At 75.0% G+C, this 57,671-nt stretch carries 47 protein-coding genes (1 of these 47 running past the window's edge); 40 read left to right on the top strand and 7 right to left on the bottom strand.

What is annotated here, in order from left to right; translation table 11 throughout:
• The 21 genes from FVA95_RS02520 to FVA95_RS02415 all read left to right on the top strand — a co-directional run.
• A protein-coding gene (locus FVA95_RS02520) for a UDP-N-acetylmuramoyl-L-alanyl-D-glutamate--2,6-diaminopimelate ligase (protein ID WP_149662752.1) crosses the window boundary here: on the top strand, positions 1–36 show its end. It extends 1,575 nt beyond the left edge of the window; only the last 36 of its 1,611 coding nucleotides appear in the window; its start codon lies off the left edge, out of view; its stop codon occupies positions 34–36.
• Between the two features lie 94 nt (positions 37–130).
• Entirely contained in the window at positions 131–1,576 is a 1,446-nt protein-coding gene (murF, locus tag FVA95_RS02515; protein WP_149662751.1) for a UDP-N-acetylmuramoyl-tripeptide--D-alanyl-D-alanine ligase, read from the top strand.
• Complete coding sequence (gene mraY / locus FVA95_RS02510) at positions 1,573–2,643, top strand: phospho-N-acetylmuramoyl-pentapeptide-transferase (protein ID WP_020627574.1); 1,071 nt, start codon at positions 1,573–1,575, stop codon at positions 2,641–2,643. The genes murF and mraY overlap by 4 nt, the downstream gene beginning before the upstream one ends.
• The gene (murD, locus tag FVA95_RS02505; RefSeq protein ID WP_149662750.1) at positions 2,640–4,058 is read left to right on the top strand and encodes a UDP-N-acetylmuramoyl-L-alanine--D-glutamate ligase; all 1,419 of its coding nucleotides are present in this window, start codon (positions 2,640–2,642) and stop codon (positions 4,056–4,058) included. The genes mraY and murD overlap by 4 nt, the downstream gene beginning before the upstream one ends.
• A complete protein-coding gene (gene ftsW, locus FVA95_RS02500) occupies positions 4,055–5,335 on the top strand; it encodes a putative lipid II flippase FtsW (RefSeq protein ID WP_043277720.1) in 1,281 nt (426 codons plus the stop codon). The genes murD and ftsW overlap by 4 nt, the downstream gene beginning before the upstream one ends.
• A 2,127-nt stretch (positions 5,336–7,462) precedes the next feature.
• Complete coding sequence (locus tag FVA95_RS32575; RefSeq protein ID WP_193564280.1) at positions 7,463–8,596, top strand: UDP-N-acetylglucosamine--N-acetylmuramyl-(pentapeptide) pyrophosphoryl-undecaprenol N-acetylglucosamine transferase; 1,134 nt, start codon at positions 7,463–7,465, stop codon at positions 8,594–8,596.
• Entirely contained in the window at positions 8,593–10,008 is a 1,416-nt protein-coding gene (gene murC / locus FVA95_RS02485) for a UDP-N-acetylmuramate--L-alanine ligase (protein ID WP_149662748.1), read from the top strand. The genes FVA95_RS32575 and murC overlap by 4 nt, the downstream gene beginning before the upstream one ends.
• A gap of 89 nt (positions 10,009–10,097) precedes the next feature.
• Entirely contained in the window at positions 10,098–11,135 is a 1,038-nt protein-coding gene (locus FVA95_RS02480) for a cell division protein FtsQ/DivIB (protein WP_149662747.1), read from the top strand.
• Between the two features lie 213 nt (positions 11,136–11,348).
• Entirely contained in the window at positions 11,349–12,770 is a 1,422-nt protein-coding gene (ftsZ, locus tag FVA95_RS02475) for a cell division protein FtsZ (RefSeq protein WP_149662746.1), read from the top strand.
• A gap of 77 nt (positions 12,771–12,847) precedes the next feature.
• Positions 12,848–13,570 carry a peptidoglycan editing factor PgeF gene (pgeF, locus tag FVA95_RS02470; protein ID WP_149662782.1) on the top strand — a complete coding sequence of 241 codons (723 nt, stop codon included), beginning with the start codon at positions 12,848–12,850 and terminating at the stop codon, positions 13,568–13,570.
• Positions 13,571–13,633: 63 nt separating this feature from the next.
• The gene (locus tag FVA95_RS02465; RefSeq protein WP_149662745.1) at positions 13,634–14,404 is read left to right on the top strand and encodes a YggS family pyridoxal phosphate-dependent enzyme; all 771 of its coding nucleotides are present in this window, start codon (positions 13,634–13,636) and stop codon (positions 14,402–14,404) included.
• A gap of 128 nt (positions 14,405–14,532) precedes the next feature.
• The gene (locus FVA95_RS02460; protein ID WP_149662744.1) at positions 14,533–15,282 is read left to right on the top strand and encodes a cell division protein SepF; all 750 of its coding nucleotides are present in this window, start codon (positions 14,533–14,535) and stop codon (positions 15,280–15,282) included.
• 3 nt (positions 15,283–15,285) lie between these two features.
• Complete coding sequence (locus FVA95_RS02455) at positions 15,286–15,582, top strand: YggT family protein (RefSeq protein WP_193564278.1); 297 nt, start codon at positions 15,286–15,288, stop codon at positions 15,580–15,582.
• Positions 15,583–15,629: 47 nt separating this feature from the next.
• Positions 15,630–16,484 carry a DivIVA domain-containing protein gene (locus FVA95_RS02450; RefSeq protein ID WP_020624184.1) on the top strand — a complete coding sequence of 285 codons (855 nt, stop codon included), beginning with the start codon at positions 15,630–15,632 and terminating at the stop codon, positions 16,482–16,484.
• An 88-nt stretch (positions 16,485–16,572) separates the two neighbouring features.
• Positions 16,573–18,057, top strand: coding sequence for a hypothetical protein (locus FVA95_RS02445; RefSeq protein WP_149662743.1), 1,485 nt, complete (start codon positions 16,573–16,575; stop codon positions 18,055–18,057).
• A 275-nt stretch (positions 18,058–18,332) separates the two neighbouring features.
• Entirely contained in the window at positions 18,333–21,518 is a 3,186-nt protein-coding gene (gene ileS, locus FVA95_RS02440) for an isoleucine--tRNA ligase (RefSeq protein ID WP_149662742.1), read from the top strand.
• A gap of 153 nt (positions 21,519–21,671) precedes the next feature.
• Entirely contained in the window at positions 21,672–22,481 is an 810-nt protein-coding gene (locus FVA95_RS02435; protein WP_149662741.1) for a bifunctional 2-polyprenyl-6-hydroxyphenol methylase/3-demethylubiquinol 3-O-methyltransferase UbiG, read from the top strand.
• A gap of 13 nt (positions 22,482–22,494) precedes the next feature.
• On the top strand, positions 22,495–23,988 hold the full coding sequence (locus FVA95_RS02430) for a potassium/proton antiporter (RefSeq protein ID WP_149662740.1): 1,494 nt from the start codon (positions 22,495–22,497) through the stop codon (positions 23,986–23,988).
• 43 nt (positions 23,989–24,031) lie between these two features.
• The gene (gene lspA, locus FVA95_RS02425) at positions 24,032–24,580 is read left to right on the top strand and encodes a signal peptidase II (protein ID WP_075305639.1); all 549 of its coding nucleotides are present in this window, start codon (positions 24,032–24,034) and stop codon (positions 24,578–24,580) included.
• A gap of 10 nt (positions 24,581–24,590) precedes the next feature.
• The gene (locus FVA95_RS02420) at positions 24,591–25,502 is read left to right on the top strand and encodes an RluA family pseudouridine synthase (RefSeq protein WP_149662739.1); all 912 of its coding nucleotides are present in this window, start codon (positions 24,591–24,593) and stop codon (positions 25,500–25,502) included.
• A gap of 3 nt (positions 25,503–25,505) precedes the next feature.
• The gene (locus FVA95_RS02415) at positions 25,506–26,225 is read left to right on the top strand and encodes a hypothetical protein (protein WP_149662738.1); all 720 of its coding nucleotides are present in this window, start codon (positions 25,506–25,508) and stop codon (positions 26,223–26,225) included.
• 221 nt (positions 26,226–26,446) lie between these two features.
• Here the strand turns inward: FVA95_RS02415 and FVA95_RS02410 are convergent, their stop codons facing one another.
• Positions 26,447–27,106 carry an HAD-IA family hydrolase gene (locus FVA95_RS02410; protein WP_149662737.1) on the bottom strand — a complete coding sequence of 220 codons (660 nt, stop codon included), beginning with the start codon at positions 27,104–27,106 and terminating at the stop codon, positions 26,447–26,449.
• Between the two features lie 345 nt (positions 27,107–27,451).
• Here FVA95_RS02410 and dnaE point away from each other — a divergent pair, with 345 nt between their 5' ends.
• Entirely contained in the window at positions 27,452–31,000 is a 3,549-nt protein-coding gene (gene dnaE, locus FVA95_RS02405; protein WP_149662736.1) for a DNA polymerase III subunit alpha, read from the top strand.
• Positions 31,001–31,059: 59 nt separating this feature from the next.
• Here dnaE and FVA95_RS02395 read toward each other — a convergent pair whose 3' ends face one another.
• Positions 31,060–32,055, bottom strand: a complete 996-nt coding sequence (locus FVA95_RS02395) for a PaaX family transcriptional regulator C-terminal domain-containing protein (RefSeq protein WP_240051215.1) — start codon at positions 32,053–32,055, stop codon at positions 31,060–31,062.
• A gap of 110 nt (positions 32,056–32,165) precedes the next feature.
• Between FVA95_RS02395 and FVA95_RS02390 the strand changes: the two genes are divergently transcribed.
• The 7 genes from FVA95_RS02390 to FVA95_RS02360 all read left to right on the top strand — a co-directional run bounded on the left by FVA95_RS02390 (position 32,166) and on the right by FVA95_RS02360 (position 39,654).
• Positions 32,166–33,458, top strand: a complete 1,293-nt coding sequence (locus FVA95_RS02390; RefSeq protein ID WP_149662780.1) for an adenosylmethionine--8-amino-7-oxononanoate transaminase — start codon at positions 32,166–32,168, stop codon at positions 33,456–33,458.
• A 279-nt stretch (positions 33,459–33,737) separates the two neighbouring features.
• Positions 33,738–36,056: a bifunctional SulP family inorganic anion transporter/carbonic anhydrase gene (locus tag FVA95_RS02385; protein WP_149662735.1), complete on the top strand. Its 2,319-nt coding sequence runs from the start codon at positions 33,738–33,740 to the stop codon at positions 36,054–36,056.
• A 50-nt stretch (positions 36,057–36,106) separates the two neighbouring features.
• Positions 36,107–36,496, top strand: coding sequence for a co-chaperone YbbN (locus tag FVA95_RS02380; protein ID WP_020623876.1), 390 nt, complete (start codon positions 36,107–36,109; stop codon positions 36,494–36,496).
• A 74-nt stretch (positions 36,497–36,570) separates the two neighbouring features.
• Positions 36,571–37,731 (top strand): 8-amino-7-oxononanoate synthase, encoded by a 1,161-nt coding sequence (locus tag FVA95_RS02375; RefSeq protein ID WP_149662734.1) that lies wholly within the window; start codon positions 36,571–36,573, stop codon positions 37,729–37,731.
• Positions 37,728–38,426, top strand: a complete 699-nt coding sequence (gene bioD, locus FVA95_RS02370) for a dethiobiotin synthase (protein ID WP_149662733.1) — start codon at positions 37,728–37,730, stop codon at positions 38,424–38,426. Before FVA95_RS02375 ends, bioD begins: the two co-directional genes overlap by 4 nt.
• 5 nt (positions 38,427–38,431) lie before the next feature.
• Positions 38,432–39,436 carry a biotin synthase BioB gene (bioB, locus tag FVA95_RS02365; RefSeq protein ID WP_205015743.1) on the top strand — a complete coding sequence of 335 codons (1,005 nt, stop codon included), beginning with the start codon at positions 38,432–38,434 and terminating at the stop codon, positions 39,434–39,436.
• Positions 39,433–39,654: a hypothetical protein gene (locus FVA95_RS02360; RefSeq protein WP_149662731.1), complete on the top strand. Its 222-nt coding sequence runs from the start codon at positions 39,433–39,435 to the stop codon at positions 39,652–39,654. Before bioB ends, FVA95_RS02360 begins: the two co-directional genes overlap by 4 nt.
• 14 nt (positions 39,655–39,668) lie before the next feature.
• On the opposite strand, the gene FVA95_RS02355 is transcribed toward FVA95_RS02360, so the two are convergent.
• Positions 39,669–40,706, bottom strand: a complete 1,038-nt coding sequence (locus tag FVA95_RS02355; RefSeq protein ID WP_149662730.1) for a zinc-dependent alcohol dehydrogenase family protein — start codon at positions 40,704–40,706, stop codon at positions 39,669–39,671.
• An 80-nt stretch (positions 40,707–40,786) separates the two neighbouring features.
• On the opposite strand from FVA95_RS02355, the gene FVA95_RS02350 reads away from it, so the two are divergent.
• Positions 40,787–41,353, top strand: coding sequence for a type II toxin-antitoxin system PemK/MazF family toxin (locus tag FVA95_RS02350; protein WP_149662729.1), 567 nt, complete (start codon positions 40,787–40,789; stop codon positions 41,351–41,353).
• Between the two features lie 129 nt (positions 41,354–41,482).
• Positions 41,483–43,111: an ABC-F family ATP-binding cassette domain-containing protein gene (locus FVA95_RS02345; RefSeq protein ID WP_149662728.1), complete on the top strand. Its 1,629-nt coding sequence runs from the start codon at positions 41,483–41,485 to the stop codon at positions 43,109–43,111.
• Between the two features lie 2 nt (positions 43,112–43,113).
• Here the strand turns inward: FVA95_RS02345 and FVA95_RS02340 are convergent, their stop codons facing one another.
• Positions 43,114–43,785 (bottom strand): LON peptidase substrate-binding domain-containing protein, encoded by a 672-nt coding sequence (locus FVA95_RS02340; RefSeq protein ID WP_060714735.1) that lies wholly within the window; start codon positions 43,783–43,785, stop codon positions 43,114–43,116.
• Between the two features lie 13 nt (positions 43,786–43,798).
• Positions 43,799–44,509 (bottom strand): NUDIX domain-containing protein, encoded by a 711-nt coding sequence (locus tag FVA95_RS02335; protein ID WP_149662727.1) that lies wholly within the window; start codon positions 44,507–44,509, stop codon positions 43,799–43,801.
• A 166-nt stretch (positions 44,510–44,675) separates the two neighbouring features.
• Between FVA95_RS02335 and nadA the strand changes: the two genes are divergently transcribed.
• Genes nadA through nadC form a run of 3 tightly spaced genes read left to right on the top strand, consistent with a single transcriptional unit; the run spans position 44,676 to position 48,186 of the window.
• Positions 44,676–45,674 (top strand): quinolinate synthase NadA, encoded by a 999-nt coding sequence (gene nadA, locus FVA95_RS02330; protein WP_149662726.1) that lies wholly within the window; start codon positions 44,676–44,678, stop codon positions 45,672–45,674.
• Positions 45,671–47,272: an L-aspartate oxidase gene (locus FVA95_RS02325; protein ID WP_149662725.1), complete on the top strand. Its 1,602-nt coding sequence runs from the start codon at positions 45,671–45,673 to the stop codon at positions 47,270–47,272. Before nadA ends, FVA95_RS02325 begins: the two co-directional genes overlap by 4 nt.
• On the top strand, positions 47,269–48,186 hold the full coding sequence (gene nadC, locus FVA95_RS02320; protein WP_149662724.1) for a carboxylating nicotinate-nucleotide diphosphorylase: 918 nt from the start codon (positions 47,269–47,271) through the stop codon (positions 48,184–48,186). The genes FVA95_RS02325 and nadC overlap by 4 nt, the downstream gene beginning before the upstream one ends.
• Before the next feature lie 150 nt (positions 48,187–48,336).
• Here nadC and FVA95_RS02315 read toward each other — a convergent pair whose 3' ends face one another.
• Positions 48,337–49,527 carry a winged helix DNA-binding domain-containing protein gene (locus FVA95_RS02315; RefSeq protein WP_149662723.1) on the bottom strand — a complete coding sequence of 397 codons (1,191 nt, stop codon included), beginning with the start codon at positions 49,525–49,527 and terminating at the stop codon, positions 48,337–48,339.
• 174 nt (positions 49,528–49,701) lie between these two features.
• Here FVA95_RS02315 and FVA95_RS02310 point away from each other — a divergent pair, with 174 nt between their 5' ends.
• The 5 genes from FVA95_RS02310 to FVA95_RS02290 are packed head-to-tail and all read left to right on the top strand — an operon-like array spanning position 49,702 to position 55,353.
• Positions 49,702–51,180: a hypothetical protein gene (locus FVA95_RS02310; protein WP_149662722.1), complete on the top strand. Its 1,479-nt coding sequence runs from the start codon at positions 49,702–49,704 to the stop codon at positions 51,178–51,180.
• A 34-nt stretch (positions 51,181–51,214) separates the two neighbouring features.
• Complete coding sequence (gene hisD, locus FVA95_RS02305; protein ID WP_149662721.1) at positions 51,215–52,540, top strand: histidinol dehydrogenase; 1,326 nt, start codon at positions 51,215–51,217, stop codon at positions 52,538–52,540.
• Positions 52,537–53,658: a histidinol-phosphate transaminase gene (locus tag FVA95_RS02300; protein ID WP_149662720.1), complete on the top strand. Its 1,122-nt coding sequence runs from the start codon at positions 52,537–52,539 to the stop codon at positions 53,656–53,658. The genes hisD and FVA95_RS02300 overlap by 4 nt, the downstream gene beginning before the upstream one ends.
• The gene (gene hisB / locus FVA95_RS02295) at positions 53,655–54,254 is read left to right on the top strand and encodes an imidazoleglycerol-phosphate dehydratase HisB (protein ID WP_020622780.1); all 600 of its coding nucleotides are present in this window, start codon (positions 53,655–53,657) and stop codon (positions 54,252–54,254) included. Before FVA95_RS02300 ends, hisB begins: the two co-directional genes overlap by 4 nt.
• Before the next feature lie 46 nt (positions 54,255–54,300).
• Positions 54,301–55,353 (top strand): LLM class flavin-dependent oxidoreductase, encoded by a 1,053-nt coding sequence (locus FVA95_RS02290; protein WP_075305650.1) that lies wholly within the window; start codon positions 54,301–54,303, stop codon positions 55,351–55,353.
• Here the strand turns inward: FVA95_RS02290 and FVA95_RS02285 are convergent.
• The gene (locus tag FVA95_RS02285) at positions 55,320–56,705 is read right to left on the bottom strand and encodes a CoA transferase (RefSeq protein WP_149662719.1); all 1,386 of its coding nucleotides are present in this window, start codon (positions 56,703–56,705) and stop codon (positions 55,320–55,322) included. The two genes, FVA95_RS02290 and FVA95_RS02285, sit on opposite strands and share 34 nt — an antisense overlap.
• Positions 56,706–56,770: 65 nt before the next feature.
• On the opposite strand from FVA95_RS02285, the gene FVA95_RS02280 reads away from it, so the two are divergent.
• Entirely contained in the window at positions 56,771–57,544 is a 774-nt protein-coding gene (locus FVA95_RS02280; RefSeq protein ID WP_149662718.1) for a helix-turn-helix domain-containing protein, read from the top strand.
• Positions 57,545–57,671 lie beyond the last annotated feature (127 nt).

The raw sequence follows: 57,671 nt of genomic DNA, 5'->3' as shown, positions 1-57,671 counted from the left end.
GACGAGCTGGTGGCGGCGATCCGGGCGGCGACGTGACGCGCCGCGCGGCAACACGGCAGGCCGTGCCGGCACCCGGCACGGCCCGCGCACGGGCAGGAGGACGGATCGGACCGGTGGAGGCGAGCGGGCGATGATCGAGATGACGCCGGCGGAGATCGCGGCCGTGACCGGCGGGCGCTTGCACCGCATCGACGACGAGGCCGCCGCCGCACCGGTCACCGCCGTCGAGTTCGACTCCCGGAGGATCGGGCCGGGCGGGCTGTTCCTGGCGTTGCCGGGGGAGCGGGCCGACGGCCACGACTTCGCCGCGCAGGCCGTCACCCGCGGGGCTACCGCGGTGCTGGCGGGCCGCGAGGTCGACGCCCCGGCGATCGTCGTGCCGCCGGTCGAGGGGCGCGACAGCCAGACCTACCTCGGTGCGGTCGACCCCGACGGGACCGGCGCCGCCGTCCTGGCCGGGCTCGGCCGCCTCTCCCGGCACGTGCTGGGCGCCCTGCCCGGGCTCGCCGTCGTCGGCGTGACCGGATCGGCGGGCAAGACCTCCACCAAGGACCTGCTGGCCGCGGTGCTGTCCCCGCTGGGGCCGACCGTCGCGCCGCCGGAGTCGTTCAACAACGAGCTCGGCACGCCCTACACCGCACTGCGCGCCGACGCGGGCACCCGCAACCTCGTGCTGGAGTTCTCCGCCCGCGGGATCGGCCACATCGCCGCGCTGTGCGCGATCGCGCCACCGCGGATCGGGGTCGTGCTCAACGTCGGCTCCGCCCACCTCGGCGAGTTCGGGTCCCGCGCCGCGATCGCCACGGCCAAGGGCGAGCCGGTCGAGGCGCTGCCCCCGGGTGACCTGCCGGGCGGGCGGGGCGGCGTCGCCGTCCTCAACGCCGACGACGAGCTGGTCGCCGCCATGGCGTCCCGCACCTCCGCCCGGGTCGTCACCTTCGGACGCGCCGCGGACGCGCACGTGCGCGCCACCGACGTCGCCCTGACCGCGGGGCGGGCGTCGTTCCGGCTGGTCACCCCGGCCGGGTCGGCCGACGTCGCGCTGCGGCTGGTGGGGGAGCACCAGGTCTCCAACGCCCTCGCCGCCGCCGCGGTCGCCCTGGAGCTGGGCGGCACCCCGGACGGGATCGCGGCGGCGCTGTCCGCGGCGTCGCCGGCGTCGCGCTGGCGGATGGAGGTCACCGACCGCGCCGACGGGGTTACCGTCGTCAACGACGCCTACAACGCCAACCCCGAGTCCGTCCGCGCCGCGATCGACGCGCTCGGGCAGATCGCCGGTCCGGACCGCCGGGCCTGGGCGGCGCTCGGCCCGATGGCCGAGATCGGGGACGACGCGGCCGCCGAGCACGCCGCGGTCGCGGAGTACGCACGCGCCGCCGGGGCCCTGGTGGTCGCCGTCGGCGCACCCGACTACGGGGCCGGCGCCGAGCACGTCGCCGACCTGCCCGCCGCCCTGACCCTGCTGCGGGAGCGGACCCGCCCCGGCGACGTCGTGCTGGTCAAGGCCTCCCGCAGCGCCGGGCTGGAGCGGCTCGCCGCCGGCCTGCTGACGACCGAAGGACCGGTGTACCGGTGAGAGGCCTCTTCCTGGCCGCGGGTCTCGCGCTCGCGGTGTCGATCCTGCTCACCCCGTACCTCATCCGCTTCTTCGCGCGGCAGGGCTTCGGGCAGGAGATCCGCGAGGAGGGACCGCAGAGCCACCAGTCCAAGCGCGGTACGCCGACGATGGGCGGCGTGGCGATCCTGCTCGCCATCTGGGTCGGCTACCTGGGCTCGCACGCGTTCACCCGGGAGCCGATCACCGCCTCGGCGCTGCTGGTGCTGTTCCTGACCACCGCGCTGGGCGTCGTCGGGTTCCTCGACGACTACCTGAAGCTGCGCCGCAAACGGAACCTCGGCCTCAACAAGACCTCGAAGATCGTCGGCCAGGTGCTGACCGCCTCGATCTTCGGCATCCTCGCCGTGCGCTTCGTCAACGAGCGCAACCTGGCCCCGGCCTCGGAGAGCCTGTCGTTCGTCCGCGACATCACGGTGCTGAGCTTCGGCGTCGTCGGGTTCGTGCTGCTGTGCAACCTGATCGTCGCCGCCTGGTCGAACGCGGTGAACCTCACCGACGGCCTCGACGGCCTCGCCGCGGGCACCGCCGCGATGGTGCTGGGCACCTACGTGATCATCGCGTTCTGGCAGTTCCGCAACAACTGCGCGATCGCCGCGACGGCCGGCTGCTACGAGGTCCGCGACCCGCTCGACGTCGGCCTGGTCGCCGCCGCCGCGATGGGTGGCTGCATCGGGTTCCTCTGGTGGAACGCCGCACCGGCCCGCATCTTCATGGGCGACACCGGCTCGCTGGCGCTCGGCGGCCTGCTCGCCGGCCTGTCGATGGTGACCCGCACCGAGCTGCTGCTCGTCGTCATCGGCGGCGTGTTCGTCGTCGAGGCGCTGTCGGTGTCGCTGCAGATCATCGTGTTCCGCACCTCGCGGCGCCGGCTGTTCCGGATGGCGCCGTTCCACCACCACTTCGAGCTGGCCGGATGGGCCGAGACGACCGTCATCATCCGGTTCTGGCTGCTCGCCGCGATCTGCGCGGCGATGGGGCTGGGCATCTTCTACTCCGAGTGGCTGTCCATGTCGGGTTCCGGATGAGCGGCCCGTTCGGCGGGGGACCCGTCCTGGTCGCGGGGGCCGGTGTCTCCGGTCTCGCGGCCGCGGCGGCCCTGGTGGACGCGGGCACCCGGGTGCTGCTGTCCGACGACCGGGAGGAGGCGCTGGCCTCGTTGCCCGACGGCGTCGAGCCGTGGCGCGGTGGCGGGATCCCCGAGGGGGTCCGTACGGTCGTCACCTCGCCGGGGCGACGGCCCGACCACCCGCTGGTCGCCGAGGCCGCCGGGCTCGGCGTCGAGGTGATCGGGGAGCCGGAGCTGGCCTGGCGGCTCGGCGCGCTGCGCGACACGCCGCCGTCCTGGCTGGTCGTGACCGGCACCAACGGCAAGACCACCACCACCGAGATGCTCGCCGCGATCCTCGCGCGCGCCGGGGTGGACGCCGTCGCCTGCGGCAACATCGGCCACCCGGTGGTCACTGCGGTCGCCGCGGGCCACGCGGTGCTCGCCGTCGAGCTGTCGAGCTTCCAGCTGCACTGGTCGCCGTCGGTGCGCCCGGCCGCGGGCGTGGTGCTCAACGTGGCCGAGGACCACCTGGACTGGCACGGCGGGATGGACGCCTACGCCGCGGCGAAGGCCCGCGCGCTGGTCGGGGACGTCGCCGTCGGCGGGGTCGACGACGCCGTCGCGGCCCGGTTGCTGGCACGGGCCCCGGCTCCGCGCCGGGTCGGGGTCACGCTGTCCGCCCCCGGCCCGGACCAGCTCGGCGTCGCCGACGGGGTGCTGACCGACCGCGCGTTCGGCGGCGGGGAGCTGCTCGCGGCCGACGCCGTCGTCCCTCCGGGGCCGCCCGGGATCACCGACGCGCTCGCCGCGGCCGCGCTGGCCCGCGCGCACGGTGTCGACCCGACCCACATCGGTGCAGCCCTGGCGGCGTTCACCCCCGGCCCGCACCGCAGCGCCCCCGTGGGCGAGCACGCCGGTGTCACCTACCTCGACGACTCGAAGGCGACCAACCCGCACGCCGCCGGGGCCGCGCTGGCCGCCGTCGCCGCGCGCCTGCCCGGGGCACGGGCGGTGTGGGTGGTCGGCGGGCTGCTCAAGGGCGTCGACCCGGCCGAGCTCGGTCTGCTCGCCGCCGCGCACGCCGAGCGGCTGGCCGGGATCGTCGTGATCGGGACGGACCGGACACCGATCGTCGAGGCGCTGACGCGACACGCGCCCGGCCTCCCGGTGCACGAGGTCGCGCCGGGACACGATGGCCCGATGGCGCCCTCCGACCTGCAGGACCCGATGCCGGCCGCGGTCCGCCGCGCGTCCGGCCTGGCCCGTCCCGGCGACGTCGTGCTGCTCGCCCCGGCCGCCGCCTCGATGGACCAGTTCCGCGACTACGCCCACCGCGGCGACGCGTTCGCCGCCGCCGTCGCCGGTCTGGCCGCCGCCGGGGTGTCCCGGTGAGCCCGGCCGCCCCGGACCGCACGCTCGGCCAGGTGGCCGTCACCGGCGCCAGCGGTGCCGTGCGGCGGCTGCGGCGCTGGCTGCGCCGGCCGCTGACCTCGCTGCACCTGATCCTCGGCGTCTTCGGGCTGCTGACCCTGTTCGGTCTGGTGATGGTGCTGTCGGCGTCGTCGGTCGGCGACGGCTCGTCGTACTCGGTGTTCACCCGCCAGCTGATGTTCTGCGGGGTCGGGCTCGTGCTGTTCTACGTGGGGCTGCGCGTGCCGCCACGCCGCCTGCGGGCCGCGGCACCGGTGCTGCTGATCATCGGACTGGTCGCGCTGGTCCTGGTGCTGATCCCGGGGATCGGCGCGCTGCGCGGCGGTGCCCGGTCCTGGTTCGCGTTCGGCCCGGTCTCGCTGCAGCCGTCGGAGGGCACGAAGATCGCCCTGACGCTGTGGGGCGCCCACGTGCTGGCCGCCCGCCGCGCGGTGATGCACCGCTGGAAGCACGCGCTGAACCCGGTCGTGCCGGTGACCCTGGTGATCTTCACGCTGCTCGTGCTGGAGCCCGACCTGGGAATGACGATCTCGGTCGGGATCATCATGCTCGCGCTGCTGTACTTCGGCGGCGCCCCGGTGAAGCTGCTCGCGCTGATCGCGGGTGGCGGCCTGGCCGGTGCGGTGATCCTCGGGCTGACCGCCGGCTACCGGGCCAGCCGGATCACGGCGTTCCTGTCGCCCTCGGCGGACCCGCTGGGTCCGGCGTACCAGGCGACGCAGGCGCTGTACGCGCTCGCCGACGGCGGCCTGTTCGGCGTCGGGCTCGGCCAGGGCCGGGCGAAGTGGGACTACCTGCCCAACGCCCACAACGACTTCATCTTCGCGATCATCGGCGAGGAGCTCGGGCTGGTCGGGGCGGGAGCGGTGCTCGCACTGTTCGCGACGCTGGCCTACACCGGCATGCGGATCGCCGCCCGCAACACCGACCCGTGGCTGCGGATCGTCGTCGCGACGTCGACGGCGGGCCTGGTCGTCCAGGCCTCGATCAACATCGGGTACGTCGTGGGACTGCTGCCGGTGACCGGGCTGCAGCTCCCGCTGATCTCCTCCGGCGGTACCTCGCTGGTGGTGACCATGTTCCTGTTCGGGCTGCTCACGAACGCGGCCCGGCACGAGCCGGAGGCGGTCGCCGCGCTCCGGAAGGACGGGCAGGGGCGGCTGGCGAAGCTGCTGCGCCTGCCGTTGCCGCAGCCCTACCGCGCACCGGTCCCGGTGTCGCGGTGGGCGGCGCGTTAGGGCGCTCCCACTCCGGGTGGAAGCGGACACGACGGACGACGCAAGGGGCACGAGAGCGTGACGGGTACGGATCAGACCGGCGGGAACGACGGCACCGGCTCGGGCCGGGAGCCCGGCCGGCGTCCGACCATGGGCGGCCGTGCTCCCGGGCCCCACGAGGTCCGGCCGGACGGCGTGGTCTTCGGCGGGCCCGACGGAGCGGGTGGCACGGGTGGGCGCCCGGCCTGGCCTGCGGAGACCCCGTCGGGTTCCGACCTGTTCAGCGCCCCCGCACAGCCCCCCTCGACGCAGCCCCCCTCGGCGCAGCCCTCGTCACCGCAGCCTCCGTCGGCACAGCCCTTCGCGGAGCCGGGGGAGCCGCAGGGCGCGCGTGGGCCGCAGCGGCTGCCCGGGACCGGGTGGGACCCGCACGCGCAGTCCCGGCGCCCGGGTGCCCGCCCGCTGAACGGGAGCGGGTCGCAGGGCACGAACGGCGTCGCGCACGGCGACCGCGGTGCGGCACGGCCGGTGGGCGGCGCCGTACACGAGGAGTTCCGGCCGGACGGCGCCGACCGCCACGATGCCCCGCCCAACGGTGCTCCGCGCAACGACACCTCCGCCAACGGCGTTCCGCGCAACGGCGCCCCGGGCAACGGCGCCCCGCTGAACGGCGCCCCGGGCAACGGCGCCCCGGGCAACGGCGCCCCGCGCAACGGAGTTCCGCGCGGCGCTGCCGGGGGCGGGGACCAGGGCGCCCCGCAGGGCCCGAACGCCGTGTCCGCCGGGCAGGACGACGCCGCGGACGGTGGGCCGCGCGGCCGCAACGGCGCCCCGCGTTCCGACGACGCCGGACGGCAGCCGGGCGGCCTGCCGCGTCGCCGGCCCGGGCGACCGGTGCCCCCCGCGGCGATGCCGACGCGGCCCGGTGCGGCCGACGACCTGTTCACCCCGCGCGCGAGCACCGGACGCGGTGGATCGGCGCCGGTGGACCGCGGCCCGGCGGACGGCGCGGACCCGACCCGGTCCGGCGACCCGGTGAACGGCGTGCCGCGCACCGGTCCGGCGCAGGACGGCCCCGCCGTCGGACCGGGCCCCGACGGCTCTGGCGGGTCCGCGACGGACACCGGCCCCACCGTCGCCGCACCGCACACCACGGTCCCGCAGGGCGCCGATGCGGAGGGCGCCGGAACGAACGGTGCCGTGCCGAACGGCACCGGCCCGGACACGGCCGACGCGTCCGGACCCGACGCCGGGACCGGCCCGCAGCGGCCCGTCGCCGACGCCCGGGGCGAGCAGGCGCCCCCCGACGCCCCGCCGACCGTCGCGCAGCCCGCCGGTGACACCGCAGGACTCCCGGCCGCCTCGGCGGACGGGCCGTCGGGCACCGGGCGGCAGCAGGCCCGGCCCCCGTCGGCTCCGCAGCAGCGCCCGGGCCGGCCCGACGAGCGCGAGCACGCCGGCGTCACCGCCACCGGTCCGCAGAGCGGGCCCGAGCCGGGCGCGCTGTCGGCGACCGGCCCCCGCGGTCCGGTCCCGCCGCACGGCCGGTTCGCCCCCGGCCCGTACGCGCCGGGCCGTCCCGCCGGTCCGCAGGGGCCCGGCCCGGTCCCCGGCGGACCCGGCCCGCAGCAGTTCGGGCGTCCCGGCCCGACCGGCCCGAACGCCCTGACCGGCACCGGTCCGCACCACCCCCACGCCCCCGGCAGGCAGGGCCCCGGCACGGCCGCCCCGGGACAGCAGGGCTCCGGCCCGGCCCCGGGACAGCAGGGCCTCGGCCGTCCGGCGCCCGGGTTCGCAGGCCCCGGACGACCGGGTCCCGCGGGGACCGGCCCGTTCCGCCCGGGCGGGTTCGGCCCGGCAGGCCCCGGCGCCCCCGGCCAGTACGGCCCCGGTGGACCGGGTGCCCCCGGTCAGCACGGCCCCGGCGCGCCCGGTCGGCCGGGCCCCGGCGCGCCCGGTCAGCAGGGCCCGGGTGCCCCGCAGAACCCCCAGGATCCCGGCGCCCCGCAGCCCCAGGGCTTCCAGGGACCCGGCCCCCAGGGACCCGGTCCGCGGCCGACCGGCCCACAGCCGACCGGCCCACAGCAGAGCCCGCAGGGCGAGGGTGTGCAGGGACCCGGTGTGCCCGGACCCACGGCCCCCGACGCGATCCGCACCGGCAGCCCCGCCACGACGCGTCCCGCGGGGGAGCAGGCACCGGGCCCGGTGTCGGGCGGCCTGTCGGTCGTCGTCGCCGGGGGTGGCTCGGCCGGGCACATCGAGCCCGCGCTGGCCGTCGCCGACGCGATCCGTCGGCTCGTCCCGGGGGCCCGGATCACCGCGCTCGGCACCGAGAAGGGCCTCGACACCCAGCTGATCCCGGCCCGCGGCTACCCGCTCGAGCTGATCCCGCCGGTGCCGCTGCCCCGCAAGCCCACCGCCGACCTGCTCAAGCTCCCCGGCAACGTCCGCGGTGCGGTGAAGCGGGTCCGGGAGGTGCTGGAGGCGGCCGAGGCCGACGTCGTCGTCGGGTTCGGCGGGTTCGTCTCGCTTCCCGCCTACCTGGGCGCCCGCGGCCGGGTGCCGATCGTCGTGCACGAGGCCAACGCCCGCGCCGGGCTCGCGAACAAGGTCGGCGCGCGGTTCGCCTCCGCCGTCTGCGTCGCGGTGCCCGGCACCGGCCTCGCGAACGAGGAGGTGGTCGGGATGCCGCTGCGCCGCTCGATCACCACCCTGGACCGGGCGTCGCTGCGGCCGGAGGCCCGGACGTACTTCAACCTGCCGCCGCACGGCCCGGTGCTGCTGGTCTTCGGCGGCTCCCAGGGCTCCCGGACGCTCAACGAGGCGGTCGCCGCTTCGCTGCCGGCGTTCACCGAGCGGGGCATCTCGGTGCTGCACGCGTACGGGAAGGGCGGCACTCCCGCCGACCCGCGGCCCGGCTACGTGCCGGTGCCCTACATCGAGCGGATGGACCTCGCCTACGCCGCCGCGGACGTCGTCCTCGGCCGCTCGGGCATGACCACCGTCGCCGAGCTGACCGCGGTCGGGCTGCCCGCGGTGTACGTACCGCTGCCGCACGGCAACGGCGAGCAGGCGCTCAACGCCCGTCCGGTCGTCGAGGCCGGGGGCGGCAAGCTCGTGCAGGACGAGGACATGAACGGCGACCGTGCGATCGACGAACTGATGCCGATGCTCACCGATCCCGACCTGGCCCTGGCCATGGGCCGCCGCGCCCGCGCGGCCGGGCACGGCGAGGCCGACGAGAAGATCGCCCGCATCGTCCTCGAGGTGGCGGGCCGGTGAGCGTGCTCTCCGACCACGTCCACCTCATCGGGATCGGCGGCGCCGGGATGAGCGGGATCGCGCGGATCCTGCTCGCCCGCGGGGCCACGGTCTCCGGGTCCGACGCGCGGGACTCGCGCACGGTCACCGCGCTGCGTGCGCTCGGTGCCCGCGTCGAGACCGGGCACGACGCAGCCCACCTGAGGCACGACGGCGAGGCCCCGCCGACCGTGGTCGTCTCCACCGCCATCCGGGAGACCAACCCGGAGCTGGCCGCCGCCCGCGAGCGCGGCTACGACGTGGTCCACCGGGCGGTCGCACTGGCCGCGCTGACGGAGGGACGGCGGCTGGTCGCCGTCGCCGGGACGCACGGCAAGACCTCGACGACGTCGATGGTCACCGTCGCCCTGCAGCACGCCGGGGCCGACCCGTCGTTCGCGATCGGCGGCGACCTGTCGGTGTCCGGGTCGGGCGCGCACCACGGCAGCGGTGACGTGTTCGTCGTCGAGGCCGACGAGAGCGACGGCTCGTTCACCGCGTTCGCCCCGTCGGTCGCGATCGTCACCAACGTCGAGCCCGACCACCTCGACCACCACGGCGACGAGGCCGCCTACCGGGCCGTGTTCGAGCGGTTCCTGGAGCGGCTCGTCCCCGGCGCCACCCTGGTCGCCTGCGCCGACGACCCCGGGTCGGAGGCCGTGGCCGTGCGGGCGGAGCAGTCCGGCGTCACCGTGCTGCGCTACGGCCGCACCGCGACCGGCCGGCACGACGCCCGGCTGCTCGAGTTCACCCCGGACGGCACCGGCTGCCGCGCCCGGTTCCGCACCGGCGACGCCGAGCACGAGCTCACCCTCGGCGTCCCGGGTGAGCACATGGTCCTCAACGCGCTCGGTGCCTTCCTCGCCGGCCGCGCCGTCGGGGCCGACCCCGCCGTGCTGCTGGAGGGGCTCGCCGGGTTCGGTGGGGTGCAGCGCCGGTTCGAGTTCAAGGGCCGCGCCCGCGGCGTGTCGGTCTACGACGACTACGCCCACCACCCCACCGAGGTCGCCGCCACCCTGCGCGCCGCCCGCGAGGCCGCACCGGTCCGGAACGGGCGGCGCGGCCGCGTCCTGGTCGTGTTCCAGCCGCACCTGTACTCCCGCACCCGGCTGTTCGCCGCCGAGTTCGGCGCGTCGCTGTCGCTGGCGGACGAGGTGATGGTGCTCGACGTCTACGGTGCCCGGGAGGATCCCGAACCCGGCGTCGGTCCGGCGCTCATCACCGACGCGGTGACGTTGCCGGCCGAGCGGGTGCACCGTGCCCCCTCGTGGGAGCGGGCACCCGCGGCGATCGCCGCGCTCGCGACCGACGGCGACGTCGTGATCACCATGGGCGCCGGCGACGTCACCGCGCTCGGGCCGGAGATCCTGCGGGAGCTCGCCGGCGAGGGGTGAGCGCGGGGCACAGCAGCGCCACATCAGCGCCACGGCAGTGGGAGAGCGGCGGCAGACCGGCGGCAGATCGGCGGCACAGCGGGGGCACGATGAGCAGCGACGAGCAGGACACCGGTGACGACCGGGCCCGGGACGGTGCCCGCTCGTCGGGCCGCCGTGACCCGGACCGGGAACGGCGCGCCGCCGAGCGTGCCCGCCGCATCCGCGAGCGCCGTGCCGCCGAACGCCGCGGCGCCGGGACCCCCGCCGACACCGCCGACACCGCCGCCGGGGTGACAGACGACGGGGTGGCCGACGACCGGGTGGCCGACGACCGGGCGGCCGGCACCGACCGGACCGGGACGGCGGGCCGGGGGAGCGGACGCGGCGCGGCCGCCGCCGTCCGGGACCGCACGGCGGCCCGTGCGGCCGAACGGTCGCGCAGCCGCGACCCCCGCTACCGGCGTCGCCGCCTCGTCGCCCTGCTGGCCACCGCCGCCGTCGTGCTCCTGGGGATGTCCGCGGCCGGCTGGTGGGCGCTGGGGCAGTACGGCCCACCGGTGGCCACCGTGCGGGTCGACGGCACCCGCCAGATCCCCGTCCGCGACGTCGAGGACGCCGCCGGGGACCAGACCGGGGTCCCGCTCGCGGCGGTGGACACCGACGGCGTCGCCGCCCGGGTGTCGGCCATCCCGGGCGTCGCCGCGGTGGAGGTCGACCGGTCCTGGCCGGACACCCTGGTGGTGGTCGTGACCGAACGCACGCCGGCCGCGGTGCTCGACACACCGGACGGACCGAAGCTCGTCGACGTCACCGGGTTCGTCTACCGCGACGCCCCGCCGGACGTGCGGCTGCCCCGGCTGCAGCTGCCGCGCATCGCCCCGGACGACCCCGCCACCCTCGCCGCGGTCGGTGTCCTGCAGGCGCTGCCGGTCCCGGTCCGCGACCAGGTGCAGACACTGTCGCTCGGCGGGGGCGGTTCCACCTTCGAGCTGGGGCTCACCGAGGACCGGCGCGTCCTGTGGGGCCCCTGGTCGGACACCGGGCAGACCGCCGCTCGGGCCCGGGTCCTCGGGCCGGTGCTGCAGCGCCCGGGTGCCGTCTACGACGTCTCCAGCCCGTCCCTGGTCACCGTCCGGCAACGCTGAGCACCCGCCCGCTGCAGCGGGTGACCGGATGACGACCCTGCGCGTTTCCATCGGGGGAGAAGCCGAACCACCCGAGCGGGGTGTTGTCGTTGCGCGGCGCGCCTGCTGGACCCGGGCACCGCACTCCACTTAGCGTGCGCGTTCGAAGGCCCGGGGCACCCGGAGCTTGACCCACCCGAACCCCGGACCCCGAGCGACTGGAAGGTGCCGCGCATGACGCCCCCGCACAACTACCTGGCAGTGATCAAGGTGGTCGGCATCGGTGGCGGCGGCGTCAACGCCGTCAACCGGATGATCGAGGTCGGCCTCAAGGGCGTCGAGTTCATCGCGGTGAACACCGACGCCCAGGCCCTCCTCATGTCCGACGCCGACGTGAAGCTCGACATCGGCCGTGAGCTGACGCGCGGCCTCGGTGCCGGCGCCAACCCCGAGGTCGGGGGCAAGGCCGCCGAGGACCACGCCGAGGAGATCGAGGAGGTCCTCAAGGGGGCCGACATGGTCTTCGTCACCGCGGGTGAAGGCGGCGGCACCGGCACCGGCGGTGCGCCCGTCGTCGCGTCGATCGCCCGCAAGCTGGGTGCTCTGACCATCGGCGTCGTCACCCGCCCGTTCACCTTCGAGGGGCGCCGTCGCGCCGGCCAGGCCGAGGAGGGCATCCAGGCGCTCCGCAACGAGTGCGACACCCTCATCGTCATCCCGAACGACCGGCTGCTGCAGCTCGGCGACGTCGGCGTCTCGCTGATGGACGCCTTCCGCTCCGCCGACGAGGTGCTCCTCTCCGGTGTGCAGGGCATCACCAACCTGATCACCACTCCCGGCCTGATCAACCTGGACTTCGCCGACGTCAAGTCGGTCATGTCCGGTGCCGGGTCGGCGCTGATGGGAATAGGGTCCGCACGCGGCGAGGGCCGCGCGGTGCAGGCCGCCGAGAAGGCGATCAACTCGCCGCTGCTCGAGGCCTCGATGGACGGCGCCCAGGGTGTGCTGCTGTCGATCGCGGGCGGCTCGGACCTCGGCCTGTTCGAGATCCACGAGGCGGCGTCGCTGGTCCAGGAGGCCGCGCACCCCGAGGCGAACATCATCTTCGGCACCGTGATCGACGACTCGCTCGGCGACGAGGTGCGGGTCACCGTGATAGCGGCCGGCTTCGAGGGCGGCACACCGACCCACAAGAAGCTCGAGCCCGCCGTGTTCGCCCGCGGCAGCCAGAAGCCCGCCGGGTCCGCCCAGCAGGCCGCGTCGCCCGCGACCCCGCAGCAGCCCGAGCAGACCCAGCAGCACCAGCCCCAGCAGCAGCACCAGACCCAGCAGCAGGGTCAGCAGCCGCAGGGCCAGTCCCGCTGGGCCGCGACGACCGCGACCACCCCGTCGGCGCCGCACCTGCCCGCCACCACGCCGGCACCCGAGCGCACCGGCGTGCTGCCGCCCGAGCGGCCCACCGCCCCGGCCCCGCGCCAGGGCGACACCCAGCAGCACGGCGGCGACGGCGCGTCCGTCCCGAGCGGCCCGATGTCCGCGCCGGCCTCCTCGACGTCGGCCCCGGCCCAGCACGGCCCGGTCGGCGGGAGCTCCGCGACGCGTCCGGCCGAGCCGGTCGAGGACGAGGTGGACGTCCCGCCGTTCATGCGGCGCTGACCCGCGTGCCGGACTCCCCGACCCCGACCCCGACCCCGGCCACGGCGGCCCGCGCGGGCGGCACCCGCCGCGCGCGGATCCGCCGGGTCACCACCACCCGGGCCGGTGGCCGGTCCGAGGGCCCGTTCACCTCGTTCAACCTGTCGGCGGGGGTCGGGGACGACCCGGCCGCGGTGGCCGGGAACCGGGCCCGGGTCGTACGTGAGCTCGCGCTGTCCGGCCTGGTCTTCCTGAACCAGGTCCACGGCCGCGACGTCGCGGTGCTGCGCGAGCCCCCGCGGGCCCGCCCCGGCACGGGCGGCGTCGCCCCGGACATCGCCGACGTCGACGCCGTGGTCACCGACGTGCCGCTGCTCGGTGTCGCCGTGCTCGCCGCCGACTGTGTGCCGGTGCTGCTCGGCGACCCGGTCGCCGGCGTCGTCGGGGCCGCCCACGCGGGCCGCGTCGGCGCGGCCGCGGGCGTCGTCGACGCCGTCGTGACCGAGATGACCGCGCTGGGCGCGGAGCCCGGACGGCTGGAGGTCCTGCTCGGGCCGTCGGTCTGCGGCCGCTGCTACGAGGTGCCCCCGGCCATGCGTGCCGAGGTCGACGCCGTCCTGCCGGGCAGCGCCTCCACCACCCGCACCGGCACGGCCGGGCTGGACCTGCGGGCCGGTCTCGTCCGCCGCCTCGCCGACCTCGGGGTCACGAAGGTCGCGACCGACCCGCGCTGCACCGTCGAGGACCCGGACCTGTTCAGCCACCGCCGCGACGGCCGCTGCGGTCGCCAGGCCGCGGTCACCTGGCTCGACCCGCGCTGACCGGCACCCGCCCCGGCGATTCTCACCACGCGGGGCTCGCGGGCGCTCCCGCGGGCGGGAACCATGGGCGCCGTGTCCGATCCCGTGTCCGCTCTGCGCACCCCCACCGCCGACCGTGTCGGTGAACTGACCGACCGACTGGCCGCCGTCCGCGAGCGGGTGGCCGCGGCCTGTCGTGCCGCCGGCCGCGACCCCTCCGAGGTCGGGCTGCTCGCCGTCACCAAGACGATCCCGGCCGTCGACGTGGCCGCGCTGCTGGACCTCGGGCTGGACGCCTTCGCCGAGAACCGCGCGCAGGAGGCCGCGTCCAAGGTGGACGAGGTCGGGGCCCTGCGCCCGGACGCCGCCCCGGACTGGTTCTTCGTCGGCGGGCTGCAGCGGAACAAGGTACGGACGGTGCTCCCGTGGGTGACACGGATCGACTCCGTCGACTCGCCCCGGCTGGCCCGCGCCATCGACAAGGAGGTAGCGAGGGCCCGTGACGCCGGGGCGCGCGGCGGCCCGCTTCCGGTGCTCGTGCAGTACAGCGTCGACGGCGACCCCGACCGCGGCGGCGTCGCCCCGGACGGGCTCGTCGAGCTGACGGACCTGGTCACGGAGCTGCCGGGGCTGGAACTGGCCGGGCTGATGGCCGTCGCGCCGCTGGGCTGGGAGCCCGACGCGGCGTTCGAGCGGATCGCGCAGGCGCACCGGGAGACCGTCGGACGGCACCCCGGGGCCACGGTTCTGTCGGCCGGAATGAGCGGGGACCTGGAGTCGGCGATCGGTCACGGATCGACGGTGGTGCGTGTCGGTACGGCCCTTGTGGGGGATCGGCGGATAGCCTCCGAGTAATCGCTGGTGGGTGTGGGTACTGAGCACGAGGCGGACACCGCGCCGCCGGCGAGACCGTCGCCAGAACGCGGGGTGCGCGTGCGGTTGGGACGCGTACGGAGTCGAGCAGTACTGCGAGGGGACAGCGGATGAGCGCGATGTACCGGCTGAAGGCGTACTTCGGCATGGTCCCGGCCGACGAAATGGACTATGTGGACGAACCGGATCACTACCGGGGCGGCCACGAGCACCACGCCGGCCCGCGCGGTGACCGTTGGTCCGCCGGGGCCGGTCGGTTCGCCGACCAGGCGTCCTACGATGACGACCGCTACGAGCCCGCGGTGCGCTACGAGGACGGATGGGGAGCCCGCCCGGCGCGGGAGACCCTCCGCCCGGCGCGCGCCGTGCGGCAGGGTCCACGCGGCGAGCGGGAGACGCTCGGGCTGGTCCCGGAGCGCGGGAGCCTCCCGACACCCCTCGGAGGGGGTGCCGGAGCGGCCGTCCGCGGGGCGCTGGCGATGGACCCGGAGAGCCTCCGGGGCCCGGCACGCGAGGAGCGGAGCGAGCCCGTCGTCGCCCCCGCGCCGGTGCCGGAGCAGCGCGACCGGGCCGCCGCGGGACCGGCGTCGATCACGACGCTGCACCCCCGCAGCTACAACGAGGCCCGCACCATCGGCGAGCGCTACCGCGACGGTGTGCCCGTCATCATGAACCTCACGGATCTGGACGGCGCGGCCGCGAAACGCCTGGTGGACTTCGCCGCGGGCCTCGCTTTCGCCCTGCGCGGCAGCATCGACAAGGTCACCGACCGCGTGTTCCTGCTCACTCCGGCCGACGTCGAGGTGTCCGCGGACGACGCACGGAGGCTCGCCGAGCGCGGAGCTTTCCGACAGGATTGAGTCGTGGCCGTCCCGATCCTGACGTTGATCTACTACATCCTGTTCTTCTTCTGGCTGCTGCTCGCGGCCCGGATCGTCGTCGAGATGGTCCGGTCGTTCGCGCGCCAGTGGCGACCCGCCGGAGTGCCCGCCGTGGCGCTCGAGGTCGTCTTCACCGTGACCGACCCTCCGGTCAAGTTGCTGCGGAGAGTGATCCCCGTGGTCCGTATCGGAGGCGTAGGACTGGACCTGTCGATTATGGTTCTGTTGCTGGTGGTGTTCATCTCGATGAGCGCCGTCAGATCACAGCTCCTGGGATGAGCCCCAGTCACCCGGGAGTGCCGCCGAGGACCGCATGAGGTGATCCGATGCCGCTGACGCCCGCCGACGTTCATAACGTCGCGTTCAGCAAACCCCCGATCGGGAAGCGGGGTTACAACGAGGACGAGGTCGACGCCTTCCTCGATCTGGTCGAGGCCGAACTGGCCCGGCTGATCGGGGAGAACGACGACCTGCGCGACCAGGTCGCGCAGCTGGAGCAGCGCCTCGGCGATGCCGAGGCCGACCTGGAGGAGGCACGGAGCCAGCCGGCTCCGGCGCAGACCCAGGTCATGGCCGCCTCGCCGTCGCCGATGGGCCGTGGTGCGGGTGCTCCCGCTCCGCAGCTGGCGGGTGCCGGACCCGCCGATGCCGACGGCGGCGACCACCACGTGCAGGCCGCCAAGGTCCTGGGCCTCGCCCAGGAGATGGCGGACCGCCTGACCGCGGAGGCCAAGAACGAGGCCGACACGATGCTGTCGGACGCCCGGAACAAGTCCGAGCAGCTCCTGTCGGACGCCCGGACGAAGGCCGACGGCCTGGTCAACGACGCGCGGTCGCGCGCCGAGACCATGCTCAACGACGCCCGCACACGGGCCGAGACGCTTGAGCGCCAGTCGCGCGAGAAGGCGTCCGGCCTGGTCAGCGAGGCCGAACGCAAGCAGAACGAGATCATGGGCGCCATCCAGCGCGACAAGTCCGTTCTGGAGAAGAAGATCGACGAGCTCCGGACCTTCGAGCGGGAGTACCGCACCCGCCTGAAGACCTACCTGGAGTCGCAGCTGCGTGACCTGGAGGGTCGCGGTTCCGCTGCCCCGTCGGACGGCACCGGTGCCACCAGGTCGGGCTCGAACGGCGGCTACGCCGCCTCCGGGTACGGCCAGCGGGCCGACACCGGGAGCTGACCGCCCCACGGCGCCGCCCAGGCGCCGGGGACGACCGACGACGACCGGGTAGCGGACAGGTGCCGCTGCCGACCGACGGAGTTCGCCGATGCTGGTACTGGTCCTGATCCTCGTGGTCATCGCGCTGGTGCTGCTGGTCGCAGGATGGTTCCTGCACGTGGTGGCACTGGCGTGGACATCGGTGGTCATCAGTCTGATCGCTGCCCTGGTGCTCGCCTACGACTGGTGGCAGACCCGTGCCGCGGTGAAGGCCGGTGACCGGGCGGAGGCCGATGCCTCCGGTCGTGGCACCGGTGCCGCCGCGGTGCCGGACCAGGCCGACCGGGCGTCGACGGAGGTGGGCCACGGCGCCGACATGGAGCCCGCGACGCAGGTCCTGCCGGTCGTCCGGCCGGACGGTGGCGCGGCCTCGGGTGCGCCCGAGGCGGCCCACAATGCGACCGACGAGACCATCCAGATGCCGGCGGTCCGGCCGTCCGGCTCTGCGGAGGGACCGTCCGGCGCATCTCGATCGGGTGGACTTTCGTCACACACAGTGACGGATTCGGGGGCCGAGGACGCGGTCGACCCGAGCGGGGTGGGCTCGCACGCGGGTGCCCCGGCGGGCGCGGACGCGTCGGTGGGAGCGGACGGGGAGGACGGTGCGGGTCGTGGCGGCGACCCGGCGCGGTCCGGCCCCGCCGATCCCGGTACCGCGGAACCGCCCGCCGAGGCAGCGTGGGCGACCGACTCGCGTCCGACCGGATCCGGCGGCGCCGGCACGACGTCGGCCGTGACGGCGGCAGCCGCAGGCGCGGTCGCCGCCGGCACCGCCGGCACCGCCGCCGGACGCGACACCACGTCGGGTGCCGACCCGGCGGCACGCTCCGGTGCCCGCGACGGCGCCCACGACCCGGGCTTCGGCTCGGGTACCGGCCCGGGCGGCACCGGTCCGAGCGACAACGGCCCGGCCGCGGCCGGCCCCGACCGCCCGGGCACCACGGACGGCCCGTCCGACGCGACCACCGCGACCCGTGCCCCGGGAGCGGCGGACGCGACCACCGCGACAAGCACCTCCGGTACGGCCGACGCCACCACGGAGGCCCGCGCCGCGGGCACCCCCGGTGGTCCGGGCACCGACCGTGCCTCCGGCGGACCGGCCGGTGCGAACACCCCGTCCGGTGCGGGCCTTCCCGACCCCGCCGTGCCCGCGGGCGCCGCGGCCGCGGGATCCGGCGCGCCTGGCGACGACCCCCGCGGCGGGGCTCCCGCGGGCACACCCGCCGGAGCCGGCACGGACACCGGCGGCGGTCCGGCCGAGGTGGGCGGGACCGACGGGTCCACCGGCGCGGACGGCGACTCCCCGGAGGAGCAGCACGAGCCGACCCTCGCCGCACTCGCCGCGCGCCTGCCCGACGAGGTGCTCGTGATCGACGAGCACCCCCGCTACCACGTGCAGACCTGCCGGGCCCTCACCGGACGCCCGGTGATCCCGCTGCCCGTCAGCGAGGCCGTCGAGCTCGGATTCACCCCGTGCGGCTGGTGCGCGCCGAACCGGACCCTCGGCGAGCGGCACCCCGCCCAGGCCCGCTGACCAGCGGCGGGGCGCGCCCCGCGGAATAACGGGGTGCGCATCCGCGCTACCCTGGTTCCACAGGCACCGATCCGGCCATCACCGGGGAGCCTCCGGAAGAAACGGCCACGTGATCCACCGGCCGGAGTAGAACCGGACGGGTGCGGCCCGTCATCGCCGTCGAACGAGAGGCTCGTGCACCCGTGCACGGGCAAACGGGGTGGTACCGCGGCCCGGCTCGCCAGAGCCGTCGTCGTCCCCGTGCGAAGCGAGAGCACGCACGAGGAGCGACACACGTGAGCGGCTATCCCGACGTCCCGGCGCACCCGTCGTTCCCGACGCTCGAGCAGGACGTGCTCGCGTCGTGGGACACCGACGAGACGTTCCGCGCCTCGGTCGACCAGCGGCCCGCCGGCGAGAACGGTGCGGACGAGTACGTCTTCTACGACGGCCCGCCCTTCGCCAATGGCCTGCCCCACTACGGCCACCTGCTGACCGGCTACGTCAAGGACGTCGTCCCGCGGTACCGCACCCTGCGCGGCCACCGGGTCGAGCGCCGTTTCGGGTGGGACACCCACGGTCTTCCCGCCGAGGTCGAGACCGAGAACCAGCTCGGCATCAAGCACAAGTCCGAGATCGACGAGATGGGCGTCGCCGCGTTCAACGAGGCGTGCCGCACCTCCGTGCTGCGCTACACCGGCGAGTGGCGCGACTACGTGACCCGCCAGGCCCGCTGGGTCGACTTCGACAACGACTACAAGACCCTCGACCTGGACTACATGGAGTCCGTCATGTGGGCCTTCAAGTCGTTGTGGGACAAGGGTCTGGTCTACTCCGGCTTCCGGGTGCTCTGGTACTGCTGGCGTTGCGAGACGCCGCTGAGCGCCACCGAGACCAAGATGGACGACGTCTACACCGACCGGCAGGATCCGGCCGTCACCGTCGGGCTGCGCCTGTCGACGCCGGGCCGTCCGGAGACCGACGGCGTCCTCGCCCTGGTCTGGACGACCACCCCGTGGACCCTGCCGTCCAACCTCGCGATGGCCGTGCACCCCGACGTCGACTACGTGGTGGTGGAGGCGAACTCCGAGCGCTGGCTGCTCGCGGAGGCCCGGGTCGCCGCGTACGCCCGCGAGCTGGGGGAGGAGCCGCCGGTCGTGGCACGGGTGAAGGGCTCCGACCTGCTCGGTGCGAGCTACACCCCGCCGTTCGACTTCTTCACCGGCCGCGAGAACGCCCACCGGGTGCTGGCCGCCGACTACGTCACCACCGACGACGGCACCGGGCTGGTCCACATCGCCCCCGCCTTCGGTGAGGAGGACAAGGAGGTCACCGACGCGGCCGGCATCGAGGTCGTCAACCCGGTCGACTCCCGCGGCGAGTTCACCACCGAGGTCCCCCTCTACGCCGGCATGCAGGTCTTCGACGCGAACCCGCAGGTCATCCGCGACCTCAAGGACGGCAACGCACACGCCCAGGGCGTCCTGCTGCGCCACGAGACCTACGACCACCCCTACCCGCACTGCTGGCGCTGCGGCAACGCGCTCATCCAGCGCGCCGTCGACTCCTGGTTCGTGCGCGTCACGCAGTTCCGGGACCGCATGGTCGAGCTCAACCAGCAGATCGACTGGACCCCGGCGCACGTGCGCGACGGGCAGTTCGGCAAGTGGCTGGAGGGTGCCCGCGACTGGGGCATCTCCCGCAACCGCTACTGGGGCAGCCCGATCCCGGTGTGGCAGTCCGACGACCCGCGCTACCCGCGCACCGACGTCTACGGTTCGCTCGACGAGATCGAGCGCGACTTCGGCGTGCGCCCGACCGACCTGCACCGGCCGTATGTCGACCAGCTGACCCGGCCCAACCCCGACGACCCCACCGGCAACTCGACCATGCGCCGGGTGCCGGAGGTCCTCGACTGCTGGTTCGAGTCCGGCTCGATGCCGTTCGCGCAGGTCCACTACCCGTTCGAGAACCGCGACTGGTTCGAGGACCACTACCCGGGCGACTTCATCGTCGAGTACAACGGCCAGACCCGTGGCTGGTTCTACACGCTGCACGTGCTGGCCACCGCCCTGTTCGACCGGCCCGCGTTCCGCAACTGCGTCGCGCACGGCATCGTCCTGGGCGACGACGGCGCGAAGATGTCCAAGTCGCGCAAGAACTACCCCGACGTCAACGAGGTGTTCGACCGCGACGGCAGCGACGCCATGCGGTGGTTCCTCATGTCGAGCCCGGTCCTGCGCGGGGGCAACCTCGTCGTCACCGAGCAGGGGATCCGCGAGGGCGTCCGCCAGGCGATCCTGCCGCTGTGGAACACCTGGTACTTCCTGTCGCTCTACGCCGGCGACGAGCGCGGCATGTTCCGCACCGACTCACCCCACGTCCTCGACCGGTACGTGCTGGCCAAGACCGCCGACCTCGTCGACGGCGTGACCGCGGCCATGGACGCCTACGACATCGCCGGGGCCTGCGACCGGATCCGCGACCACGCCGAGACCCTCACCAACTGGTACGTCCGCCGGTCCCGTGAGCGGTTCTGGTCCTCCGACGATGCCGTGCGCCGCGACGCCGTCGACACCCTGCACACCGTGCTGGAGGTGACCTGCCGGGTCGCGGCGCCGCTGCTGCCGCTGACCGCCGAGGCGATCTGGCGTGGGCTCACCGGGGGGCGGTCGGTGCACCTGACCGACTGGCCCGGGGGGTCCGACCCGTCGGTCTCGCACCGCCGGGCCGGCGCCGGGCTGCCGCACGACGCAGACCTCGTCGCGGGGATGGACCGGATCCGGCAGGTCGCGAGCGCGGCGCTGTCGCTGCGCAAGTCCGCGAAGGTCCGGGTGCGCCAGCCGCTGCCCGCGCTCACCGTCGCGGCGACCGACGCCAAGGCGCTGCAGGACTTCACCGGGCTGCTCGCCGACGAGGTCAACGTCCGCTCGGTCGAGCTGACCGAGGACGTCGCCACCCACGGCCGGTTCGAGATCGCCGTCAACGCCCGGGTCGCCGGCCCGCGCCTGGGCAAGGACGTCCAGACCTGCATCCGCGCGGTGAAGGCGGGGGACTGGACCCAGGACGGGGAGGCCGTGGTGGCCGCGGGGATCACACTGCAGCCGGGTGAGTTCACCGAGAAGCTCGTCGCCGCCGACCCGGAGCGCACCCAGGCCCTGCCCGGGAACGCGGGGCTCGTCGTCCTCGACACCACGGTGACGCCGGAGCTGGCGGCGGAGGGCACCGCCCGCGACGTCGTACGCGTCGTGCAGCAGGCCCGCCGCGACGCCGGCCTCGACGTGTCCGACCGGATCGCGCTGACCCTCGACGGGCCCGACGCGGTGCTCGCCGCCGTCCGGACCCACGAGGCGTTCGTCGCCGGTGAGGTGCTGGCGACCTCGGTCGCCTACGCCCCCACCGGGGACGGCGCGTCGAGCGGGCAGGTCGTCGGTCCCGACGGCGCGTCGGTCACGCTGTCGGCCGCGGTCGCCCGCGCCTGACCGGCCCGGCGCCGACCACCGCTCACCGACGGGGCGTGCCCGCGGGACGGACGCGGTGGTCGGCGCCGGGAACCCGGGCGACCCGGGCGTCGCCGGGATCTCCGGAACCACCGGTCCGGGGCGCGTGCCCCACCGGGCCCTATCCTCACCCCCATGGGTGACGCGGCGGAACGGTGGCGGGAACGCCAGACCGCCCGCGGGATCCCCGACCACGTCCTCCGCCGGGCGCCCGCCGATCCGTGGACCCACGACCCCGCCGACTTCGCTCCGCCCGCCCAACCGGCCGACACGCCGTCGCACCGGGCCGCGCGGGCGATCGCCGAGCGCGCCGCCGCGTGGACCTGCGCCGGGGCGAGCGTGCTCGACGTCGGCTGCGGCGGCGGGGACGCCGCGTTCGGTGCGGCGTGGCCGGAGCCGTCGCCGGTGGCGCGGGTGGTCGGCGTCGACCGGCAGGCCGACATGCTCGCGGTGTTCGCCTCGGCCGCCCGCGCACGGGGTCTCCCGCACGCCACCGTGCACGGCAGCTGGCCCGAGGCGGCCGGGGACGCCGGGCGGCACGACGTCGTCGTCTGCCACCACGTGCTGCACAACGTCGTCGACCTTCCTCCGTTCCTCGCCGCGCTGACCGGTGCCGTCCGCACCCGGGGCGGGATCGGCGGTGTCGTGGTCGAGATGCTGACCGAGCACCCGCTGGCATGGCTGGACCCGCTGTGGGAGCGCTTCCACGACGTGGTCCGGCCGCCGTCGGCCACCCATGACGACGCCGTCGCGGTGCTGCGCGAGCAGCAGGGCGTCGACCCGGAGGTCCTGACCTGGACCCGCACGGCGCGCCTGCCGCACGACGCCGCCTGGGTCACCCGCAGGCTCTGCCTGCCCACCGACCGTGTCGAGGAGGTCGCCGCCGCACTGGTGGACCTCCCGCCGCGACGCACCGACGCCGTCACCCTGACCTGGTCGCCCTGAGCAGGGGGCCCCGGTGAGTCTGGAACTGCTGCTCGGCATCTCCGCGGGGGTGCTGCTGCTCGGCGTGCTCGCGGTGCGGGTGTCGGTGCGGCTCGGCCTGCCGTCGCTGCTGCTCTACCTGGGCATCGGGGTGCTGCTCGGCGAGTCCGTGCTCGGCATCCGGTTCGACGACACCGGCCTCACCGAGTCCCTCGGCCTCACCGCGCTCGTGCTGATCCTCACCGAGGGCGGGCTCACCACCCGCTGGTCGGCGGTGCGGCCCGCGCTCGGGCTCGGGCTGCTGCTGTCGACGCTGTCGGTGCTGGTGTCGATCGCCGTCACGGGCGGGTTGCTGCACCTGCTGCTCGACCTGGAGTGGCGCACCGCGCTGCTGTGGGGCGCGGTGCTGTCCTCCACCGACGCCGCCGCGGTGTTCTCCGTGCTGCGCGGCGTCGCCGTCCCGCAACGCCTGGCCGGGACCCTGGAGCTCGAGTCCGGCATGAACGACGCGCCGGTGGTGATCGCCGTCGTCGTCCTGGCCGGGACCGAGGCCATCAGCTGGACGACGCCGCTGCTGATCGTCTACGAGCTCGTCGCCGGCGCCGTCATCGGTGTGCTGCTCGGGCTGGGCGCGGCCTGGGCACTGCGCCGCGCCGCGCTGCCGTCGACCGGCCTGTACCCGCTCGCGGCGATCGCGTCCTGTCTGCTCGCCTTCGCCGCCGGGCAGGGGGTGCACGCCTCCGGGCTGCTCGCCACCTACTGCGCCGCGCTGGTGCTGGGCAACTCCCGGCTCCCGCACCGCGGCGGCGTCGTCTCCTTCGCCGAGGGCACCGGGTGGATCGCCCAGATCGGGCTGTTCGTGCTGCTCGGCCTGTACGCGGTGCCCGCGCGGCTGCCCGCCGCCGTGGTGCCCGCGCTGATCTGCGCCGCCGTCGTCCTGCTCGCCGCGCGGCCGCTGTCGGTGGCCGCCGCCGCCCTGCCCTTCCGGGTGCCCTGGCGCGAGCAGGCGTTCCTGTCCTGGGCGGGGCTGCGTGGTGCCGTGCCGATCGTGCTCGCCCTCATCGCGGTCACCGAGGGCGGCGGGCAGAACCAACGGCTGGTCGACGTCGTGTTCGTGCTGGTCGTGCTGCTCACCCTGGTCCAGGGCACCACTCTGCCCTGGGTGGCGCGCCTGCTCGGGGTCGTCTCGCGCACCGACACCCGCGGTGTCGAGGTCGACGCCGCCCCGCTCGACGAGGTCGACGCCGAGCTCCTGCAGGTCAAGGTGCCCCCCGGGTCCCGGCTGCACGGCGTCTACCTGCGCGAGCTGCGGCTGCCCCGCGGAGCCACGGTCAGCCTGGTCGTGCGCGACGCCGAGGCGTTCTCCCCGGGCACCGACACCCGGCTGCGCGAGGGCGACCAGTTCCTCGTCGTCAGCACCCGGGACAACCGGGAGGACACCGAGCAGCGGATCCGCGACGTCGACCGCGGCGGCAAGCTGGTCCGCTGGCACGAGGGCGGGGGCCGGCCGGGCGGGCGGGCCGGTTGACCGGCCGGTCGGCGGTGTGGGGGCGACCCGCATAATCACGGGTGTGAGTGCCGACCCCCCACCCCCCACCGTGCCGATCGACCCCGCCGTACGACGGCGCGGTGTGGCGCTGCTGGCGGGCATCGCCGCGGTGTGGCTGGCGCTCGACCTCGTCACCAAGATCGCCGCCGTCGCCGCGCTGGAGGGGGAGCGGCCGGTCACCGTGATCGACGGGTTCTTCTACCTCACGCTGCTGCGCAACCCGGGTGCCGCCTGGTCCATGGCCACCGGCTACACCTGGGTGCTGACGATCGTCGCCGTGGTCGTCGTCGGCGTGATCATCCGGATCGCGCGGCGGCTCGCCTCGACCGGCTGGGCCATCGGTCTCGGCCTGGTCCTCGGCGGCGCGCTCGGCAACCTGGTCGACCGGTTCTTCCGCGCACCCGGACCGATGCGCGGGCACGTCGTGGACATGCTGGCCTTCTTCTCCCCGGACGGGAGCGTCTTCCCCGTGTTCAACCTCGCCGACACCGGCATCGTGTGCGGCGGGATCCTGCTGGTGCTGATGGCCGTGCGGGGCATCGAGATCGACGGGAGTCGCGACCGTGGGTGAGGTACGGAGCATGCCGGTGCCCGACGGGCTGGACGGCATGCGGATCGACGCCGGGCTGTCCCGGCTGCTGGGGCTGTCCCGGACCGTCGTCGCCACCCTGGCCGAGTCCGGCCGGATCTCGGTCGACGGTCGTGAGGCCGGCAAGTCCGACCGGCTGCCGGGTGGGTCCTGGCTGGAGGTCGAGCTGCCCGACGCGCCCGCGCCCGCGGTCATCGAGGGCCCGGCCGAGGTCGTCGCGGGCCTGACGGTGCTGCACTCCGACGACGACATCGTCGTCGTCGACAAGCCGGTCGGGGTCGCCGCGCACCCCTCCCCGGGCTGGACCGGGCCGACCGTCACCGGCGGGCTCGCCGCGCTCGGGTTCCGGCTGTCCACCTCCGGCGCCGCCGAGCGGCAGGGCATCGTGCACCGGCTCGACGTCGGCACCACCGGGGTGATGGTCGTCGCCACCTCCGAGCACGCCTACACCGAGCTCAAGCGGGCCTTCAAGGAACGCACCGTCGACAAGCGCTACCACGCCGTCGTGCAGGGGCACCCGGACCCGTCGTCGGGCACGATCGACGCCCCGATCGACCGGCACCCGCGCCACGACTACCGGTTCGCGGTGATGCAGAGCGGCAGGCCCAGCGTCACCCACTACGACACCATCGAGGCGTTCCGCTCGGCCAGCCTGCTCGACGTGCACCTGGAGACCGGCCGCACCCACCAGATCCGGGTGCACTTCTCCGCGCTCCGCCACCCCTGCGTCGGCGACATCACCTACGGCGCCGACCCGACGCTGGCCAAGCGGGTGGGGCTGTCCCGGCAGTGGCTGCACGCCCGCACGCTCGGGTTCGCCCATCCCGCCGACGGCCGGCACGTCGAGTTCACCAGCCCCTACCCGGCCGACCTCGACGCGGCGCTGGACGTCCTGCGGGACTGACGCGTGACCGGTACCCGGGCGCTGGGGTGGATCGCCGCGGCGATGGCGGTGGTGTTCCTCGGTGCCGTCTGGGCCGCCGGGTCCGGACCCCCGGCCGGGCCCCCGGCGGCGACCGGGTCGGTGCGGCTGGGCCCCGACCCCGGCCAGGACGTCGCCGGCTACCTCGCCGGGCTGCCCGCGACCCTGCCCCCGCCCGGCCCCGCCGTGCCCGCGCTCGTCCAGTTCGCCCGGCCGCTGACGGTCGACGCCGCGGCCGCCGTACCCGCCGGGGTCGGCCCGGTCGGGACGGCGGTGTTCCGGGTGCCGATCGACCGGGTGCAGACCGCGCTGCGGTTCGAGCCGGTCACCGGCACGGGGGACGCCGCCGGCGCGCTCGGCGTCGCCCGCGAGCGGGCCGCGTACGCCGCCGGGGCCGACGCCGACCGGGCCGTCCACGACGGCGGGGGAGCGGGTACCCCGGAGGCCCGCGCCGCGCTCGCCCGGCGGGCCGCGGTGGCTGCCGCCGAGGGCCGCGCCCTCGGCGACCCGGGCTGCGCCTGCGTGGTCGCGCTGGTCGTGACCGCGGACCGGGCCGGGCTCGAGGCGCTCGCCGCGCGCCAGGGGGTGCGCGCCGTGCAGGCCGCACCGCCCGGGACCACCGCACCGGAGCTGGCGCTCTCGCCGCTGCTGCCCGAGCAGACCACCAGCGCGAGCCCGCCGCCCGACGACGGCCCCGTCCCCTGAGCAGTCCTCCCGGTCCACCCACCGCCGCGAGCCGTAGGTGACGACGGTGGCCCGGCGCCGCCGCGGCCCACCGGCCCGGTCATGATCGCGGTGACCGAGCCGATCGGTGCCGGATCCGGCACCGATCGCTGCATCGGTGGTGATCATGGCGCCGGCTCCCGGGGGTGCCGCCGGCCGGGCGGGAGAGTGCCGCCCCTGCGGAGCGGGGTCTGGTGGGCCGGTCAGCCGAGCACGCCGCGCTCGCGCAGCACTCGGACGGCCCGGGCGGCGCCCTCCCAGTGATGGGCGTCCCAGCCGTGCGCGACGGCGGCGCGGACGTTGTCGACCCGGTCGTCGAAGAACACCACCTGCTCCGGCGCGGTCCCGAACTCGACGTCGGCGCGCCGGTAGATGTCCTGCGACGGCTTCGCGGCCCCGACGTCGGCGGAGAACAGCAGCCGGTCGAACGGGCTGCTCCAGGCCGCCGCACGCACCGCGGCCGCGAGCCCGCGCGGCGCGTTCGACAGCACCGCCAGGCGCACCCGGGCCCGGGCGAGGTCGGCGATCAGCAGCGACGACGACGGCGGCAGCGTCGACCAGAAGGTCACGTCGGCCCGTTCGGCGGCATCGAGCCGGGCCCGCACGGGCGCCAGGCCCAGCTCGGTGCAGACGGCGGTCCAGTAGCGGTCCGGCGGCTCGCCCAGGTCGTGCCGGGCCCGGTGGCGCCAGTACGCCTCGCGCAGCGCCGGCTCGGACACCCCGAGCGCCGCGGCCAGGCGGCGTTCGAGCCCCGCGGAGGGGACGAGCACCTCACCGAGGTCGAACACGACCGTCCTCGGCCTCGGCGGCAGTGTCGGCGGCGGGGTCGTCGGCGTCTGCGGCGGCTCGGGGGTGGCGGGCATCGTGGCCCGACCCTAACCCGCCGCCGGGGGTCCGCGACACGCCGTCGTCCGGGGTGGACGGGGGGTGAGCTGGAGCGACACGCGGGGCCCGATCGTGCCCGCCCGCCGTCGCGGGAACCGTCGGACCCCACCGTTACGCTGAGGCCTCACCGATCCGGTCGGTCCGGACCCGCAGGGTCCACCGGCTCCGGCGAGCGGGCCCCGCCAGGTCCGCGCACCCGGCGCCGTCGTCCCTGCCCGGCCGTGCCGCCGGCCCGGTGTCGGGCACGTCCGCCCCGACGGGCGTGCGCACCATCGTCAGGTCCGCGCCGTCCCAGCGGCGCGGGAGAGGAGCGCGGGACACACATGGGCAGTGCCGGATCCGGGAATCGCTCCTTCGTCCATCTGCACACGCACACCGAGTTCTCGATGCTCGACGGGGCCGCGCGGCTCGACGACCTGTTCTCCGAGGCCGCCAAGCACGAGATGCCGGCCATCGCGATGACCGACCACGGCAACGTGTACGGCGCCTTCGAGTTCTGGCGCAAGGCGAAGGCGCACGACGTCAAGCCGATCATCGGCATGGAGGGCTACCTCGCGCCCGGGTCGCGCCACGAGCGCAAGCGCACCGCTCTGGGCAACGGCAGCGAGAACAACCCCGACCTCATGTACACCCACATGACGCTGCTCGCGGAGAACACGGAGGGGATGCACAACCTCTTCCGGCTCTCCTCGCTGGCCAGTCTCGAGGGGTACTACTACAAGCCGCGTATGGACCGCGAGCTGCTCGAGAAGTACGGCAAGGGCCTGATCGCGACGACCGGCTGCCCGTCCGGCGAGGTCGCCCGCCTGCTCCAGCAGCACGACTTCGACGGCGCCTGCCAGGCCGCGAGCGACTACCGGGACATCTTCGGGAAGGACAACTTCTTCCTGGAGCTGATGGACCACGGCATCGAGATCGAGAAGCGGGTCCAGGAGGACCTGTTCCGGCTCAAGGACAAGCTCGACCTGCCCGGCCTCGCGACCAACGACCTGCACTACACCTATCCGGACGACACCAAGGCGCACGAGGTGCTCCTGTGCGTCCAGACCGGCAAGACCCTCGCGGACCCGAACCGGTTCAAGTTCGACGCGCAGGACTTCTACCTCAAGTCCGCCGCCGAGATGCGCGCCCTCTGGGACCCGATCCACCCCGAGGCCTGTGACAACACGCTGGTCGTCGCCGAGCGCTGCAACATCGACTTCACCACCGGCCAGGACCTCCAGCCCAAGGCGCCGGTCCCCGAGGGGGAGACCGAGGAGTCCTGGCTGATCAAGGAGGTCGAGCGGGGGCTGCACATGCGGTTCCCCGACGGCGTCACCGAGAAGTACCGGCGGCAGGCCAACTACGAGGTCGGCGTCATCATCAAGATGGGCTACCCCGGCTACTTCCTGGTGACCGCGGACCTCATCCAGCACGCCAAGTCGGTCGGCATCCGCTGCGGCCCCGGCCGTGGCTCGGCGGCGGGCTCGCTGGTCGCCTACGTCCTCGGCATCACCGACCTCGACCCGATCCGGCACAAGCTGATCTTCGAGCGGTTCCTCAACCCGGACCGTGTGTCGATGCCCGACATCGACATGGACTTCGACGAGCGCCGCCGCGGCGAGATGATCCGCTACGTCACCGAGAAGTACGGCGAGGACCGGATCGCGCAGATCATCACCTACTCCACGATCAAGGCGAAGGCCGCGATCAAGGACTCGGCGCGGGTGCTCTACGGCCAGCCCGGCTACTCCGTCGCGGACCGCATCTCCAAGGCGATGCCGCCCGCGGTGATGGGCAAGGACATCCCGCTGTCGGGCATCTTCGACCCGTCGCACAAGCGCTACTCCGAGGCGACCGAGGTCCGCGCCCTCTACGAGGCCGACCCGCAGGTCAAGGAGATCATCGACACCGCGCGGGGCCTGGAGGGGCTGAAGCGGCAGTGGGGTGTGCACGCCGCGGGCGTGATCATGTCCTCGACGCCGCTGATCGACGTCATCCCGATCCAGCGCCGCGAGTCCGACGGCGCGATCATCACCCAGTTCGACATGGGTGTCTGCGAGACCATCGGTCTGCTGAAGATGGACTTCCTGGGGCTGCGCAACCTCACCATCCTCGACGACGCCCTGGAGAACATCGAGCTCAACGGCAAGCCCGCCGTCGACCTGGACAAGGTCGAGCTGGACGACCGCAAGACCTACGAGCTGCTCTCCCGCGGGGACACCCTGGGTGTGTTCCAGCTCGACGGCGGCCCGATGCGCGACCTGCTGCGCCGCATGGCGCCCAGCGAGTTCGAGCACATCTCCGCGGTCGGCGCGCTGTACCGCCCGGGCCCGATGGGTGCGAACGCGCACAACGACTACGCCGACCGCAAGAACGGCCGGCAGGAGATCACGCCCATCCACCCGGAGCTGGCCGAGCCGCTCAAGGACGTGCTGGGTGAGACCTTCGGTCTGATCGTCTACCAGGAACAGGTCATGTCCATCGCGCAGGTGCTGGCGGGCTACACGCTCGGCCAGGCGGACCTGCTCCGCCGCGCGATGGGCAAGAAGAAGAAGGAGATCCTGGACAAGGAGTACGCCGGCTTCGCCCAGGGCATGAAGGACAACGGCTACTCCGACGCCGCGATCAAGACGCTCTGGGACATCCTGCTCCCGTTCTCCGACTACGCCTTCAACCGCGCCCACTCCGCCGCCTACGGCGTGGTGTCCTACTGGACGGCCTACCTCAAGGCGAACTACCCGGCCGAGTACATGGCCGGCGTGCTCACCTCGGTGCGCGACGACAAGGACAAGGCCGCCGTCTACCTGGCCGAGTGCCGCCGGATGGGCATCACGGTCCTCCCGCCCGACGTCAACGACTCGGTGCGCAACTTCGCCCCGGTCGGCGACGACATCCGCTTCGGCCTCGGCGGCATCCGCAACGTGGGGCACAACGTCGTCGACGCGATCGTCGCCGCGCGACGGGAGAAGGGGAACTTCGTCGACTTCTCCGACTTCCTGCGCAAGGTCGACGCGGTCGTCTGCAACAAGAAGGTCGTCGAGTCGCTGATCAAGGCGGGTGCGTTCGACTCGCTCGGGCACTCCCGCAAGGGCCTGCTGCTGGTGCACGCCGACGCCATCGACGCGGTGATGAGCACCAAGAAGGCCGCCTCGATGGGCCAGTTCGACCTGTTCGGGTCCCTGGACGGCCCCGGCGACGGCGACGACGGCGGCCTCGGCGGCATCTTCGACGTGAAGGTGCCCGACGAGGAGTGGGACTCCAAGCACAAGCTCGCCGTCGAGCGGGAGATGCTCGGCCTCTACGTGTCCGGGCACCCGCTGCAGGGTCTCGAGCAGGCGCTCGCCGCGAAGTCCGACACCTCGATCGCCGACATCGTCGAGGGCTCGGTCGCCGAGGGCGCGCAGGTCACCGTCGGCGGCATCCTCGCCAACGTCAACCGCCGGGTGAACAAGAACGGCGAGCCCTGGGCCTCGGCGCAGATCGAGGACCTCGCCGGTGGCATCGAGGTGCTGTTCTTCCCGCGGGCCTACCAGGTGGTCGGCGTCGACGTGGCCGAGGACGCGATCGTGCTGGTCAAGGCTCGGGTCAACAAGCGTGACGACCGGGTGTCGCTGATCGCGAACGACCTCGCGGTGCCCGAGCTCGCCACCGGTGAGGCCGGACTGCCGATCAAGGTCAGCCTGCGCACCGACCAGTGCACCCCCGAGCGCGTCGCGAAGCTCAAGGAGGTGCTGACCCACCACCCCGGCACCTCCGAGGTGCACCTGACCCTGGTCTACGGCAGCAAGATGACCGCCCTGCGGCTGGACGACTCGCTCAAGGTCACGCACACCTCGGCCCTGATGGGGGACCTGAAGGCCCTGCTCGGCCCCGGCTGCCTCGGCGGCTGACCCGCCACACCCCGTCCCTGGCGCCCGCACCCGTTGCCGCAGATGTGGGCGGGAGGTGGTCAGGCCCGGTGGGCCAGGTCGGCCCAGGCGGCGCGGGCGGGGACGTCCCAGTGCTCGTGCAGCGTGGTGAACAGCTCCGCGGCGCGGGACCCGGCCCACTGCTCGGGCAGCAGCTCGGCGGGCAGCTCGGGGTCCAGGAACGGGAACCGTCGCCAGGCGTGGACCAGCCGGACCTGGCGCGCGAGGACGTCGCAGCCGTCGGCGGAGGTGGACGCGGCGGTGTGGTCGGACGCGGCCGCACCGCCGCGGGCGTGGCCGGACGCGGAGGGCTCGACCGTGGAGCGATCGGCTGCGGCGGGCCCGGGCTCGGAGCGGCCGGCTGCGCCGGGCCCGAGGTGCGGGCCGAACTCGTCGAGGAACTCGGAGTAGGCCCGCTCCACGACGTCGAGGTCCCAGGCCTGGGCGACGATGTCGTCGGCGCGGCCGATGCCGCCGTAGTGCCCGACGAAGGAGTACCCGGACCCGGTGAGGTCGAGTTCGTCGAGCACCGCCGCGACCCGGGCCTCCTTGCCGGGGTCGGGGCTGACCCACACCCCGGGGGCGGGGGAGCCCAGCCCGGCCCAGGCGAGCCGGGTGCGCAGCCGGTGCCGCAGGCGTCGCCGCGACTCCGGGACAGAGGCGAGCAGCACCAGCCAGCGACCGTCCCAGCCGGTCGTCGGGCGGCCGAAGCCGTAGATGCGGGCGGCACCGTCGGACAGCAGCTCCGACCCGGCGGGGGTGAGCGACCAGCGGACCCGGCGGCCGTCGCGGTCGGAGGTGAGCAGGCCTTCGCCCGCGGTGCGGGCCAGTGCCTGGCGGGCCGACTTGGCCTCCACACCGAGCGCGCCCAGCACGTCGAGCAGGGCCCGGGTCCAGACCGGCTCCCCGGCCGGGAGGACGAACTCGCCCAGCACGGTGAGCAGCAACGATCGGGCGGAGGTCTGCCCGAGCTCGCGACGGCGCAGGGCCGACCCGTCGGGCCCCTCCGGCTCGTACACGGAGTCGGGCGTGGCCATGGTCGGGCCAGCGTAGAGGGTCGGCACTAGCGTGGTCGTCCGTGACCACCGCAGGCCCCGGGCGTGTCCCCGACCCGACCCTCCCCGGATCCGCGCCCGACACGGCGGCGCTGCTCGCCACCGACCGGGACCACGTCTGGCACCCCTACGCGCCGATGCCGGCCACCCGGGCGCCGATCGTCGTGGAGTCGGCGCAGGGAGTGCGGTTGAGGCTGCCCGACGGCCGCGAGCTCGTCGACGGGATGTCGTCGTGGTGGTCGGCGATCCACGGCTACCGCCACCCGCGGCTCGACGCGGCGGTGCGCGACCAGCTCGGCCGGATGAGCCACGTGATGTTCGGCGGCCTGACCCACGGCCCGGCGGTCGACCTGGCCCGGCTGCTCGTGGACGTCGGCCCGGAGGGTCTGGAGCACGTGTTCCTGGCCGACTCCGGCTCGGTGTCGGTCGAGGTCGCCATCAAGATGTGCCTGCAGTACTGGCGGTCCCGCGGCCGCCCCGGCAAGCACCGGCTGATGACCTGGCGGCGCGGCTACCACGGCGACACCTTCGGCGCGATGAGCGTCTGCGACCCCGACGGCGGCATGCACTCGCTCTGGTCCGACGTGCTCCCGCAGCAGGTGTTCGCCGCCGCCCCGCCGGAGGACTTCAGCCACGACTACGTCGCCCACCTCGCCGAGCTCGTCGAGACCCACGCCGACGAGCTGGCCGCGGTCGTCGTCGAGCCGGTGGTGCAGGGTGCCGGGGGGATGCGCTTCCACGACCCCCGCTACCTGCACGTGCTGCGCGAGCTGTGCCACGCCCACGACGTGCTGCTCGTGTTCGACGAGATCGCCACCGGCTTCGGCCGCACCGGTGAGCTGTTCGCCGCCGACCACGCGTCCGTCGCCCCGGACGTCATGTGCGTCGGCAAGGCGCTCACCGGCGGCTACCTGACGATGGCCGCGACCCTGTGCAGCACCCGGGTCGCGCGCGGCATCACCGACGGCGAGGCCGGCGTGCTCATGCACGGGCCGACGTTCATGGGCAACCCGCTCGCCGCCGCGGTCGCCCACGCCTCGGTGTCGCTGCTGCTCGAACGGGACTGGCGGCGCGAGGTCACCGACATCGCCGCCGGGCTGCGCGCCGGGCTGGCCCCCGCCCGGTCGCTGCCGGGGGTGCGGGAGGTCCGGGTCCTGGGCGCGATCGGCGTCGTCGAGCTGGACGAGGAGGTCGACGTCGCGGCCGCGACCGCCGCCGCGGTGCTCGCCGGGGTCTGGCTGCGGCCCTTCCGGAACCTCGTCTACGTGATGCCGCCGTTCGTCAGCACCCGCGACGACATCGCGCTGATCACCGCCGGGATGCGGGCCGCAGCACGTGCGGGGCAGCGGGATCTCCACGGCGACGGGCACCGCGACCAGCACTGAGCGCATGACCAGGACCACCGATCCGGTGGATCTTTCCGTGTTCCACATCACGTTACGCAGAGATGTACGACGCTGACCGGGCGTTTCGTCGCAGACGTCCGAAACGATGAGAAGCGCTCTCATCAGGATCCGATTCCCTGGTCGGGGTGAAACGGTGTCGGCCGATCGCATTCGTCCGGTCGGCCGCACCCGCTCCGCCGGTCGCGCACCGCACGACCCGCCCCAGTCGACCGCACCGTTGCGGTCCGGCACCCCCCACGGACCGATACGGAGGATCCGGTGCCCGCGCACAGTCACTCCAGCAGCACTCGTCCCACTGGCAACACCAGCAACACCGAGCACGTCATGCAGGACCACGAGCACGCCCCGGCCGAGTCCGGCCGTGGCGAGCACTCGCCGCCCGGCGGCTCCTGGTTCGCGCGCACGTTCCCGCACGCCCGGGCGGACCTGTCCGCCTCGATCGTCGTGTTTCTCGTGGCGGTGCCCCTCTCGCTGGGCATCGCCGTCGCCTCCGGCGCCCCGATCCTGGCCGGCCTCATCGCCGCCGTCGTCGGTGCCGTCGTCGCCGGTCTGCTCGGCGGCTCGAAGCTCCAGGTCTCCGGCCCCGCCGCGGGTCTGACCGTGATCGTCGCCGAGCTGGTCAACACCTTCGGCTGGCAGGTCACCACCCTCATCACCGCGGGCGCCGGTGTCCTGCAGATCGTGTTCGGGCTGACCCGGCTGTCCCGGTTCGCCCAGGCCATCCCGCCGGCCGTGGTGCACGGCATGCTCGCGGGCATCGGCGCCACCATCGCCCTCGGCCAGCTGAACGTCGTGCTCGGTGGCCAGGCGCAGACCGGCGGTGTCAACTCGATCACCGCGCTGCCCGGCGCGATCGCGAACCTGTCCTGGCCCGCGCTGCTCCTCGGCGGCATCGTCATCGCGATCATGCTGACCTGGAACCGGCTGCCCGCGAAGCTGACCGTCGTCCCGGCCGCACTGGTCGCGATCGTCACGGCCACCGTCGTCTCCCTCGCGTTCACCGATGTCGTCCGGGTGCAGCTGGGGGGCTCGCTCCTGGACGCGCTGTCGCTGCCCACGCTGCCGGAGTCGAACTTGGGCGGCGTGCTGTTCGGCATGCTGACGATCGCGCTGATCGCGAGCGTCGAGTCGCTGCTGTCCGCCGTCGCGGTGGAGCGCATGAAGCCCGGCACGAGCACCGACACCGACCGGGAGCTGCTCGGCCAGGGTGCGGCCAACACCGTCTCCGGCATGATCGGCGGCCTGCCCATCACCGGTGTGATCGTCCGGTCCGCCGCGAACGTCAAGGCCGGTGCCGAGACCCGCGCGTCGGCGGTGCTGCACGGTGTCTGGATCGCGCTGTTCGCGATCGTGCTGATCGGCGTCATCGAGCTCATCCCGATGGCCGCACTGGCCGGTCTGTTGGTCATGATGGGTGTCGGGCTGATCAAGCCGTCCGAGATCCGCACGGCACGCCAGCACGGCGAGCTGGCCATCTACGCCGCCACCCTGCTCGGCGTCGTGTTCCTGAACCTGCTCGAGGGCGTCCTGATCGGGCTGGTCCTGGCCGGGCTGATGCTGCTCTGGCGTGCCGTCCGGTCCCGCCCGCACCTGGAGCAGGCCGACGACGGCAGCTGCGAGCTCGTCGTCGAGGGCTCGCTGAGCTTCCTTGCCGTGCCGCGGCTGTCCCGCGAGCTGAACGCCGTCCCGCGCGGCTGCGACGTCACCGTCCGGCTGGTCACCGACTACCTCGACCACGCCGCCTACGACCACCTGCTCGCCTGGAAGGCCCGGCACGAGGGCACCGGCGCCACCGTGACCGTGATCGAACCCGAGCAGGCCCGTCGCGCCACCGCGCCCGGCGCCGGGTTCCTGACCTGGGGCGAGTGGCAGGGCAGGGAGACCGAGGGGGACGCGTCGGGGACGTTGATGGCCGGCGTCGCCGCCTACCACGACAACACCTCCGAGGCGATCCGCCCGACCATGACCGGGCTCGCCGACGGGCAGTCCCCGTCCGCGATGATGATCACCTGCGCGGACTCCCGGGTGCTGCCGCACGTCATCACCCACAGCGGCCCGGGTGACGTGTTCACCGTGCAGAACGTCGGCAACCTCGTCGTCGGTCCCGGCACCGCGGCCGCCGTCGAGTTCGCCACCGGCACCCTCGACGTCCCGATCGTCGCCGTCTGCGGCCACTCCGGCTGCGGCGCTATGCAGGGGCTGCTCGCCGGAGCCGCGATCGGGGACTCCGCGCTCGGCCAGTGGCTGCGCGAGGCGCGGCCGGTGCTGCGGGCCTACGAGACCGGCCACCCGGTCGCCGTCGCCGCCGCGGAGGACGGCTTCGGCGAGGCCGACCAGTTGGCGATGGTGAACGTCGCGATGCAGCTGGAGATGCTGCGGGCGCAGGACTCCGGCGCCGAGGTGCTGGGCCTGTTCTACGACATCCGCAGCGCGCGTGTGCTCGTCCTCGACGAGGCGGCGGGCCGTTTCGTCGAGCCCCGCGCCGACATCGGGACCGAGGGCTCGGACCTCGACCGGATCGCCGCCGGACACGGGCACGGGGCCACCGCCGCCGCCCGCCGGTTGCTGAAGGTCTGAGACCGCGCACCCGGGGAACAATCCGCACCCACGACGTCGTTGGGGACCGTATGGCCACCGTGGAACTGACCACCGACAACTTCGACGACGTCGTGGGCGCGCCCGGGACGACCGTGCTCATCGACTTCTGGGCGTCCTGGTGCGGGCCGTGCACCCAGTTCGCCCCCGTCTATGACGCCGCCTCCGAGAAGCACCAGGACGTGACCTTCGGCAAGGTCGACACCGAGGCCCAGCAGGCGCTGGCCGGCGCGTTCGGGATCTCCTCGATCCCGACCGTGATGGCCGTCCGCGACGGCGTGGTGCTCTACTCCGAGCCGGGCGCGCTGCCCGCCGAGGCCCTCGAGGACCTCATCGGCCAGGTGAAGGCGGTCGACATGGACGAGGTCCGTGCCGCCGTCGCCGAGCAGGAGAAGCAGCAGGGCGAGGCGCCGCAGGCCTGACCGGCGACCGCCCGACCCCCGGAGCCCCGCACACCTACCGGTGGGCGGGGCTCCGCTCTGCCTAGGGTGTGGACGTGACCGGCCACCTCCCGACGACGCCAGGATCCGGCCCGCTGGCCTGGCTCGACCAGTACGCCCGCGCCCGCACCGAGGCCGGTCTGCGCCGCAGGCTGGCTCCGCGACCGGCCGAACCCGCGGACGGACCCTGGCTCGACCTCGCCGGCAACGACTACCTCGGCCTGTCCACCGACCCGCGGGTCCTCGACGGCGCCGCGGCCGCCCTGCGCACCTGGGGCGCGGGAGCCACCGGATCGCGCCTGGTCACCGGCTCGACCGCGCTGCACGCCGAGCTGGAGACCGAGCTCGCCGCGTTCTGCGGGTTCGCCGACGCGCTGGTGTTCTCCTCGGGGTACACCGCCAACCTCGGCGTCGTCACCGCCCTCACCGGGCCCGGCTCCCTGATCGTCTCCGACGCCGCGGCACACGCGTCGCTGGTCGACGCGTGCCGGCTCTCCCGGGCCCGGGTGGTCGTCGTGCCGCACGGCGACGTCGACGCGGTCGACGCCGCCCTGGCGGCCCGCACCGAGACCCGCGCGCTCGTCGTCACCGACTCCGTCGGGTCCGCCGACGGCGACCTCACCGCGCTGCACCGGGTCTGCCGGGCCCGCGGCGCGGTGCTGCTCGCCGACGAGGCGCACGGCCTCGGCGTGCGCGGTCCCGGTGGGCGCGGGCTGCTCGCCGAGACCGGGCTCGCCGGGGCCGACGACGTCGTCGCCACCGTCACGCTGTCCAAGGCACTCGGCAGCCAGGGCGGCGCCGTCCTCGGCCCGGCCGCGGTCACCGCCCACCTGGTGGACTCCGCGCGCAGCTTCATCTTCGACACCGGCCTCGCCCCGGCCGCGACCGGGGCGGCGCTCGCCGCGCTGCGGGTGCTCGCCGCCGAGCCCGGCCGGCCGGCCGAGGTGCTGCACGTCGCCGGGGTGCTGGCCGGGGCCTGCGACGCCCCGGTGCCGGTGTCCGCGGTCGTCCCGGTCGTGCTGGGCGAACCCGGCCCCGCCGTCGAGGCCGCCGCGGCCTTTCTGCGCCGCGGGCTGCGGGTGGGGTGCTTCCGCCCGCCGTCGGTCCCGCCGGGCACCTCCCGGCTGCGCCTGACCGCCCGCGCCGGACTCACCGACGCCGAGCTGTCGTTCGCGGCCGGGGTGCTCACCGCGGCGCGGACGGGGGTCCCGGCATGACCGGCCGCCACCTGGTCGTCACCGGGACCGGCACCGAGGTCGGCAAGACCGTCGCCACCGCCGCGCTGGCCGCGGTCGCGGTCGCGGCGGGGGAGCGGGTGGCGGTGCTCAAGCCCGCCCAGACCGGGGTCGGACCGGACGAGCCGGAGGACGCCGCCGTCGTCGCGCGGCTGGTGCCACAGGCGCACACCGCGGAGCTCGCCCGCTATCCCGAGCCGCTCGCACCCGGGACCGCCGCACGGCGGGCCGGGCTCGCCCCGGTCACCCCCGCCGCGGCCGCCGACGCCGCCCGCGAGCTGGCCCGCACCCACGACCTGGTGCTCGTCGAGGGCGCGGGCGGGCTGCTCGTGCACCTCGACGACGACGGCGGCACCGTCGCCGACGTCGCCCGCCTGCTCGACGCGCCGGTGGTCGTCGTCGCCGCTGCCGGGCTCGGCACGCTCAACCACACCGCGCTGACCGTCGAGGCACTGCGGGCGCGTGACCTGGTCTGCGCCGGGGTCGTCGTCGGGTCCTGGCCGGACGCGCCCGACCTCGCCGCCCGGTGCAACCTCGACGACCTGCCCGCGACGAGCGGGGTGCCGCTGCTCGGGACGCTCCCGGCCGGGCTCGGCGGTGCCGCTCCCGAGGGGTTCCGTGACGTTGCGTGCCGCACATTCGGACCGCGTCCGGTCGGCCGCTGGCAGGATGCCTGATCATGATGACCGCCAGGACCGACGTTCTCACCGTCGCGCGCGACCAGGTCCTCGACCAGGGCTGCGGCCTCACCGTCAGCCAGGTGCGCGAGGTGCTCGACCTGCCCGACGACCGTCTCGACGACCTGCTGGAGCTCGCCCACGAGGTGCGGATGCGCTGGTGCGGGCCCGACGTCGAGGTCGAGGGGATCATCTCGCTCAAGACCGGCGGGTGCCCCGAGGACTGCCACTTCTGCTCGCAGTCGGGCCTGTTCGCCTCGCCGGTGCGCTCGGCCTGGCTGGACATCCCGATGCTCGTCGAGGCCGCCAAGCAGACCGCGAAGACCGGGGCCACCGAGTTCTGCATCGTCGCGGCCGTCCGCGGCCCCGACAAGAGGCTCATGTCCCAGGTCGCCGCCGGCATCGCGGCGATCCGGGACGAGGTCGACATCAACATCGCCTGCTCGCTGGGGATGCTCACGGCCGAGCAGGTCGACGAGCTCGCCGCGATGGGCGTGCACCGCTACAACCACAACCTGGAGACCGCCCGCAGCCACTTCCCCAACGTGGTCACCACCCACACCTGGGAGGAGCGCTGGGACACCCTGCGCATGGTCCGTGCGGCCGGCATGGAGGTGTGCTGCGGCGGGATCGTCGGGATGGGGGAAAGCCTGGACCAGCGCGCCGAGTTCGCCGGGCAGCTCGCCGAGCTGGAGCCCGACGAGGTCCCGCTGAACTTCCTCAACCCGCGACCGGGCACCCCGTTCGGGGACCTGGAGCCGATGTCCGGGCCGGACGCGCTGCGCACCGTCGCCGCGTTCCGCCTGGCGCTGCCGCGCACGATCCTGCGCTTCGCCGGTGGCCGCGAGATCACCCTCGGCGACCTGGGCGCCCGCAAGGGTCTGCTCGGCGGGATCAACGCGGTGATCGTCGGGAACTACCTGACGACGCTGGGACGTCCGGCCGAGTCCGACATCGACCTGCTCGGCGAGCTGGAGATGCCGATCAAGGCCCTCAACGAGACGCTGTGACGGCGCCGGTGCAGGCCTCCACCCGGGAGGACGGGGGCCCGTACTGCGACCAGTGCGGGAACCCCGACGCGGCCGCGGGCCACGACCGGTGCGCCGCGCGACGTGAGCTGGAGCCGCCGCGCTTCTGCCCGGACTGCGCGCGGCGGATGGTGGTCCAGGTCGACCCGGTGGGCTGGACCGCCCGGTGCAGCAGGCACGGCGAGCGGTCCAGCCGGTAGCGGGCCGGTCCCGGTCAGGGCTTGATCAGGACCTTGAGGGCCTCGCGGTCGTTCATGGCGCGGTAGCCGTCGGGGACCTCGTCGAGGCCGACCGTGCGGTCGAAGACCTTGCCCGGCCGGACCGTGCCGTCCAGCACGTCGGGCAGCAGCTCCTCGATGTAGGCTCGCGCCGGGGCGACGCCGCCGTGCACGCCGACGTTGCGCATGAACGAGCCGACGCCCAGCGGGATGTCGGAGTACTGGGAGACGCCGACCCGGCCGACGAGCTTGCCGTCCTTGGTGACCTCGACGGCGGTGCGGACGGCTTCGACGTAGCCGACGCACTCCAGCGCGGCGTCGACGCCGTCGCCGCCGGTGAGCTCACGGACCTTCTCGATCGCCTCGTCGCCGCGCTCGGGGACGACGTCGGTGGCGCCGAACTCGCGCCCCAGGTCGGTCCGGGCGGTGTGCCGGCCGAGCAGGATGATCCGCTCGGCACCGAGCCGCTTCGCCGCGAGCACCGCGCAGAGCCCGACCGCTCCGTCGCCGACGACGGCCACGGTGTCCCCGCGCCGGACCCGCGCCGAGACGGCGGCGTGGTGGCCGGTGGGGAACACGTCGGACAGGGTCAGCATCGAGGCGAGCAGCGCGTCGTCCGGCTCGCCGGGCATCGGGACCAGGGTGCCGTCGGCGAACGGCACACGGACGGCCTCGCCCTGCCCGCCGTCGGTGCCGTCGGAGCCCCAGCCGCCGCCGTGCCGGCAGGAGGTCTGCAGGCCCGCCGCGCAGAAGTCACAGGTGTTGTCGGCCCACACGAACGGTGCGACGACGAGCTGGCCCTTCGTGCGGTTCCGGACGCCCGACCCGACCTCCTCGACCACACCGAGGAACTCGTGGCCGATGCGGTGGCCCTCGGTGGAGTCCTCCGCCGAGTTGTACGGCCACAGGTCGCTGCCGCAGATGCAGGAGCGCAGCACTCGCACGATCGCATCGGTGTCGTCACGGATGACCGGGTCCGGTACGTCGGACGAGATCCGGATGTCGTGCTTGCCGTGGATCAGAGTCGCCTTCATGCCGATGGGTGCCCACCTGCGGAACCGTTCATGCGCGCCCGGTCGCGGTGACGCGCCGCACATGCGGCAGGCTGGCCGGCATGGCGATCAACTGGGGCTCGGTCCTGCGCAAGGCCGCGGACGTGGCGGTGCAGTTCTTCAAGGACTCGCAGAAGGACGCGCAGAAGGACGCGCAGAAGCCCGGTCGGACGGCACCGCGGGGTGCCCGGCCGGGCGGCGGGGCCCGGCCCGGTCCGCCGCCCACGGCCGGGCGGGTGCGGACCGCGCCGACCGGCGACCGTGCCCGGGAGATCGCCTACGCCCCCGAGCCCGACGGTGCCGCGGACCCCGGCGAGATCGTCTGGACCTGGGTGCCCTACGAGGAGGACGCGAGCCAGGGCAAGGACCGGCCGCTGCTCGTCGTCGGGCGCTCGGGTGGGGACCTTCTCGGGCTGATGCTGTCCAGCCAGGACAAGCGGGCCCAGGACCCGGACTGGGTCGGGATCGGCTCCGGCGCCTGGGACCGCGAGGGGCGCGACTCCTACATTCGGCTGGACCGGGTGCTGGAGGTGGAGGAGCACGGGATCCGCCGGGAGGGCGCGGTGCTGGACCGGGCGCGGTTCGACCGGGTCGCCACCGAGCTGCGCTCGCGCTACGGCTGGCGCTGAGGAACCGGGGTGCACCGCACCGGCGCGCCCGCTAGTCTCCTGCTCATCATGAGGCACTGACGACCCCACCGACCGCGGACGCGGCACACGCCCCTGCGGTCCTCCTCCGTCTCCACCGGAGCCGTCGTCATGTCATCGACCGAGCAGATCCATGCCGTCACCGCCCGCGGGCTGGTCCGTTCCTACGCCACCCGCGCCGGTCGCCCGCCGGTGCTCGACGGCGTCGACCTCGTCGCCGCACCGGGCACCCGGGTCGGCCTGATCGGGGAGAACGGCTCGGGCAAGTCCACGCTGCTGAGGCTGCTCGCCGGCGTCGACACCCCGGACGGTGGCACGCTCACGGTGCCCGCGGACCGGGTGTACCTGCCGCAGGAACCGGACCTGGGCGACGGGGGGACCGTCGGCGACCTGCTGGACGCGGCGCTGCGCCCGCTGCACGACGCCGTCGCCGAGCTGGAGCGCCTGGCCGGCCAGCTGGCCGACGGCACCGGCGCCGCCGCCTACGACCGGGTGCTGGCCTGGGCGATCGCCCACGACGCGTGGGACGCCGACCGGCGCGCCGAGGTCACCGCGGGCACGCTCGGCGTCGCCGACCTGGAGCGGGACCGGCCGGTCGCGACCCTGTCCGGCGGTGAGCGCACCCGGCTCGCGATGGCCGCCGCGCTGGTCCGCCGCCCCGCGGTGCTGCTGCTCGACGAGCCCACCAACCACCTCGACGACGCCGCCCTGGACCTGCTGGAACGCTCGCTCGTGGAGCTGCCCGGCGTCGTCGTCGCGGCGAGCCACGACCGCACCTTCCTCGACCGGGTCTGCACCGAGCTGCTCGACCTCGACGCCGGCGAGCTCGGCACCGACGGGCACGGTGGACGCCGGTTCCGTGGCTCGTTCACCGAGTACCTCGACGCCGCCGCGGCGAGCCGCCGTCGCTGGGAGGAGCGCTTCGCCGCGGAGCAGGAGGAGATCGCCGCGCTGCGCGAGCGGAGCCGGGCCGGGCTGTCGACGATCGCCCCCGGCCGCGGCCCGCGCGACAACGACAAGTTCATCCACGCCTTCAAGGGGGCGGGCGTCGAGCGCACCCGCGCCCGCCGGGTGCACGACGCACAGCGCCGCCTGGAGACCGCCGAGCGCGAGGCGGTCCGCAAGCCGCCCCGGCCGCTGGAGTTCACCGGGCGCCTGACCGGCGACGCCCCGGCCGACGGGCTCGCCGTGAGCATCCGTGACCTGCGGGTCGACGGCCGGCTGCGGCTCGACCTGCTCGACCTGCCCGTGGGGGAGAAGCTGCTGGTCACCGGCCCGAACGGGGCCGGGAAGTCGACCCTGCTGGCGGTCCTGCACTCCGACCTCGCCCCGAGCGCGGGCACCGTGGACGTGCGGGCGCGTCGGGTCGGGCTGCTGGCCCAGGACCCCGACGTCGGCCCGCCCGACCGCAGCGCCGCGGACGCCTACGCCGACGCCGTCGGCATCGAGCGGGCCGAGGCCGTCCCGCTGCGCGAGCTGGGGCTGCTGCACCCCCGCGAGCACGGCACCGCGGTCGGGGAGCTCAGCCTGGGCCAGCGACGGCGGCTGGCACTGGCCGTCGCCGTCGCCGACGCCCCGGACCTGCTGCTGCTCGACGAACCGACCAACCACGTCTCGCTGCGGCTGGCCGGGGAACTGGAGGACGCGCTCGGGAGCGCTCCGGGGACCGTCGTCGTCACCTCGCACGACCGGTGGCTGCGCCGGCGCTGGGACGGGCCGCACCTCGCGATCGGCGGGTGAGCTCAGTTCGGGCTGTGCTCGTCGGTGAACGACCCGAGCGGCGCGGGCACCGCCCGCAGGTTCTCCAGCAGGCCGCGCTCGCGGGCGAGCAGCCGGCGGATCTCCCGCAGCCGCTGCACCGGGCTGGTCTGCTCCAGCAGGAGCTGGCGGTCATCGAGGGGGAGCAGGCAGTCCCCGGCGAGCAGGTGCGCGAGCTCGGCGGTGGGGGTGTCGTCGGCGGGTTCGGACCAGTCACCGGTCCGCCACGCGGTGTCGCAGTACTCGCGGTGGGCCGCGCGGGCGGACCGCTCCAGCATCGCCACCAGCCGCGGGTCGGCGTCGTCGCCGGTGTCGTCGGGCAGGAACTCGACCTCGCCGCAGAGGTAGGAGTGCGAGGTCGCGTCGAGGTCGAGCAGCCGGAAGCGGCGGGCCCCGCGGGTGACGACGTCGTAGCGGCCGTCGGGCAGCCGGCGGGCGTCGATGAGCACCGCGGTGCAGCCGACGGGGTGCATGCCCGCGGCGCCGGAGCGGTCCGGTGAGTGGCCCTCGCGCACCGCGACGACGCCGAACTCGCGGTCGGGGACGGCCCCGGTGAGCAGGTCGACGGTGAGCTGGCGGTAGCGGGGCTCGAAGATGTGGAGGGGAAGCGCCGCACCCGGCATCAGCACCGTTCCCAACGGGAACAGCGGGAGCATGGCGGACACCGGCTCACGGTAGTACGCCGTCGCGGGCCCCGCCGGGTCGCGCAGGTGGGCGGAGCACGGCGAACGCGTCGGTGACCCGCAGGCCGCGGTCGGTGAACCGGAACACCGCGGCCGGGCGCCCACCCGCGCGCCCGGACGGCGCGACCTCGCCGGTGGGCTCCAGCAGGCCGCGACGGGTGAGGACGCGTTGCAGGTTCGTCGCCGACACCTCGTGTCCCAGCGCGGCGACGTAGTGCTCCCGCAGCGCCGAGATCGTGAACTCCGCGGGGGCGAGCGCGAACCCGAGGTTGGTGTAGGAGAGCTTGGCGCGCAGCCGGTCCCGCGCCGCCGCGACGATCCCGGCGTGGTCGAACGCGGTCGCGGGCAGGTCCTCGACCTCGTGCCACGCGGTGTCCTCGGGCAGTGCCGGGTCCGCGTCGGAGGGGACCAGGCCGAGGAACGCGGTGGCGATCCGGCGCTTGCCGGGCGAGCGGGCCGGGTCGGAGAACACCGACAGCTGCTCGACGTGGGCGACCTCGCGGACGTCGACCTTCTCGGCCAGCTGGCGGCGCACGGAGGTCTCGACGTCCTCGTCGGGGCCCAGGGTGCCGCCGGGCAGCGCCCAGCGGCCGGCGTCCGGGTCCAGGGCACGCTGCCAGAGCAGCACGTTGACCCGCCCCTCCCGGATCCTGAGCACGACGGCGAGGACCTCGTGCAGGACGGGTGGCGGTGTCACGGCCCCAGCCTAGGGCGGATCGACAACCGCACCGGGACGTGACGGTGAGGTGTCCGTCAGGTGAGGTCCCGGTCACGCCGGAGGTGCCGGTGACGGACGACCGGTGCTACTATCCGGTCAGTTTCCGCCCGCTAGGCGAAAACCCGATTCGGCCCGGGAGGGCGCAATGACCGGAACGCTGACGGCACCCGGCGACACGGGGATCGACCCCGGCTGGGCCGACGAGGTGCGTGCGCTGGCCCGCGAGCGGGACGCGGTCCTGCTGGCGCACAACTACCAGCTGCCCGAGATCCAGGACGTCGCCGACCACGTGGGGGACTCGCTCGCGCTGTCCCGGATCGCGGCCGAGTCCCCGGCGTCGACGATCGTGTTCTGCGGCGTGCACTTCATGGCCGAGACCGCGAAGATCCTCAGCCCGGACAAGACCGTGCTGATCCCCGACGCGCGGGCAGGCTGCTCGCTGGCCGACTCGATCACCGCCGACCAGCTGCGGGCGTGGAAGGCCGAGCACCCGGGTGCGGTCGTCGTCTCCTACGTCAACACCACCGCCGCCGTGAAGGCCGAGACCGACATCTGCTGCACCTCCTCCAACGCCGTCGAGGTCGTCGACTCGATCCCGCGCGACCGCGAGGTGCTGTTCCTGCCCGACCAGTTCCTCGGTGCGCACGTGCGCCGCACCCTGCAGCGGGAGAACATGCACGTCTGGTCCGGGGAGTGCCACGTGCACGCCGGCATCAACGGCCGCCAGCTCACCGACCGGGCCGCCGCCCACCCCGGCGCCGACCTGTTCGTGCACCCCGAGTGCGGCTGCGCGACCTCCGCGCTCTACCTGGCGGGCACCGGCGCGGTGCCGGCCGAGCAGGTGAAGATCCTGTCCACCGGCGGGATGATCGACGCCGCCCGCGCGACCGGCGCGACGGAGGTGCTCGTCGCGACCGAGGTCGGGATGCTGCACCAGCTGCGCCTGGCCGCCCCGGAGATCGCGTTCCGCGCGGTGAACGAGCACGCGTCCTGCCCCTACATGAAGATGATCACCGCCGAGGCGCTGCTGCGGTCGGTCCGCGAGGGCACCGACGAGGTCCACGTCGACCCCGACCTCGCCGCGCGCGGCCGCGCCGCCGTGCAGCGGATGATCGAGATCGGCCAGCCGGGAGGTGGGGAGTGACGGCGCGGGGAGCCGGCTGGGAGGCCGGCGCCGACCTGGTCGTCGTCGGGTCCGGGGTGGCCGGGCTGACCGCCGCGCTCGACGCGGCCGCGGCCGGGCTGCGCGTCGTGGTGGTCACCAAGGACGGCATCGGTGAGGGCTCCACGCGTTGGGCACAGGGCGGGGTGGCCGTCGTGCTCGGCGACATCGCCGGGGACACGCCCGACTCCCACGTCGCCGACACCGTCGCCGCGGGCGGCGGGCTGAACGACCTCGCCGCGGTGGAGACGATCGTGCGCGCCGGACCGGACGCGGTGCGCAGGCTCCGCGCACGCGGCGCCCTGTTCGACCTGAGCGGGGACCGCCCCGCGCGGACCCGGGAGGGCGGCCACTCGGCGTACCGGGTGGTGCACGCCGGGGGCGACGCGACCGGCGCGGAGATCGAGCGCGCGCTGGTCGCGGCGACCCGGTCGGCGCAGCTCACCGTGCTCGACGGGCACGTCGCCGCCGACCTGCTGCGCGACGCCGGCCGGGTCACCGGTCTCACGGTGCTCGACGCCGACGGCCGCGCCGGGGTGCTGTCGGCGCCCGCGGTGCTGCTCGCGACCGGCGGCTACGGCCAGCTCTACGCCTCCACCACCAACCCGGCCACCTCCACCGGCGACGGCGTCGCGCTCGCCCTGCGCGCCGGTGCGGTCGCGGCGGACCTGGAGTTCGTGCAGTTCCACCCGACCGTGCTGTGGACCGGTCCCGGCAGCGGCACCGCCGGGCGTCGCCCGCTGGTGACCGAGGCCGTCCGCGGCGAGGGCGCGGTGCTGCGCGACCGGGCCGGGACCGCGTTCATGGCCGGGGTGCACCCGCGGGCCGACCTCGCCCCGCGCGACGTCGTCGCCGCGGCGATCACCCGCCGGATGGCCGAGACCGGGAGCGAGTGCGTCTGGCTCGACGCCACCGCGCTCGACGGGTTCGCCGCGCGGTTCCCGACCGTGTACGCCTCCTGCCGGGCCGCCGGGATCGACCCGCTGACCGAGCCGATCCCGGTGACCCCGGCCGCGCACTACGCCTGCGGCGGCGTCGTCACCGACACCTCCGGCCGGACCGGCGTCCCGGGCCTCTACGCGGCGGGTGAGGTCGCCAGGACGGGTCTGCACGGGGCGAACCGGCTGGCGTCGAACTCGCTGCTCGAGGGAGTGGTCGTGGGGGAGCGGGTGGTCCGCGCGGTGCTCGCCGACGCGGGCCCGACCGGGGTGCCGGCCCCGGCCGGGACGGTCCCGGCGCTGCCGGTGGCCGACCGCGCCGTGGTGCAGCGGGCGATGTCGGGCAGCGCCGGGATCGGCCGCGACGCCGCCGGGCTCGCCGGGGCGTCGGATGCGATCGAGGCCGTCACCACCACCGCGGTCCCGGTCGACCGCGCCGGCGTGGAGGACGCGGCGCTGACCCTGATCGCCCAGGCCGTGCTGGTGGCGGCGGGCACCCGCCGGGAGACCCGCGGCTGCCACGTGCGCACGGACTTCCCCGACCGGGACGACACGCACCAGCGGTCGTCGCTGCGGATCCGGGTCGACGCGGCCGGGCGGCCGGTGGTCGTCGCGGACGGCTCGCTGGTGGGTGCGGCATGACGGCGCGCACCGGTGCGGCGCGGGGTGGGACGCGCGTCGCCGCCGGGGTCGGTGGGGTCAGCGACGTCGGCGTCCCGGACCCCGAGGACCTGCTGCGGGTGGTGCGCACCGCGCTGGAGGAGGACCTGCGGTACGGCCCGGACGCGACGACGGCGGCGACCGTGCCCGCCGACGCCGTGGCGACCGCGTCGGTCACCCCGCGGGTCGACGGCGTGCTCGCCGGGCTCCCGGCGGCCCGCGCCGTGCTCGACGAGGTGCTCGGCGCGGGCGGGTACACCGTCCTCGCCGAGGCGGCCGACGGTGACCGGCTCACCGCCGGGACCCCGGCACTGACGGTGCGGGCACCGGTCCGCGGACTGCTCACCGCCGAGCGCACCGCGCTGAACCTGCTCACGCACCTGTCCGGGATCGCGACGGCCACCCGCGCCTGGGTCGACGCCGTCGACGGCACCGGCGCCCGGATCCGGGACACCCGCAAGACGCTGCCCGGCCTGCGGCTGCTGGAGAAGTACGCCGTGCGGTGCGGCGGTGGGGTGAACCACCGGCTCGGGCTGGGCGACGCGGTGCTGATCAAGGACAACCACGTCGCGGCGGCCGGGTCGGTCTCCGCGGCGCTCGCCGCGGCCCGCGCGCTCGCCCCGGACCTGCCGTGCGAGGTGGAGGTCGACTCGCTCGACCAGCTCGACGAGGTGCTGGAGCTCGCCGCCGAGCTGGTGCTGCTGGACAACTTCACCGTCTCCGAGACGGCCGAGGCGGTCCGGCGGCGCGGGGACCGGGCCACGTTGCTGGAGTCCTCGGGCGGGCTGGCCCTGGGCAGCGCCCGGGACTACGCGGCCACCGGTGTGGACTTCCTCGCCGTCGGCGGGCTGACCCACTCGGTGACCGCACTGGACCTCGGGCTCGACCTGGAGTGACCGACGCCGAGTGGCACACCGTGCACCCCGTGACGGGTGCCGGGGGTGCGTGGTGTGCCACTCGGCGTCGGGCCGGCCGCACCGCGGCCGCCGAGCGCGGCGTGCTCCGATCTGCGCCGTGGTCCGACGTGCGCGGTGGCGCCGGGCCCGTCAGGCGAGCAGTCGGGGCTGGGCGGGGGCGGGGAACCGGGTGGAGAACCGCGCGTCGCCGAGGAACTCGCGCAGCCGCTGCGCCGCGTCCCGCACCTGCGCCCGCGCCCGGGCCGTGACCGGCGCGAGCAGCAGGGTCGCGATCTCGCCGTCCGGGCGCTGCACCCAGGTCCCGACGATGCGACCGTCCACCCAGACCGTCGGTCCGCCGTTGCCGTTGCGGTCGAACAGCTCCGGCGCCACCTCGGCGGGCAGGTACCAGCCGCGGGCCTTCCACCCCATCGTCGACGGGTCGAGGCTCGGCAAGAGCGCCACCGACGGCCCGGGGTCGGGGACAGGGTCCAGGTCGTCGGGGAGCAGGAACCCGGTGTCCCCGCCGTCGAGGGTCACCTCGACCGCACCGACGTCGGCCAGCGCCGTGGTGGTGGTGGCGACGGTCCAGCCCGCCCACCACTTCAGGTCGTCGCGGCGGACCGGGCCGAACGCCCGCAGGTGGGCGCGGGCCAGCCCGGCCGCGGCCGCGCGACGGGCGTCGCCGTCGGGGTCGGGTGCGGGGCCGATCCCGCCGGGGACCCAGGCGTCGGCCGCGGCCCAGCGGTACTGGCCGTTGACCCACGTCCCGAGGGGTCGGGTCCGCAGCACCCGGCCCTCGAACCCGAGCACCAGCAGCACCCGGGTGTGGGCGGGCTGCGGACCCCCGCCGGGCAGGACGAGCCGTTGCGCGGCGAGCTCGGGCAGGGCCTTCGCGACGTCGCGGGCGGCGGTCGGGCCCCGTTCGGCGAGCACCGCCAGGACCTGGTCGGCGGCGTCGGCGTACCACGCCTCGGGGTCGTCGTGGCCGGCTGCTGCGGCCTGACGCAGCAGGTCACGACGCTGGACGGCGGCGACGTCGACGGTGGCGGCGTGGTGGGCCAGCGCGGCGTGGCCGCGGCCGAACACCCACAGCGTGCGGCGCATCGCGTGGTGGCGCAGCAGGGTGCGGTCGGTGTGCAGTGCGGCGTCGACCGGGCCGAGCGACGGGGTCCCCATCCGCGCGGCCGCCGACAGGTACACCGTCACCGGGTCGGTCGAGTGCAGCCCGACCAGGTCGTCGCTGATCGCGACGACGTCGTCGGTGCGGGTGTGCGGGGCGAGCCGGTGGCGGGTCACCAGCCGGGCGCGGCGCTCGTCGTCGGTCACGTGCCGGGTCACGCGCGCAGGGTGCCACGCAGCGCCCTCCGTGGGCGACCTCACTCCGGTGCAGTGGCGGGGCCGCGTCCGGGGCGCCGCGCCACCTGCAATTCTTGCTCCGTGCTCGCCGCGGTCCGCCCGGGACGATCGGCTCCGGAGCCGCGCCCGTGGGGGACGCGCCGGGGCCGCCACCGTGTGCCCGCGGCGCCCCCGTCGCGCTGGTCCGCCGCGGTGCTGCCCGCGGCCGCCGCCCTGCTCGCGGCGGGCGCGTTCGCGCTGGTCCGCGGGGCGCTGATCGACGACGCCTACATCACCCTCGCCTACGTCCGCACGCTCGCGCTGCACGGGGAGTGGGGCGTGTCGCCCGGCCTGCCCGCGAACAGCGCCACCTCCCCGCTGAACGTGCTGCTCCAGGCGGCGGTGACGCTCGTCGTCCGCGACGCCGTGGTCGCCGCCGGGATCGTGCTGGCCGGGCTGATGGCGCTGCTCACCCACTGGACCGCGGGGACCGCCGCGGCACTCGGGCTGCCCGGCTGGACGGCCGCGCTCCCGGCGCCGCTGCTGCTGGCGAACCCGCTGCTGCTGTCCACCGTGGGGCTCGAGACGTACCTGGCGGTCGTCCTGCTCGCCGGGCTCGCGCATGCCGCGGTCACCGGCCGCGCGCGCACCGCGGGCGTGCTGTGCGCGCTGCTCGTACTCACCCGGCCGGACCTGGTCGTCGTCGCCGTACTCGCGGTCGTCGCGGTTCCGGCGCTGCGCCGACGCCGGTGGGCGGTCGGCGCGACGGCGTTCCTCGTCGCCTCGCCCTGGTACCTGTTCTCGTGGGTCGTGCTGGGCTCGTTCGTGCCGGACACGCTGCTGTGGAAGGTCGGCGACAGCTGGGGGCGTGACCACATCACCTTCGCGAACGGGCTGACGGTCTACGCCAGGGTGTTCCCGGTGGCGACCGTCCTCGCGCTGCTCCCGGCCGTCGCCGGGGTGGTGGGCGGCCTCACCTGGGTGGCCGCGCGCCGCCGGGGTCGGGCCGCGGTGACGGTCCTCGGGCTGGGTGCGGCGGTGCACGCGGCGGCGTTCGTCGTGATCGGGACGGCGCCCTACCACTGGTACTACGGCCCCGCGGTCGGCGCGCTGACGGTGCTGGCCGCGTGGTCGGTCGGCGCGCTGGTCCGCCCGGTCCGGCGCGACGGGCCGGCCCCGCGCGCGGTCACGACCCTCTCGGCGGCGACGGCGACGCTGCTCACCGCCGTGCTGGCGGTGCTGGCGCTGGCGTCCGCCGCGTTCGACATCGGCCACGGGACGCCGTGGCGGCTCGCGCCGATCTCGACCAACCACGCCACGGCCGCCGAGTACGCGCGGGTCGCGTCCGGTCTGCACGGCACCGTGGTCAGCGCCGGCGAGCTGGGCGCACTCGCCTACTTCTGCGACCGGGGCTGCACGATCGACGACCCGCTGTCGGAACGGGCCCCGATGCTGACCCGGATTGCGGCCCGCCGCACCGAAGCGGGCCCGGTCGCCTCGGTGCTCTACGACGTCAACTACCTGTTCCTGCGCCCCGCCCCGTACGAGCGCGGGACCACCCGGCTGGTGCACCGGGCCGGGCACCATCCGGACGGCGTCGACGTCGGGACGCCGTGGGCGGGTGCGGGGAACCTGCTCGTGGTCCCGGTGGGCTGAGGGATCGTCGGAGCACCGCCGTACCCTGGGAGCCATGCTCCGCCGCCTCGACCTGCGAGCCGAACCGCTGCCCCGTCCGGCCACCCTGCGCGGGATGATGCCGCGCGCCGAGCTGGACATCGACGCCGCGCTGGAGCGCGCCCGCCCGCTGGTGGAGGACGTGCGCCATCGCGGTGCCGCCGCCGCGCTGGACGCCACCGAGCGCTTCGACCGGGTCCGCCCGGAGACCGTGCGGGTGCCGACCGCGGCGATCACCGAGGCGCTGCGCGACCTCGACCCGGACGTGCGCGCGGCGCTGGAGACCTCGATCGAGCGGGCCCGGATCGTGCACGCCGAGCAGCGCAGGCCCGACGTCGTCACCCAGGTCGTCCCCGGTGGCTCGGTCACCGAGCGGTTCGTCCCGGTCCGGCGGGTCGGGCTCTACGCCCCGGGCGGGCTGGCGGTCTACCCGTCGAGCGTGGTCATGAACGTGGTCCCGGCGCAGGCCGCGGGTGTGGAGTCCCTGGTCGTCGCCTCCCCGGCGCAGGCCGAGTTCGGTGGGCGCCCGCACCCGACGATCCTCGCGGCGGCCGCGCTGCTGGGCGTCGACGAGGTGTGGGCCGTCGGCGGTGCCCAGTGCGTGGCGCTGCTGGCCTACGGCGGCACCGACACCGACGGCGCCGAGCTGGAGCCGGTCGACATGGTCACCGGCCCTGGCAACGTCTACGTCACCGCGGCCAAGCGGATGCTGCGCGGGCTGGTCGGGATCGACGCCGAGGCCGGCACCACCGAGATCGCGATCCTGGCCGACGACACCGCCGACCCCGCGCACGTCGCGGCGGACCTCATCTCGCAGGCCGAGCACGACCCGAACGCCGCGTCGGTGCTGGTCACGACGTCCGAGGCGCTGGTGGAGGCGGTCGAGGCGCAGCTGGAGACCCGGGTCGGCGCGACCAAGCACAGCGAGCGCGTGCGCACCGCGCTGACCGGCCCGCAGTCCGGGGTCATCCTGGTGTCCTCGACCGACGACGGGGTCGCCGTCGTCGACGCCTACGCCGCCGAGCACCTGGAGATCCAGACCGCCGACTCCGCGGGCGACGCGGCGAAGGTCCGCAACGCCGGCGCGATCTTCGTCGGGGCGCACTCGCCGGTGTCGTTGGGCGACTACTGCGCCGGGTCGAACCACGTGCTGCCGACCGGGGGATGCGCGCGGCACTCCGGCGGGCTGTCGACGGCGACGTTCCTGCGCGGCATCCACGTCGTCGACTACGGCCGCGAGGCGCTGGCCGAGGTCGCCGACCGGGTCGTGACGCTGGCGAACGCCGAGGACCTGCCCGCGCACGGCGAGGCCGTCACCGCCCGGTTCGAGGCCCGCGCGTGACCGCGGGGGAGGGCGTGCGGCTGTCGGACCTGCCGCTGCGCGAGGACCTGCGCGGGAAGAGCCCGTACGGTGCGCCGCAGCTCGACGTCGCGGGGCGGCTCAACACCAACGAGAACCCGTACCCGCCGCCGCCGGAGCTGGTCGCCGACGTGGCGGCCTCTGTGGAGGACGCCGCCCGCGAGCTGCACCGGTACCCCGACCGCGACCTCGTCGCGCTGCGGGGCGACCTCGCCGCCTACCTGTCCCGGCAGACCGGGGTCGAGCTGACCACGGCGAACCTGTGGGCCGCGAACGGGTCCAACGAGATCCTCCAGCAGATCCTGCAGACCTTCGGCGGGCCCGGCCGGAGCGCGCTGGGCTTCGTGCCCAGCTACTCGATGCACCCGATCCTCGCCTCGGGCACGCAGACCGAGTTCGTCCCGGTCCCGCGCCGCGAGGACTTCACCCTCGACGTCGACGCGGCCGTCGCCGTCCTGGCCGAGAAGTCCCCGGACATCACGTTCGTGACCAGCCCGAACAACCCGACCGGGCAGTCGATCGCCCCGGCCGACCTGGCCCGGCTGGTCGACGCCTCGCCGGGGATGGTCGTCGTCGACGAGGCCTACGCCGAGTTCGCCGAGGCCACCGGCCGGCCGAGCGCCACGACCCTGCTGACCACGCACGGCCACAAGCTCGTGGTGTCGCGGACGATGAGCAAGGCGTTCGCGTTCGCCGGGGGACGGCTGGGTTACCTCGCCGCCGCGCCCGCGGTGATCGACGCACTCCAGCTCGTGCGGCTGCCGTACCACCTGTCGGTGCTGTCGCAGGCCGCCGCGCGGGCCGCGTTGCGCCACGCCGAGGCCACCCTCGGCTCGGTGGCGCTGCTCGCCGCCGAGCGGGACCGGATCTCCGGCGAGCTGGCCGCCGCCGGCTACGACGTCGTGGCCTCCGACGCCAACTTCATCCTCTTCGGGCGCTTCGCCGACGCCGGCCGCGCCTGGAAGGGGTTCCTCGACCAGGGCGTGCTGATCCGCGACGTCGGCATCCCCGAGCGGCTGCGGGTCACCGTGGGCACTCCGGAGGAGAACGACGCGTTCCTCGCCGCCGCCACCGACCTCGCCACCCAGGAGCTGTTGTGAGCCGCATCGGACGCGTCGAGCGCGTCACCAAGGAGACCCGGATCGTCGTCGAGATCGACCTCGACGGCACCGGGCGCACCGACATCGCCACCAAGGTCCCGTTCTTCGACCACATGCTCGACGCGTTCGGCAAGCACGGCAGCTTCGACCTGTCCGTGCACGCCGAGGGCGACATCGAGATCGACTCCCACCACACCGTGGAGGACGTCGCGATCGTGCTGGGCCAGGCGATCCGGCAGGCGCTGGGGGACAAGAAGGGCATCCGCCGGTTCGGCGACGCCTGGATCCCGATGGACGAGGCCCTGGCCCAGGCCGTCGTCGACGTCTCCGGACGGCCCTACACCGTGTGCACCGGCGAGCCGGAGATGATGCGCGGCTTCGTCGTCGGCGGGCACTACCCGACGGTGCTGAACAAGCACGTGTTCGAGTCGCTGGCCTTCCACGGGCACCTCGCGCTGCACGTGCGGGTGCTCGACGGCCGCGACCCGCACCACATCACCGAGGCCGAGTTCAAGGCCGTCGCCCGTGCGCTGCGGGCCGCGACCGAGTCCGACCCGAGGGTGACCGGGGTCCCGTCCACCAAGGGCGCCCTCTAGGGAATCTCCAGGGAATGTTGAGCCCTCAACCTTCGTTGGAGAGGGCATGACGAAGATCGGGTTCCTGTCGTTCGGGCACCACGGGGAGGTCCCCGGGTCCCGGACACCCACCGCGGCCGACGCGCTGCGCCAGACCGTGGAGCTGGCACGCGCCGCGGAGGACATCGGCATCGACGGCGCGTTCGTGCGCGTGCACCACTTCGAGCGCCAGCTGGCGGCGCCGTTCCCGCTGCTCGCGGCGATCGCGGCGACCACCAGCCGGATCGAGATGGGCACCGGCGTGATCGACATGCGCTACGAGAACCCGCTCTACATGGCCGAGGAGGCCGCCGCGACCGACCTGCTGTCCGGTGGGCGGCTGCAGCTCGGTGTGAGCCGGGGGTCGCCCGAGATCGCGCTGAACGGCGCCGAGGCCTTCGGCTACCGGCCCGCCGACGGGCAGACCCACGCCGACGCCGCCCGCGCCAAGGCCGAGGTGTTCCTCGCGGCGATCCGCGGCGCCGGGGTCGCGCCGGCGGACCCGGCCCGCACCCGCGGCCGGCACGTCGCGCTGCCGGTACAGCCGCAGTCCCCCGGGCTGGCGGACCGGATCTGGTGGGGTGCGGGCACCCGCGCCACCGCCGAGTGGGCGGCGACCCAGGGCATGAACCTGCAGAGCTCGACCCTGCTCACCGAGGACACCGGTGAGTCGTTCGACCGGCTGCAGGCCGAGCAGATCCTGCGCTACCGCGAGGCCTGGTCCGCCGCGGGGCACGAGCGCACCCCGCTGGTGTCGATCTCGCGCAGCGTCATCCCGGTGACGACCGACCTCGACCGCCGCTACTTCGGCGAGCGCGGCGAGGACGACCAGGTCGGCATCCTCGACGGCGCCCGCTCCCGGTTCGGGCGCAGCTACGTCGGCGACCCGGACCGGATCGCCGCCGAGCTCGCCGAGGACGCCGCGGTCCGGGAGGCGGACTACGTGCTGTTCACCGTGCCCAACCAGCTCGGGGTGGAGTACAACGCGCACCTGCTCCGCTCGATCGCCGAGCGGGTCGCCCCGGCGATCGGCTGGGCGCCGGCCGGTCACCAGGTCGCGGCGGCGGTCCCCAGCAGCTGAGGTGGCCCGGGCAGCGGGGCGGGCCGGCCGTCGAACTCCAGCGGGAGCACGGGTTCGACGAGCCGGCCCATCGGCCCGTCGACGACGTGCATGCCGATGGTCGGCGCGCCGGGCCGGGGCAGGTCCGCGACCTGGGCCGCGGTGAACATCCCGAGCTCCCGGACCCAGGTGCAGACCCCGGCGAGGGTGACCCGCACCCGCCACGAGCCGCCCTCGACGGCGCGCCGGCGCAGCGCCGCGAGCACCCCGGCGGCTCCCAGCCAGGCCGCGAGGTAGTCGTTGAGCAGGTGCGTCGGCGGCAACGACGGCGGCCCGCCCGCACCCTCCTCGAGCGCGAACCCGGTCGCCGAGCAGGCCAGCTGGTCGAAGCCGCCACGCGTGGCCCACGGCCCGTCGGCACCCCAGCAGTGCAGGTCCAACGCGACGATCCCCGGCCGGCGTTCCGCCAGGTCCTCGGGGCCGAAGCCCCGCGCGCCGGTGCCCCGGTAGGCGTTGACGAACACGTCGGCCCCGCCGACCAGGTCGCGCAGCGTCGCCGCCTGCACCGGGTCCCGCAGGTCCAGCCAGGCGTTGCGCTTCCCTCCGCCGGTCAGCGCGACCATCGCGAGCGGGTCGGGCAGGTCCGGGCGCGACACGTGCAGGACGTCCGCACCGAAGGTGCCGAGCAGCTTCGCCGCGACCGGCCCGGCGATGACGTGGGTGTCGTCGAGGACCCGCAGCCGGTCCGGTACCGGCTCGGGCGGTGCGTCGCCGATCCGTTCGACCTCGACGACCGGGCGCCCGGCGAGGTGACGGCCCGCGGGGTGCGCGGCCCACTGCTCCCCGGTCCGGACCGCCGCGGCCACCCCGCCGGCCGCGCACACGGCATCCTCCAGCTCGACGGACCGCCACCGGGCGGCCTCCTCGGCGATGCGATCGCGCAGGGGCGGGCAGTCCAGCACCCGGCACACCGCGTCGCGCTGGTGCGGGTAGGTGGTGATCAGGAAGATCCAGCCGTCGGCGGTCCGACGGAACCCGTTGTTCGCCAGTGCCGTCGGGTCCTCGGCCACGGTCTGCACGTCGACGCCGCCGAGGGTGGTGAGGAACGGCGCGCGGAGTGTGTCGATCGTGTCGGCCGCGCGCACCGTGATCTCCCGGGGCGCGCCGCCGGAGTCCTCGGCGAGCCCGGCGACCTGCAGCCCGAACGCACCGACCGCCGCCGACATCGCGTCGGCGAGCCGGTGCACCGACGGCACGAGCGGGTCCGCCCCGGTGACCCGCAGCGTCGAGCGCACCGGGGGAGCGTCCGGCAGCAGGGTGGCCGCCGTGTCGGCGGCGGAGGGGAAGCGTGCGGCCGGGGTCGTCGTGGTCATGGCCCCAGCCTGCGACGGAACGGCCGCATTCTCCACCGGCTCCGTATATCCGTAGGATCGAACGGGTGCCGGGATCTGTCGCCTCCGCCCGCGCGGTCGGCCGGGCCGACCGCATCCTGGAGTTGGTCGCGACCGCCGGGACACCACCGTCGGTGACCGCGGTCGCCCGGGAGCTCGACCTGCCGCTCAGCTCCACCGCGGACCTGCTGCGCGAGCTGCGGGCCACCGGCTGGCTACGGCTGCGGGGCCGCGGCCACGTCCTGGGCCGACGGCCGTACGTGCTGGGGCTGCTCGCGGGGGTGGGCCCGCCGGCCTCGCTCACACATACCGAGCTCGACGCGCTCAGCCGCCTCGCCCGGGCCCCCGTGGCACTCGCGGTGCTGGTCGGCGGGCAGGTCCGCTACGTCGACCACGCCGGTCCCCGCGCCCCCGACCGGCTGCAACGGGTGACCGACGACCACCGGCCCCGCCCGCCGCTGCGCACTGCCGCGGGACGGCTCTTGCTCGCCCTGGGCGATCCCGAGGAGTCCGCCCGCGCGCTGGCGGGGGTCGACGACCCGCCCGCGGTCGCGGCCTACCTCACCGAGCGACCGGAGATCGTCCGTACCCGGCTGGCCCGCAGCGACGGGCTGGCGGACCCGGCGATCCGCGCCGTCGCCGTCCCGGTGGAGGAGGACGGGGAGACGGTCGCGGCGGCGGTGCTCACCGGCACCCGGCGGGGCCGCGCCGACCGCAGCGTCACCCTGGACCGGGCCGCCGCCCGGTTGGTCGCCGCCCTTGCCGACCGGGGGGCGCGGGAGCCCCACGTTGGCCCATGGCCGGAAAGCCCACCGCGCTGAGCCTCTGTCGTGCAGGGCACCTGTCGTGCTGGGCACGTGCTGCGCTGAGCGCTGTCAACGGCGGGTTGGGAGTAACCCCGTAACGACGGATTGGGACTGACCCCCTTGTCGGGTGTTCAGTCGTTGC

It is taken from the genome of Pseudonocardia sp. EV170527-09 (genome assembly GCF_008369905.1).
In the GTDB taxonomy this organism is placed as follows: domain Bacteria; phylum Actinomycetota; class Actinomycetes; order Mycobacteriales; family Pseudonocardiaceae; genus Pseudonocardia.
Note: the sequence above shows the minus strand (reverse complement) of the source record. Positions and strands in the feature narration are given on the sequence as shown.

What these genes read in the sequence shown, in the direction of transcription:
- murF (WP_149662751.1), top strand. Translation starts at nt 131, where the DNA reads ATGATCGAGATGACGCCGGCGGAGATCGCGGCCGTGACCGGCGGGCGC.
- murD (WP_149662750.1), top strand. Translation starts at nt 2,640, where the DNA reads ATGAGCGGCCCGTTCGGCGGGGGACCCGTCCTGGTCGCGGGGGCCGGT.
- FVA95_RS02480 (WP_149662747.1), top strand. Translation starts at nt 10,098, where the DNA reads ATGAGCAGCGACGAGCAGGACACCGGTGACGACCGGGCCCGGGACGGT.
- ftsZ (WP_149662746.1), top strand. Translation starts at nt 11,349, where the DNA reads ATGACGCCCCCGCACAACTACCTGGCAGTGATCAAGGTGGTCGGCATC.
- FVA95_RS02465 (WP_149662745.1), top strand. Translation starts at nt 13,634, where the DNA reads ATGGGCGCCGTGTCCGATCCCGTGTCCGCTCTGCGCACCCCCACCGCC.
- FVA95_RS02460 (WP_149662744.1), top strand. Translation starts at nt 14,533, where the DNA reads ATGAGCGCGATGTACCGGCTGAAGGCGTACTTCGGCATGGTCCCGGCC.
- FVA95_RS02450 (WP_020624184.1), top strand. Translation starts at nt 15,630, where the DNA reads ATGCCGCTGACGCCCGCCGACGTTCATAACGTCGCGTTCAGCAAACCC.
- FVA95_RS02445 (WP_149662743.1), top strand. Translation starts at nt 16,573, where the DNA reads ATGCTGGTACTGGTCCTGATCCTCGTGGTCATCGCGCTGGTGCTGCTG.
- FVA95_RS02435 (WP_149662741.1), top strand. Translation starts at nt 21,672, where the DNA reads ATGGGTGACGCGGCGGAACGGTGGCGGGAACGCCAGACCGCCCGCGGG.
- FVA95_RS02420 (WP_149662739.1), top strand. Translation starts at nt 24,591, where the DNA reads ATGCCGGTGCCCGACGGGCTGGACGGCATGCGGATCGACGCCGGGCTG.
- FVA95_RS02410 (WP_149662737.1), bottom strand. Translation starts at nt 27,106, where the DNA reads ATGCCCGCCACCCCCGAGCCGCCGCAGACGCCGACGACCCCGCCGCCG.
- dnaE (WP_149662736.1), top strand. Translation starts at nt 27,452, where the DNA reads ATGGGCAGTGCCGGATCCGGGAATCGCTCCTTCGTCCATCTGCACACG.
- FVA95_RS02395 (WP_240051215.1), bottom strand. Translation starts at nt 32,055, where the DNA reads ATGGCCACGCCCGACTCCGTGTACGAGCCGGAGGGGCCCGACGGGTCG.
- FVA95_RS02380 (WP_020623876.1), top strand. Translation starts at nt 36,107, where the DNA reads ATGGCCACCGTGGAACTGACCACCGACAACTTCGACGACGTCGTGGGC.
- bioD (WP_149662733.1), top strand. Translation starts at nt 37,728, where the DNA reads ATGACCGGCCGCCACCTGGTCGTCACCGGGACCGGCACCGAGGTCGGC.
- bioB (WP_205015743.1), top strand. Translation starts at nt 38,432, where the DNA reads ATGACCGCCAGGACCGACGTTCTCACCGTCGCGCGCGACCAGGTCCTC.
- FVA95_RS02355 (WP_149662730.1), bottom strand. Translation starts at nt 40,706, where the DNA reads ATGAAGGCGACTCTGATCCACGGCAAGCACGACATCCGGATCTCGTCC.
- FVA95_RS02350 (WP_149662729.1), top strand. Translation starts at nt 40,787, where the DNA reads ATGGCGATCAACTGGGGCTCGGTCCTGCGCAAGGCCGCGGACGTGGCG.
- FVA95_RS02345 (WP_149662728.1), top strand. Translation starts at nt 41,483, where the DNA reads ATGTCATCGACCGAGCAGATCCATGCCGTCACCGCCCGCGGGCTGGTC.
- FVA95_RS02340 (WP_060714735.1), bottom strand. Translation starts at nt 43,785, where the DNA reads ATGCTCCCGCTGTTCCCGTTGGGAACGGTGCTGATGCCGGGTGCGGCG.
- nadA (WP_149662726.1), top strand. Translation starts at nt 44,676, where the DNA reads ATGACCGGAACGCTGACGGCACCCGGCGACACGGGGATCGACCCCGGC.
- nadC (WP_149662724.1), top strand. Translation starts at nt 47,269, where the DNA reads ATGACGGCGCGCACCGGTGCGGCGCGGGGTGGGACGCGCGTCGCCGCC.
- hisD (WP_149662721.1), top strand. Translation starts at nt 51,215, where the DNA reads ATGCTCCGCCGCCTCGACCTGCGAGCCGAACCGCTGCCCCGTCCGGCC.
- FVA95_RS02290 (WP_075305650.1), top strand. Translation starts at nt 54,301, where the DNA reads ATGACGAAGATCGGGTTCCTGTCGTTCGGGCACCACGGGGAGGTCCCC.
- FVA95_RS02285 (WP_149662719.1), bottom strand. Translation starts at nt 56,705, where the DNA reads ATGACCACGACGACCCCGGCCGCACGCTTCCCCTCCGCCGCCGACACG.